The organism is Calidifontibacter terrae (assembly GCF_054778835.1).
The window spans coordinates 397985-454491 of the sequence record NZ_BAAGZF010000007.1 but is presented as its reverse complement, the minus strand read 5'-3'; the positions used below and the strand labels follow the sequence as shown (position 1 = coordinate 454491).

Sequence of the window (56507 nt, the reverse complement as noted above, 5' to 3'; positions counted from 1 at the left end):
TCACCACGGCGAATGCGGTGACCGTGGCGATGCCATAGGCGAGCAGGTAGAACTGCAGACCGGTGATCGACGCCTTGTCGACCGCATAGATCGCGATCAACAGGAAGCCGGCATGGGAGACCGAGGAGTAGGCCAGCAAGCGCTTCATGTCGGTCTGGGTCACCGAGAGCACCGAACCGACGACCATCGTCAACAGCGCCACGATGCCGATGACCGGCTGCCAACTCCACCGCATGGTGTCGAAGGCGACGTAGAACACTCGGGCCAGGGCGCCGAATGCGGCCAACTTGGTGCCCGAGGCCATGAAACCGCTGATCGGGGTCGGGGCGCCCTGATAGACGTCCGGAACCCAGGAGTGGAACGGAACGGCGCCGACCTTGAACAGCAGACCGACGGCGATCATCACGATGCCCATGATCAGCATTGGGTCCTTGCCGGCAACGACGTCGACCGAGCCCTGCACGACCTTGAGGTCGAGCGAGCTGGCAAAGCCATAGATCAGCGCTGTGCCGAACAGGAAGAACGCGGAGCTGAACGCACCGAGCAGGAAGTACTTCAGCGCGGCTTCCTGCGACAGCAGGCGGCGACGGCGAGCCATGCCAGTCAGAACGTAAAGCGGCAGCGACATGACTTCAAGGGCCACGAACATGCCCAGCAGGTTGTTGGTGGCCGGGAACAGCATCATGCCGCCGACCGCGAACATCACCAGCGGAAAGACCTCGGTGGTGGTCGCGCCGAGACGCTCGGCTTGGGCCTCCAACGGCGAACCCGGCGTGGAGGCACCCGACTGGGTGAACGCGTCCGGGGAGTTGCCGCTGAACCGCTCGGCGATGACCGGCAGTGAGAGCAACGCGAGCAGCAGGACGCTGCCCTGGAACATCAGCGCGGGAGAGTCGATCGCCAACTGGCGACCGGCGGTCACGCCCTGGTGGTCACGGGCATAGGCCACCAGCATCACGAACGATGCGACGACACCGACGACGGCCACCGCGAGCTGCGCCGCGTAGCGGCTGGCGCGCGGCACGAACGCCTCGACCAGAACACCGACCATCGCTGCACCGAACACGATGAGCATCGGTGCAATCGCGAGGTATTCGATGTCCGCCTGCACAAAGGTGCTGGGCTCCATTACTTGGCGCTCCCGTCAACAGCCACGCCGTGCAGCGGCGCGGGGTCCTTCACACCGACGTGTTGCAAGGTCTGCGACACGGCGGGCTTCAACATGTCCAATGCCGGCTTCGGGTAGATACCCAGGCCGATCAGGAAGGCGATCAAGACACCGGCGACAACCTTCTCGCGCAGGTCGAGATCGGGCATCGAGGCGAACTTCTCCCCCTCGGGCTTCGGTCCGGTCATCAGACGCTTGTACATCAGCAGGATGTAGATCGCGGCGAGGATCACCCCGGTCGCGGCGATCGCGGTCGCCACCTTGTATTTCCCGAAGCTGCCGACCATCACCAGGAACTCCGAGACGAACGAGTTCAGACCCGGCAGGGCAAGACCGGACAGACCGGCGATGAGGAACACGCCAGCCAGGCCGGGCGTCACCCGCTGCCAGCCGCCGTAGTCATCGATGTTCTTGCTGCGGCCACGCGCAATCAAGAAGCCGGCGAACAGGAACAACGCACCGGTGGTGAAACCGTGGTTGATCATGTAGAGGTCCGCACCGACGTGGGAGGTCGTGGTCATCGCGAAGATGCCCAGCACGATGAACCCGAAGTGGCTGACCGAGGTGTAGGCGATCAACCGCATCATGTCGGTCTGGCCGATGGCCACCAGTGCGCCGTAGATGATGGAAATCACGGCAAGCGTGATGACCACCGGGGTCGCCCATTTGGCGGCCTCGGGGAACATCTGCAGGCAGAACCGGATCATCCCGTAGGTGCCGACCTTGTCGAGCACACCCACCAACAGAACCGCGGTGGCGGGCTTGGCCTCGGTGGCCGCGTCAGGCAACCAGGTGTGCACCGGCACCATCGGTGCCTTCACCGCGAAGGCGATGAAGAATCCGAGGAACAGCCACTTCTGGGTGCCGAGCGACATGTCGAGCCCGGTGAGCTTGCTGATCAAGAAGCCGTATTCGCCGCCGGGGCCCTGCTGGTAGAGACCGATGACGGCCACCAGCATGATCAAACCGCCGAGCAGTGAGAAGATCAGGAACTTCACCGAGGCGTACTGGCGGCGCGGGCCACCGAACTGACCGATCAAGAAGTAGACCGGGATCAGCATCGCCTCGAAGAAGACGTAGAACAAGAAGACGTCGGTGGCGGAGAAGACACCCACGATGAACGTCTCAAGCACCAGCATCAGGGCGAAGTACGTCTTGATGCGGCCGGCGCTGTCACCGTCGACGTCTTTCCATGCCGCCAGGATCGACACGGGAACCAGAACCAGGCTCATCAGGATCAGCGCCAGCGCAATGCCGTCGACACCGAGCGCGTAGGACACGCCCAACTGCTTGATCCAGGTGTGGGTCTCGGTCAGCTGGAACTGCTGGGTGGTGCCACCGGTCTTGAACTGGGTGAAGGCCGCGATACCGACGACGAGGGTCACGATCGAGAACACCAGCGCGACCATCCGCGCCGAGGCCGCAGCGGCCTTCGGCAACAGCGCGATGACGAGGGCGCCCACCAACGGCAGAACGCCGATCGTGGTCAGCCAGGGGTAGTTGGACATCAGTTGATCACCCACAGGAGGCCGAGGATCGCCACGACACCGACCAACATCGTCGTCGCGTACGAGCGGACATAACCGTTCTGCAGCTTCGCCAGCCGGGAGGAGCTCCCGCCGACGATGGCTGCCAAGCCACCAGCCGCGCCGTCGACACCCTTGTTGTCGGCGTAGACCAACGAGCGCGTGACGTGCAGACCTGGACGGGCGAAGATCGCCTCGTTGACGTCGTCCTGGAACAGGTCCTGGCGAGCGGCGCGGGTGGCCAGCGAACCGACCGGCGGTGTCACCGGAACCTCGTCGCGCCAGTAGCGCATCCAGGCCAGGGCGATGCCACCAGCAACCAGCAGCAGCGTCACGATCATCAGAACCGGAACCGGCAAGACCGGGTCACCCTCCGTGTGGCCACCGACCACCGGCTCGAGCCAGGAGGTGATCAGACCCGTCGGGCCAAGGATCAGACCCAGGAAGGCGGAACCAACGGCCAGGATCATCATCGGGATGGTCATGACCAGCGGCGATTCGTGCGGGTGGACGTCGTCGGTCCAGCGCTCCTTGCCGTGGAAGGTCATGAAGAACAGGCGCGACATGTAGAACGCGGTGATACCGGCGCAGATCAGCGCGCTGAGTCCGAAGACCCACGGGCGCCAACCCTCACCGATGAACGCGGCCTCGATGATCTTGTCCTTTGACCAGAAGCCGGACAGACCCGGAACGCCGATGATCGCCAGCCACCCCAGACCGAAGGTCACCCACGTGATCTTCATGACCGTGGACAGACCACCGAATCGGCGCATGTTCACCTGGTCGTTCATCCCGTGCATGACCGAGCCAGCACCAAGGAACATGCCGGCCTTGAAGAAGCCGTGAGTCACCAGGTGGAAGATCGCGAACGCGTAGCCGACCGGTCCGAGCCCGGCAGCGAGGATCATGTAGCCGATCTGGCTCATCGTCGAAGCGGCCAACGCCTTCTTCAGGTCGTCCTTCGCACAACCGACGATGGCCCCGAAGATCAGCGTGATGGCTCCGACGATGCAGACCGCAAGTCGGGCATCGGGTGTCGCGTCGAAGATCACGTGGCTGCGCACGATCAGGTAGACACCCGCGGTCACCATGGTGGCCGCGTGGATCAGTGCCGAAACCGGTGTCGGACCTGCCATCGCATCACCCAGCCAGGCCTGCAGCGGGAACTGCGCGGACTTACCGCAGGCAGCGATGAGCAGGAGGATGCCGATCGCTGTCAGCCAGCCCTTGGAGGTTCCAGCCACCGCGGCGTCGACCGACGCGAAGTCGACCTTGCCCCAGACGGTGAACATGCTGAAAATGCCCAACAGCATGCCGAAGTCACCAACACGGTTCATGATGAACGCCTTGTTGGCGGCCGTGGCGTAGGCCGGGTTCCAGTTCCAGAAGCCAATCAGCAGGTAGGACGCCAGACCGACGCCCTCCCAGCCCAGGAACAGACCGACATAAGAGTCAGCCAGCACCAAGGTGAGCATCGAGGCGATGAACAGGTTCAGGTAAGCAAAGAACCGGCGCTTGTCCGGGTCGTGCTCCATGTAACCCAACGAGTAGACGTGGATCAGCGAGCCGACGAACGTAATCAGCATGACGAACGTCAGCGACAACGGGTCGAGCAGCAGCCCGAAGTCGACGTTCAGCGCGCCAGCGGGGATCCAGGAGAACAGGTGGAGGTGCTGCGCACGACCCCCCGCACTCATCCCGAACATCGCGGTGATGATCGCGACACCGAATCCGAAGGAGGCCCAGGACAGACCCGTGGCCAAAGCTGGCCCGATCTTGTCGAGCTTGCGGCCACCGAGCAGCAGCAGCGCGGCGCCGAGCAGCGGCAGCGCGATGAGCAGCCAGCCCACCCCCGCTACACCCTCTGCGGCACGCGCGGCATGCACCTCGCCGGCAGTTGACAGGAAGTTCACCTACGTCACCGATCCCTTAGAACTTCAACAGGTTCGCGTCATCCACGGACGCCGAACGGCGGGCGCGGAAGATAGCCATGATGATCGCCAGACCGATCACGACCTCGGCCGCGGCCACAACCATGACGAACAGCGCCATGACCTGACCGTCGAGACCGCCGTGCATCCGGGCGAATGTCACGAACGCCAGGTTCGCCGCGTTGAGCATCAGCTCGACGCCCATGAACACGATGATCGCGTTGCGTCGCAGCAGCACAGAGGCCGCGCCGATCGAAAACAGGATCACCGCAAGATAGATGTAGACCATGGGGCTCATCGGTCGCCGCCTCCGTTCTGATACCGGGTCATGTCGCCGGCCTCGCCCTCGAGCTCGTCGCTGGCGGCCAGCAGCCGCTCACTGTCGGCTACCTGACCACGCGCCTTGAGGACTCGAGAAATGGACTTCTCCGACGGGCTGCCGTCGGGCAGCAGAGCCGGAGTGTCGACCGCGTTGTGGCGGGCATAGACACCGGGCACCGGCAGACCGGCCAGGTCCTTGCCGCTGCGGATGCGCGCCTGCGACCACTCGGCCTGCGTCGGACGCGGGGTGAGTCGCTCGCGGTGAGCCAGCACCATCGCACCGATAGCGGCGGTGATCAGCAGCGCGGAGGTGACCTCGAAGATCCAGACGTACTGGCCGAAGATCAGGTTCGCGATGCCGCTGACGTTGCCGTCGGCGTTCACCTTGTCGAGCCCGGCGAAGGGGCCGAAGTCGCTCTTGGCCAGGGCCGCGACACCGAGAGCGGCGAGCGCGAGACCGAGCAGCAGACCGGCAACACGCTGGCCCTTGATCGTCTCCACGAGCGAATCGGAACTGTCGACGCCGACCAGCATGACGACGAACAGGAACAGCATCATCACCGCGCCGGAGTAGACGAAGATCTGAATGACACCGAGAAACTCAGCCTGCTGCGCGATATAGAAAATACCGAGCGAGACCATCGCCAACGCCATGCCCATCGCGGCGTGGACCGCCTTACGGGCGAACAGCAGCGCGAGCGCGCCGAACACCGACAGCGGAGCCAAGAAGAAGAAGAGCGTCGATTCTGCCCCACCGAGGTGGCTCATGCGCGGTCCTCCTTCTCGTCCTGCGGGTCGGCGCTGCCGCCGTAGTCGCGGACCCAGTCCTGCTGGGACTGCGTCGCGGCCTGCACCTTGCCCTGGTAGTAGTCGCGCTCCTCCATGCCGTCCACCATCGGGTGGGGCGCCGGAAGCATGCCCGACAACACCGGAGCCAGCAACTGGTCCTTGGTGAAGATCAGGTCAGCGCGGTTGTTGTCAGCCAGTTCGTATTCGTTGGTCATCGTCAGCGCACGGGTCGGGCACGCTTCGATGCACAAGCCGCAGAAAATGCAACGCAGGTAGTTGATCTGGTAGACGCGACCGTAGCGCTCGCCCGGCGAGAACCGCTCACCTGCGGCGTCGTCGTTGTTGGCACCCTCGACCAAGATCGCGTCGGCTGGACAAGCCCACGCGCACAACTCGCAGCCGACGCACTTTTCGAGTCCGTCGGGGTGCCGGTTGAGCTGGTGGCGACCGTGGAACCGCAGCTGCGTCGGGCGCTTCTGCTCCGGGTATTCCTCGGTCTCGATCTTGCGGAACATAGTGCCGAAGGTGACACCGAATCCCGCGATCGGGGCGAACAGGTCGGACAGGAATCCGCCCGACGAGTCCTTGTTCTTGCTGTCAGCCACGGGGTTCCTCCGGGTTGATCGCAGGGTTGACCTTGGAATCGGTCGTGGTGGTAGTGAGGCGGCTGCCGGTCAACGCCGGCACCGGTTCGACGAGTCGCTGACCCGGCAACGGCGGGACCGGGTGGCCTCCGGCGAACGGGTTGATCGTCTCGGGGACGCTGCGGTCGTCGTCGCTCTCGCGGCGCGACTGACGGGCATCCCATGCCCACGCGACGCCGAGCACGATCACCGCGATCAGACTGGTGACCAGCAACGTGGAGCGCGGCACGTCCAATGGGCCGAGCGATATCCGGCTGTTGCCGAGGAAGCCCAACTGCGCGGCGCGGATGAAGGCCACGGCGACAACCCAGACCAGGGTGGTCGGGATCAGGACCTTCCAGCCCAACTTCATGAACTGGTCGTAACGGACGCGCGGCAGCGAACCACGCAGCCAGACGAAGAAGAACATGAAAGCCCACAGCTTCACGACGAACCAGAGCAGACCCCACCAGCCACCGTTGAAGAATCCACCGGCGATGGCCGCGATTCCCGGAGGTGCCTGCCACCCGCCGAGGAACAGCGTGGTGGCCAGGGCCGAAACGGTGAACATGTTGACGTACTCGCCGAGGAAGAACATCGCGAACTTCAGCGAGGAGTATTCGGTGTGGAAACCGCCGGTCAGCTCCCCCTCACCTTCGGCGAGGTCGAACGGCAGACGGTTGGTTTCACCGACCATCGTGATGATGTAAACGAAGAACGAGAAGAACGCCGGAATGGCGTACCAAAGGCCCTTCTGCGCATAAACGATCTGGCTGGTCGACATCGACCCCGCGTAAAGGAACACCGCGACCAGGGCAAGGCCCATGGCGATCTCGTACGAGATGACCTGCGCCGATGAGCGCAAACCACCCAGCAGCGGGTAGGTCGAACCGGACGACCACCCGGCCAGCACGATGCCGTAGACACCAACGCCGGCAACGGCCAGCACCAGCAGCACCGCGATCGGAGTGTCGGTCAACTGCAAAGGGGTGCGGTGACCAAACATGTGGACGTCGTTGCTCAGCGGGATGATCGCGAACGACACGAACGCCATCGCGCCAGCGATCACCGGCGCCAGGATGAACATCAGCTTGTCGGCGGCCTTGGGAGTGACGTCCTCCTTGAGGGCGAGCTTCACCCCGTCGGCGAGCGTCTGCAAGAGACCGAACGGGCCCGTGCGGTTCGGGCCGGGACGCTGCTGCATCCGGCCGATCACGCGACGCTCGAACCAGATCACGATCAACGTGTTCAGCAGCAGGAAGACGAACAGCAGCAACGCCTTGACCAGCGACAGCCACCAGGGGGTGTCGCTGAAGTCGGCCACCGGGTTGTCCCCACGGGCATGAAGTTGGGCCGGCAGTTGAGCCGGAACTGCTGCGACAAAGTGCGCGAACGTGCTCACTTGGCACCTGCCTTGGTCAGCGCCACCGGCGAGCCGGAGTCGACGTCGAGCGTTCGACGCACCTGGCTGTCAATGGAGTTCGTCGGAACCCAGACCACATGGTCGGGCATGTCGGTCACCGCGACCGGAAGCGTGAGCGCCCCGACCTTGGTGGAAAGGGTCACCGGGTCACCCTCGGCCACGCCAGCACCCTGCGCGGTCGACGCGGACATCCGCGCCACCGATGGCCGGGCGGTGCCAGCCAAGAACGGCTCGCCATCCTGCAACGAACCCTTGTCCAGCAGCTGCGACCAGGTCGACAGGATCGCTTCACCGATCAGCGGTCGCGGCGCGCCCGTCGGGCGGACCCGGGGGCGTACGGCCCGGTCGCCGGTGTGGGCGCCGATCTCGGCCATCTCGGCTCGGACCTGCTCCAGGCTGCGCGCACCCAGGAACTCACCGAGCTCGGCGGCCAGCAGGTCAAGGACCCGGTGGTCGGCCATTGCCTGGGTGTCGAGCGCCCGCTCGAAGCGGCGGACCCGGCCTTCCCAGTTGACGTAGGAACCGGCCTTCTCCTGCTGGGGGGCAACCGGCAGGATCACGTCGGCATAAGGTGCCACCGACGAGTCGCGGATCTCCAGCGAGACGACGAACGCCTTGTCGAGAGCGGCTCGGGCCGTCTCCTGACCGACCAAGTCGCCCACATCGACGCCACCAACCAGCAGGCCGGCCAGTTCACCGTTCGCGGCCGCCGCCAGCATGCCGGCGGTGTCGCGGCCGGCGGTCGCCGGCAGTTCGTGGGCGCCCCAGACGGTCGCAATCTGGTCGCGGGCGGCCGCGTCGGTGACAGGACGGCCACCCGGCAGCAGGGTCGGCAGCGCGCCGACCTCGATCGCACCACGGTCGCCGGCCCGACGCGGGATCCACGCCAGACGAGCACCGCGGGTCGCGGCGTAGGCAGCAGCCGACGAGAGCGCGCCCGGAACAGCGGCCATGCGCTCCCCCACCAGCACGATGGTGTCGCCATCGCCCTCGGTGAGCAGGTTCGCGGTGTCAGCAAGCGGACCATTCGGGTCGCCGAGCGCTTCGAGAACTTCGGCCTCGGTGCCGGGGGCGGTCGGCACGAGGGTGCCGCCGACCTTCTCCAGCCCGCGGGTCGCGTACGGCGCGAGCGCGACGACCTTGACCTTGTTCTTGCGGAAACCCTTGCGCAGTCGAAGGAAGGTTATCGGCGACTCGTCCTCGGGTTCGAGGCCGACCAGCAACACTGCCTTCGCGTTCTCCAGGTCGGCGTGGGTGACCGCGCCGGACTCCGGCGAGGTGGCCACCACGGCGTGGGCCAGGAAGTCGGCCTCCTCCGCGGAGTGCGGGCGCACTCGGAAGTCAATGTCGTTGGTGCCCAACACCATTCGAGCGAACTTGCTGTAGGTGAAGGCGTCTTCGACGCTCAACCGGCCGCCGGTCAGAACCCCGACGCCCTGCGCATTGCGCGCGGCAGCAAGACCCTTGGCGGCGAACTCCAGCGCTTCGGGCCATCCGGCCACTCGCAGCTGGCCGTTCTCCCGGATGAGCGGAGTTTCGACCCGGGCTGAGGTGGCGTAGGTGAACGCCCAGCGGCCCTTGTCGCAGTTCCACTCTTCGTTGACGGCCACGTCTTCCAACGCCATCCGGCGCAGTACGACGCCGCGGCGGTGGTCCGTACGCAACGAACAACCGCTCGCGCAGTGTTCGCAGACGCTCGGCGTCGACACCAGGTCGAACGGCCGCGAGCGGAAGCGGTAGGCCGCACCAGTCAGGGCACCCACCGGACAAATCTGAACCGTGTTGCCGGAGAAGTAGCTCTCGAAGGGCTTCTCCTCGTAGATGCCGACCTGCTGCAGCGCACCGCGCTCAATCAGCGCGATGAACGGGTCACCGGCGATCTGATCGGAGAATCGGGTGCAGCGCGCACACAGCACGCAGCGCTCGCGGTCGAGCAACACCTGGCTGGAGATGTTGATCGGCTTGGGGTAGGTGCGTTTGATGTCATCGAAGCGCGACTTGGCCCGGCCATTGCTCATGGCCTGGTTCTGCAGGGGGCATTCGCCGCCCTTGTCGCAGACCGGGCAGTCGAGCGGGTGGTTGATCAGCAGCAGTTCCATGACGCCCTGCTGTGCCTTGTCGGCCACCGGGCTGGTCTGCTGCGTGTGGACCTCCATGCCGTCGCCGACCTCGAGGGTGCAGGAGGCCTGCGGCTTGGGCATCGGTCGCATGGAGCCGTCCGGCCCCTTGGTCGACACGTCGACCAAGCACTGCCGGCAGGCACCGACCGGGTCGAGCAACGGGTGGTCGCAGAACCGCGGGATCTGCACGCCGATCTTCTCGGCGGCACGGATCACCAGGGTGCCCTTGGGCACACTGACGGGAACGCCGTCGATGGTCAGCGAGATGTCGTCAGGCGCGACCGGAACGGCCGCGTTCTTGCCGGTGTCGACGGAGTTTCCGCCGGCAGACGGCGAGGTGAGCGTCGTCATGCGGAGACGGTCTCCTTCGTGTTGAACAGCACCGAGCGCTCCGGCGGAAAGGCTTCCCACCAGGGCGAGTGCATCCCGGCCTCGAACTCCTCGCGGAAATACTTCACCGCGGAGGTGACCGGGCTGGTGGCCCCGTCACCCAGCGCGCAGAACGCGCGGCCGAGGATGTTGTCGCAGATGTCGACGAGCTTGTCGATGTCGTCTTGGGTGCCCTTGCCGTGTTCCAGCCGATTCATGATCTGCTTCAGCCAGAACGTGCCCTCGCGACACGGCGTGCACTTGCCACAGGACTCGTGGGCGTAGAAGTCGGTCCACCGGCTGACCGCACGAACGACCGAGACGGTTTCGTCGAAGATTTGCAGCGCGCGGGTGCCGAGCATCGAACCCTCCGCAGCAACCGACTCGAAGTCCAGCGGAACATCCCAGTGGGCGTCGGTGAAGATCGGCGTCGAGGAACCACCGGGGGTCCAGAACTTCAACCGGTGACCATTGCGGATCCCACCGGCCATGTCGACCAGTTCGCGCAGCGTGATGCCCATCGGCGCTTCGTACTGGCCCGGGCGAGTGACGTGACCCGAGAGCGAGAAGATGCCGAAACCGGTCGACTTCTCGGTTCCCATGCCCTTGAACCAGTCGGCGCCGTGCAGCAGGATCGGCGGCACCGATGCGATGGACTCGACGTTGTTGACCACGGTCGGACGCGAGTAGAGACCCGCGACAGCCGGGAACGGTGGCTTCAACCGCGGCTGGCCGCGGCGGCCTTCGAGGGAGTCCAGCAGTGCCGTCTCCTCGCCACAGATGTAGGCACCGGCACCAGCGTGAACCGTGACATCGAGGTCGAAACCAGAGCCGTGGATGTTCTTGCCCAGGTGACCAGCGGCATAGGCCTCTTCGACCGCGCGCATCAAGCGCCGGTAGACGTGAACGACCTCACCGCGCAGGTAGATGAATGCGTGGTTGCAGCCGATCGCGAACGAGGTGATCACTACGCCTTCGATCAGGAAGTGGGGCGCCGCCATCATCAGCGGTATGTCCTTGCAGGTGCCCGGCTCCGACTCGTCGGCGTTCACCACGAGGTAACGCGGGCCGCCGTCCGGCTTGGGCAGGAAGCCCCACTTCATACCGGTCGGGAACCCGGCGCCGCCGCGGCCACGAAGACCGGAGTCCTTGGTCATCGCGACCAAGTCTTCCTGGCTCATGCCGAGCGCCTTCGTCAGCGCGCGGTAGCCCTCGTTCTCTTCGTACGTCGCCAGCGTCCAGGACTGGGGTGCGTCCCAGAACTTGGTGAGGATCGGGGTCAGTTGGGTGGTCATCACTCGCCGTCCTTCTCGCCAGGGGCGGTCCAGTTGTTCTGGTGGGCGATCTTGAGGCCCTCCAGCGAGGCAGGGCCAGCACCGACACCTTCGTCGGCCAGACCATCGGGGAAGCCGGCCAGGGTGCGGCTGACCTGCTTGAAGGTGCAGACCTTGTTCGGTCCACGCGAGGGCTTGACGGCCTTGCCACTGCGCAGGTCATCGACCATCGCCTTGGTCGAGTCGGGCGTCATGTTGTCGAAGAACTCCCAGTTCGCCATAACGACGGGCGCGAAGTCACAGGCCGCGTTGCACTCGATGCGCTCGAGAGTGACCTTCCCGTCGGCGGTGGTCTCGTCGTGGCCGATACCGAGGTGGTCGCTCAACTCGTCGAAGATCTGGTCGCCGCCCATTATCGCGCAGAGCGTGTTGGTGCAGACGCCGACGGTGTAGTCACCGTTGGGGTGGCGCTTGTACTGCGTGTAGAAGGTCGCCACACCCGACACCTCGGCGTCGCTGAGGTCGAGCTTCTCGGCGCAGAACGACACGCCACGGCCGGTGATGTAGCCGTCGATGCTCTGAATGAGGTGCAGCATCGGCAGCAGCGCCGATCGCGGTTGCGGGTAGCGCGCCACGATCGCGTCGGCATCGGCGTGCAGCGCAGTGAGCTGCTCGGCGGTGTAGGGCTCGTCGCTGGCGTGCAGCGGGGTCATCGGGTGAAGCGGGGAATCTGCACTCACCGGTCCACACCTCCCATCACGGGGTCGATCGAGGCAACGGCGACGATGACGTCGGCAACAGCGCCGCCCTCACTCATCGCGGCCACGGCCTGCAGGTTGTTGAACGACGGGTCACGGAAGTGCGCGCGGTAGGGGCGGGTGCCGCCGTCAGAGACGACGTGGCAACCGAGTTCACCCTTCGGGCTCTCCACCGCGGCATACGCCTGGCCAGCGGGAACCCGGAAGCCCTCGGTGACCAGCTTGAAGTGGTGGATCAGCGATTCCATGGACTCGCCCATGATCTCGCGGATGTGGTCGAGGCTGTTGCCCTGACCGTCGGCGCCCACCGCCAACTGGGCCGGCCAGGCAATCTTCTTGTCGGCCACCATGACCGGGCCGGGGTTGGCCTCGAGACGGTCAACGGCCTGCTCGACGATGCGGATCGACTGGTACATCTCGTCGATCCGAATCCGCAGCCGAGCGTAGGCGTCGCACTCGTCACGGGCCACGACGTCGAAGTCGTAGGTTTCGTAGCCGCAGTAGGGCTCGGCCTTGCGCAGGTCGTAGGGCAGACCTGCCGCGCGCAACACCGGGCCGGTGAGGCCAAGAGCAACACAACCGGTGAGGTCGAGGTAGCCGACGTCGCTGGTGCGGCCCTTGAGGATCGGATTCTCGTTGAGGAGCAGTTCGAGCTCGTGAACGCCGCGACGCAGGTCGGGCAGCATCTGACGAACCGCGTCGATGGTGCCGACCGGGATGTCCTGGGCCACGCCGCCAGGGCGGACGTAGGCGTGGTTCATCCGCAGGCCGGTGACCATCTCGAAGATCCGCAGGATGCGCTCGCGCTCGCGGAACCCGATGGTCATGACCGTCGTGGCGCCCATCTCCATGCCGCCGGTTGCCAGACACACCAGGTGGGAGGCGGTGCGCTGCAGTTCCATCATCATCACGCGGATGGTGGTGGCTCGCTCCGGGATCTGGTCGGTGATGCCGAGCGCCTTCTCGATGGCCAGGCAGTAGACCGTCTCGTTGAAGATCGGCATGACGTAGTCCATGCGAGTGCAGAAGGTCACGCCCTGGGTCCAGGTGCGGAACTCCATGTTCTTCTCGATACCGGTGTGCAGGTAGCCGATGCCAGCTCGCGCTTCGGTGACGGTTTCGCCGTCAAGCTCGAGGATCAGCCGGAGTACGCCGTGGGTCGAGGGGTGCTGCGGACCCATGTTGACGACGATCCGCTCCTCGTGGAGGGCTGCGGCTTCATCAACAACGGAGTCCCAGTCGCCACCCGCGGCGTTGATCACCGGGGTGTCGTCGTCGACGTCGTGGGTCGAGCTGCCGAACGGGTCGGCGGCAGAGGTGTGAGAGGTGGCCGACATCAGTTGTAGCTCCTGCGCTCGTCCGCGGGCTGCACGGTGGCGCCCTTGTATTCGACCGGGATGCCGCCGAGCGGGTAGTCCTTGCGCTGCGGGTGGCCCGGCCAGTCGTCGGGCATCAGGATCCGGGTCAGGGCCGGGTGGCCGTCGAACTCGATGCCGAACATGTCCCAGGTCTCGCGCTCGTGCCAGTCGGCGCCGGGCCAGACCGAGGTAATGCTCGGGATGTGGGCGTCACCGTCGGGAGCTGTGACCTCCAGGCGCAACCGGCGGCTGCCGTTGGTGATCGACACCAGGTGATAGACGGCGTGCAGTTCGGCGCCGGTCTCCTGCGGATAGTGGACCCCGGAGACGCTGACACACATTTCGAAACGCAGCGCCGGGTCATCCCGCAGCGCCTGCGCGACGACCGGGAGGTGGGCGCGGTCAACGAAGAACGTCAGTTCGCCGCGGTCTACGACCACGCGGGTCACTGCCGTTTCGAAGGAGGGGCCTCCGTTGCCAAGGGCCGCGGTCAGTGCGTCGGCCATCTCGTCGAAATGACCGCCGTACGGTCGCTGCGCGGCGCCGGGGAACAGCACCGGGCGCTGCAGGTTGCCGTAGCCGGAGGTGTCATTGCCCAACGAGGAGCCGAACATGCCCTGCTTATGGGCGACGAGCACAGGAGCGCCAGCAGCCGGGTGGTCCACGACCGTCCCGTCTTCCTGCGCGATCTCGACGTCGGACTTAGGCTCCGTCGGAGCGTCCTTGACCGGACCGGTCACCGGGTCCTTCGGCAAGTCGTTGAGCGCCTTGTCATCTGCCATCAGGCGAGCAACCCCTTCATCTGGTGGGTCGGTGTTGCTTCCATCGCGGCGCGCTCGGCGGCACGAGCCGCCTCGACCCGGTTTACGCCCAGCGGCGTGGACTGGATCTGCTTGTGCAACTCAAGAATCGCGTGGAGCAGCATCTCCGGGCGAGGCGGACAGCCGGGCAGGTAGATGTCGACCGGGATGACGTGGTCGACGCCCTGCACGATCGCGTAGTTGTTGAACATGCCGCCGGAGCTGGCGCAGACACCCATCGAGATGACCCACTTGGGCTCGGGCATCTGGTCGTAGACCTGGCGCACGACGGGGGCCATCTTCTGGCTGACCCGGCCGGCGACGATCATCAGGTCGGCCTGGCGAGGGGTGGCGGAGAACCGCTCCATCCCGAACCGGGCGATGTCGTAGTCGGGGGTGCCGACCGCCATCATCTCGATCGCGCAGCAGGCGAGCCCGAAGGTCGCCGGCCAGACCGAGCTCTTACGCATGTAGCCAGCCAGACCCTCCACCGTGGAGAGCATGAATCCGGCGGGAAGCTTTTCTTCAATACCCATGGTTGTCTCCTAGCGCCTCTGTCTGCCTGTCAGTCCCACTCGAGCCCGCCGCGGCGCCAGACATAGGCGTACGCGATGAAGACGGTCAGCATGAACAGCACCATCTCGACCAGGGCGAACAGGCCCATCCGGTCGAACGACACCGCGAACGGATAAAGGAACACCGATTCGATGTCGAAGATGATGAACAGCATGGCTGTCAGGTAGTACTTGATCGGCACCCTGCCACCGCCGTCGGCATGTGGGGAGGGCTGGATGCCGCACTCGTAAGCGTCGGCCTTCGCCCGGTTGTAGCGCTTCGGTCCCGCCAGGGCACCGGCTCCGACCGAGAAGACGGCGAAGCCGAGACCGATGGCGGCGAAGAACAACAGCGGTGCGTACGAATAGGTGGTCAAGCCGGTCATCGCAGCGACTCCTTTCGGGCGTACGGCGCGTCGGGCCGGTTCGCCGGATCCATCGTATTCATTGCTTGGCTCCCCATCATGCCGCTGGCGTAATCCGCGACAACGCGGCGATCAGGCGGTCGTCGGCGCGGCCACCGTGGGTGTCCCCCAGGTTGGCCATCACCTTGAGCAGGAAACGCATCATCGTCTGGCGCGGAAGACCGTATTTCACCGCGAGGCGCATGACCTCGGGGTTGCCGATCATCTTCGCGAACCAGCGGCCCATCGTGAAGTAGCCACCGAGGGCGTCCTTCATGACGGCGGGGTAGGTCTCCAGGACCCGCTCGCGACCGGCGTCATCGTCGCGGGCGAACGCCTGCGCGATGACTTCGGCGGCAAGTCGGCCGGACTCCATCGCGTAGGCGATGCCCTCACCGTTGAACGGGTTGACCATGCCGCCCGCGTCGCCGACCAGCAGCAGACCGTCGGCGTAGTGGGGCTGGCGGTTGAATCCCATCGGCAGCGCGGCGCCGCGGATCGGACCCTGGATGGTCTGTTCGTTGTAGGTCCACTCGGCCGGCATGGTCTCGACCCAACGCTTCATCACGTCGCGGTAGTCGGTCTTGCCGAACGCGGTGGAGGTGTTCAGGATGCCGAGGCCGACATTGCTGGTGCCGTCGCCCACCCCGAAGATCCAGCCATAACCGGGCAGCAGGATCTTGTTGCCGTCCTTGTCGCTGCTCCACAGCTCCAGCCACGACTCGAGGTAGTCGTCGTCGTGCCGCGGGCTCTCGTAGTAGGCGCGGACGGCGACGCCCATCGGGCGGTCCTCACGCTTCTCGCGACCCATTCCCAGCGACAGGCGCGAGGAGTTGCCGTCGGCGGCCACGACCAGCGGGGCCCGGAAGGTCAGCTTGCGGCCGGTCGGCCGGTCGTCGGCGCCCATCTCCTTGGCCTCGACACCGACGATGTGGCCGGCGGAGTTCTTGATCGGGGTTGTGACGTTGACGCCCTGCATCAGGCGGGCGCCGTTCTTCACGGCGTGCTTGGCGAGGATGTCGTCGAAGTCCTGGCGGGTGCGAACCAAGCCGTACGGCGGGAAGCTGGCAACCTCGGGCCAGTCCAGCTGCAGCCGCATACCGCCACCGACGATCCGCAGACCCTTGTTCTTGATCCAGCCGTCGTCTTCGGGCGTCGGGACGCCGAGGGTGACCAGTTCACGGACTGCTCGCGGGGTCAGGCCATCGCCACAGACCTTCTCGCGCGGAAAATGGGTCTTCTCCAGCAGGAGGACATCAAGTCCGGCCATCGCGAGGTATGCGGCGGTGGCGGATCCCCCGGGGCCTGCACCGACGACGATGACGTCGGCGGTTTCCTCCGCGGGGGTGCTGGGAGCGGGCTGGCTCACGGGCGGAATCCTGCCTTTGTGAAGGGTGTCACTAACCCGAGCACTCTACGGCCCACCCGGCCGGGAGACCCACTAAGGCGCACCTAACTGCACGCCGTCGGTCAGGCCTCAAGGGCACTACGCATCGGTAGAAGTTTCGCGTCGGATTCGGCCAGCTCGGCATCGGGCACACTGCCGGCCACGATCCCGCAGCCGGCGAACAACCGCATCACCCGGTCATCGCTCGGGTCGAGCATTCCGCTGCGCAGCGCGATCCCCCACTCCCCGTCGCCGTCAGCATCGAGCCAGCCCACCGGACCGGCATAACGACCGCGGTCCATCTCCTCGAGTTCGAGGATGACTTCGGCCGCCATGCGGGTGGGCGTTCCGCAGACCGCCGCCGACGGATGCAGGGCGGCCGCAAGCGCCAGGCTCGAGCTCCCGTCGCGCAAGACGGCGGTGACGTCGGTTGCCAGATGCATCACGTTGGGCAAGTGCAAGACGAAGGGCGACTCGGGCACGTTCATCGACGAACAATGCGGGCGCAGCGCTTCGGCGACGGAGCGGACGGCGTATTCGTGCTCTTCCAGGTCCTTGGACGATCGGGCCAGACCGGCGGCGAGGGCCAGGTCGCGACTGTCGTCGCCGGTGCGGCGGATGGTGCCGGCGAGAACCCGGGAGGTCACCAGTCCCTTCTCGCGGCGTAGCAGCATTTCGGGCGTCGCGCCCACCATCCCGTCGACCGCGAAGGTCCAGGTGGTCGGGTATTCAGAAGTCAGGCGGCGCAGCACCCAGCGCAGATCAATCGGGTCGTCACTGGCGGCAATGACGTCGCGAGCCATGACCACCTTGTCGAGATCGCCGTGGCGAATCCGCCGTACGGACTCAGCAACGGCCTCCGCCCAGCGGTCCCGGTCCAGCGCGCCGTCGCGGTAGACGAGTCCCTGCGGCGCCCCGGGCGCGGGCGCATCGCTCAGTGCTTCGGTGCCGGGCAGTCGGTCGGCGGTGGCGACGTGGGTGATCCAGGTGCGTCCGTCGCGTCGCCCGATGATCACTTCAGGGACGACCAGGGCGCTGCCCTGGGCCGACGTACGGGAGAAGGCGAAGGTGCCGAAGGCCACGGGGCCCGTTCCCGGCAGGTCGAGATCGCTGCGTACGACCGCAGCCGCCCGGACCTGTTCCCACCAGTGGGCGGCGGTATCGAACCGGTCGTCGCCGTCGGTGTCGATGCTTGCGGCCCGACCCCAGCCGACAAGACCTTCGCCGCCGCGCAGCCAGCAAACGATGTCGACCGATGGCACCTCAGCCGGGATGAGGGTGATCAAATCGCGTGAATCGTCGATCTGAGTCGTCCGTGCAACAAGAGTGGGTGCGGCGTCGACGAGCGGAAAGGTCACGACGACGCAGCGTACGCCGCCCGCTGGTGCGCCCCGCTGCGACCGTGCGCGAAGATGAGTCCATGAACCGCGCCAGCCTCGACAAGCGCCCCTCCGACGTCGCCCGGATGTTCGACGACGTCGCCGCGCGCTATGACCTCACCAACGACGTCATGTCGATGGGCCAGGACCGCCGCTGGCGCAAGGCGGTGCTTGAGGCCGTCGCGCCGCAGCCGGGTGAAGTGATCCTCGACATCGCGGCCGGCACCGGCACCTCCAGCGAACCCTTCGATGCCGCCGGCGCCCACGTGGTGCCCGGCGACTTCTCGATCGGGATGTTGCGGGTGGGCAAGAAGCGCCGTCGCGACCTCGGCTTCACTGCCGCCGATGCGATGCGCCTGCCGTTCGCCGACAACTCCTTCGACGCGGTGACCATGTCGTTCGGACTGCGCAATGTGGTCGACAGCGTTGCTGCGCTGGCCGAGTTCCGGCGCGTGACCAAGCCCGGCGGGCGGGTACTCATCTGTGAGTTCTCGAGGCCGACCAACCCCGTCTTCCGCAAGGTCTACTCCGAGTACCTGATGGCTGCGCTGCCGAAGATCGCCGCGCCAATCGGCTCGAACGCGGAGTCCTACGTCTACCTCGCCGAGTCGATCCAGGCGTGGCCGGACCAGCAGGGCATGGCCGATCGGCTGCAGGCGGCCGGCTGGAGCGGTGTGGAGTGGCGCAACCTGTCGGGCGGAATCGTCGCGCTGCACCGCGGAATGAACGCCACTGACGCCGCCTGACATCAATCTGCGTCAAAGCTCTTGCATATGACGTCACTGTGATGTCACAGTGGGGTCATGGATCTTTCTCCGTACATCGAAGGAATGCGGCGCGACCTGATCGCAGCCGCTGAAGCCGCGGGCCCGGACGCCTCTGCTGTAGCAGAGCGACTCGGGTTCGCCGTCGACGCTGCCGCCCGGCTGGCGCTCATGGAGGCCATCAGCAACGCGGCCGCCGAAATCTCCGCCCAACTGCCCAACGGGTCGGTCGACGTGCGCCTGGCCGGCCGCGACCTGGAGTTCGCCGTGCAAGGCGTGCCCAGCGTCGCCTCGGCGACCGCGGCTGCCGATCACATCGACCTCACCAAAGAAGAGGAAGAAGGCGGCGGCAGCGCTCGGGTCACCGTACGCATGCCGGAATCGGTCAAGACCAAGGCCGAAGCCCGCGCAGATGCCGCGAATCAGTCGCTGAACACGTGGATTGTCAACGCAATTCGCGTGTCCGCCATGCGCGACGGCATCGGCCTGGACCCCTCCGAACTGATCAACCACTTCCTCGGTCAGGACCCGTTCGGCGGTCGTCGAGGACCGCGACACATGAAGGGCTGGAACTGACATGCGTGTTGAGAAACTCGAACCGATCGAGCGCGCCGACCTCAGCGTGATGAAACGCTCCCCCGGGGCACTCACCGTCACTGCCGCCGACACCGACGCCCCCATCATCACGATCGAGGGCGACGGCGAGGAACTGGTGGAGGTCCGACAGGACGGACCGCGCATTTCGATTGAGGAGCCGGAGCGTCACCACTTCGGCCGCAGTTGGGACGATCGTGGGGTGCGCATCGAGGTCGTGGTGCCCACGGCAAGTGACGTCAGTGTGATGTCAGGTAGTTCCGAGGTCACCGTCGCCGGCGAGGTCGGCGACCTTGAGGTGAAGTCCGGTTCTGGTCGTCTGCGGATCGAGCACGTACGCGGTCGAGCCCTGCTCGACCGTGGGTCAGGCGACACGAGCGTCGACCGCATCGGCGCCGGCGCTCGCATGCGCTCCGGCTCCGGCTCAACCGAGGTCGGCGAACTGCACGGAGACGTGCAGTTCGCCACCGGTTCCGGCGGGATCTCGATCGAGTCCTTCGAGGGCAACCTGACCTCGAAGTCCGGCAGCGGCGACGTACGCATCGCTGCGGCGCGCGGTGACATCCGCGCGGCCAGTGGCAGCGGCAGCGTCGAGGTGGACGCCTTCAGCAACGGTTCGCTGGATGCGCGCACCGGCAGCGGCTCCGTCGCCGTACGGGTGCCGGCAGGCACCCCGGTCTGGACCGACATCGTGTCGGGCCGCCCGGTGGAGAACAGTTTGCCGTCAGTGGGCGCGCCGACCGAGGGGCAGGACCACGTGCGGTTGCGTGCGCGCACCGGCAGCGGGCGTATTTCGTTGTCGCCCAGCGCCTGAGCGCGCGTCGGCGCAGCTCAGTCGAGTTCGTCGAGAGCGCTGTTCGCGGCGGCCGACAGCCGAGCCAGCAGGTCCCGTTGACCGGACCGCTGGATCGGAACTTCAATAACCCGGATGCCCTGGTGGGGAGCCTTGATGCGCTCCGCCAGGGTTTCCGCGTCGGTGACCAGTTCGTGGTCGACCCCGCGGGCCCGACAGACCAAACTCAGATCGGTTCCGGTGGGGGTGCCGAAGATTCGCTCGAACGGCTCGGCGTGAGCGGCACCACCCGGCTCGAGAGTGCCGAAGATGCCGCCGCCGTCGTCGTTCACGACAACGATCGTGAGGTCCGGAACCGCGTTGCCCGGCCCGATCAGCAGACCGTTGCTGTCGTGCAGGAACGTGAGGTCGCCCATCAACGCAAAGGTGCGATGGTCGGGCCTCGACAGCGCCAGACCCACCGCGCTCGACACGACACCATCGATGCCAGCCAGCCCACGATTGGCCACCGACACGACATGGCGCGCGACGCGGTTGGCATTGCGGGCCAGATCCAGGTCGCGCACGATGTTCGACGGGCCGAGGAACAAGCCGGCACCCTCCGGCAGGTGGTGCACAACCGTCCGCGCGACCGCCATGCCTGAGGGCCAACTGCCCTCGATCAGCGGAGCGGCGACCTCGCTCAGGGCCGTTCCGGCTCGTCGCCAACGCGCGGCCCAAGCCCGGTCGACACATCCCGACACCGCGGCGTGGCTGCGTTCGATGTCGTCCCATTCGTGGACGCGCCGGGTGCGGTGGCTCGCCCCAGCCCAAGAGGTCCCCGAGGTGATCACTTCCACCGAAACGGCCGGGTTGCGCAGCAGGGCCGACACATCCCGGTCCAGCGTCACCCGACCGGCGACCAGCACCCGCTCTGGCAGGTTGCGCTCCAGCCAAGCGCGAGCGCGCAGGACCAGCGGGCCGTGGGGAGTGACCCGCCCGCGGTGATATTGGCCAAACGGCTCGGAAATCATCGGCCAGCCGGCAGTATCGGCCAATTCGGCAATCTGGGCCGCCTGCCGCGCATCGGGCAGGTCGCCGAGAACGACGAGGGTGCGCGGAACGGGCGCGATCCCTGGACCCGTCGGGGCACCGCGGTGGCTGGCCTCGTTGCGTACGTTCAGCCAGGACTCCCCACGCGGTCGCCCACAGAGGTCTTCGGGCCAGTCGCTCGGGTCGTCGTCGGGCACCAGCGGCGCCCGGAGCGGGATGTTCAGATGCACCGGACCCGCGTCTCCAGCTGGGGTTCCAGTCGCCTCGGCCACCGCCCGCCCAGCAATGGAACGCCACCAATCCTGTTGTCCCGCACGACGTTCGGGGACCCCGAACTCGTAGAACCAGCGGGTCGCCGACCCAAAGATCTTCACCTGGTCGGTGGTCTGGTTAGCCCCAACCCCACGCATCTCGGCGGGCCGGTCGGCCGAGAGCACCAACAACGGGACGGCAGCGTGTGAGGCCTCCAACACAGCCGGGTGCAGGTTCGCGACCGCGGTGCCGCTGGTGGTGATGATCGGCACCGGGACCCGGCTCACCTTCGCCAACCCGAGCGCGAGGAACGCCGCCGAGCGCTCGTCGATGCGCACATGTAGCCGCAGCTTCCCAGCTCGGTCGGCAGCCTCTGCCGCGAACGCCAACGGGGCCGAGCGCGACCCGGGAGACAGCACCACGTCTCGGACGCCCAATCGGTGTAGTTCATCGATCAGCACAGTCGCGAGAGCCATGGACGGGTTCATGTGGTCATTCTCCCGCAGTGACGCCCCAGCTGCCGCGCCATGTGTCGCCGGGTGTGAGGACGGTCAGTGATTCGCCGGTCACAAAGGCGTTCGCCGGGCAGCTCATCGGCTCAACCGCCACGCCGGTGGAGCGCGCCGCCCCACCGGGCAACGAGTCGCCGGTGAACACCTGCGCGTATCCGAAGGTGGCGGCCTCGGCCCATAGTGTGGTCGATCGGGAACCCGCGCGGACAGTGACGGCCCACCGGTCGCCCTCAGCGGCCAAGTCGGTGAAGGCGTGGTCGAACTCGACCTCGCCGATCACGCGCGGCTCCCGGAAGTCGTAGGGCGCCGGCACGGGCGTCCGGCCGATCGGAATCAGCTGCGCGTCGACCTCGAACATGGTGGCGGCCGGGAGGGTGAGGGTCAGTTCGTCGACGCGCGCTTCCCCGGCGGTCAGGTAGGGGTGAGCGCCGTAGCCGAACGGAGCGTCCTCGTCACCGACATTGGTGGCGGCCGTCTCGACCACCAGGCCGTCCGGGGTCAACCGGTAAGTGCAGGTGAGATCGAGCATCCAGTCCCAACCCGACTGCGGTAGCAGCGAATACGCCACAGTGAGCGAGTCGTCGGTCTGCTCGACGCGGTTCCACAAGGCCCAACGGACCAGCCCGTGGGAAGCGTTGCGGCGACCGGCCTCCGTCAGCGACAGCTGCTCCGAATGACCCCCGAAGGTGTATTTGCCCTCACGGATCCGGTTGGGCCACGGCATCAGCAACTGCCCGCGGCCGGCATCGGCCTTCTTGTTCTCCGGGTAGCCCCACAAGGCGTCGGCGCCGCCGACCCGATAACTGCGGATGCCACCACCCATCTGGGTGACGACCAGTTCCTGGTCGTGCGCTCGCAGGGTCCATTGGTCGCCGCTGGGCGTTCGCGTGGTCACCCGCCAACTTCAGCACACCGCAGGGCTAGCGTGAGGGGGTGTCCGAGCATCGCAGTTTCGCCGACGACGTACGCAGTCGTTCGCCGCAGCAGTTGGCGGCCCTTTTGCTCGCCCGACCCGACCTCATCACCCCGCCACCGACCGACCTGTCGGCGTTGGCCGCGCGGGCAGCGACCCGGTCCAGCGTGCAGCGCGCGCTGGAGACGCTCACCGCCGATCGACTGCAGGTCCTCGAGGCATTGTTGGCCGGCCAGGCGGTCGCGGACGACGCCGCGACGAACGCCGTTCTCGACGACCTTTGGACACGAGGCCTGCTGTGGCGCAACAGGGGTGGGCTGACACCCGTACGCGCGACCACCGAAGTGATCATGTTTCCCGCCCGGCTCGGGCCGCGCTGGTCGGACCTGACCGAGCGTCCGCAGCCGGCGGATCTTGGCGCCATCATCGATCGGCTGTCCGAGCCGGCCCGGCTCGCGCTGCTGCAACTCGCGACCCGCCACCCGGTGGCCTACGCCGGCAGCGACTCCGCATCAGATGCGTTGCGCGAGCTGATCGATGCCGGGCTGACTTTCCGTCGCGACCAGCAGCAGGTGGTGTTGCCGCTGGAGGTCGGTCTTGCCGTACGAGGTGACGCAGGTCCCATGATGCAGCCACCGACGGCGACCGGGACGGCCCGCCCGTCGGCGGATGTCGATGCCGCCGCAGGCCTTGCCGGGCTCACGCTTGCTCGCCACGTGGAGGCGCTGGGCGACCTGTGGGCGACGGATCCGCCGCCGGTGATGCGCAAAGGGGGCCTGAGTGTACGCGAGCAGCGGGCGCTGGAGGCCGAGCTCGGTCTGGACCCGGCGGAGACCGCTTTCGTCACCGAAATTGCCTGCGCCGCAGGACTGTTCGCTTCCGATGCGGAGATCGACCCGCACTGGCGACCGACCCCACGCCACGACGAATGGCTGGAGATGGCGCCGGCCGGCCGGTGGGCGACCCTGGTGAATGCGTGGTGGATGACCACGCGCGCGCCGTCGTTGGTGGGAACGCGCGGGTCGACGGGCACGATCAACCTGCTTGGCCCGGATGCGCAGTGGCCGATGCTGCATCGGCGCCGCCACGACGTGCTCGGAGTGCTGGTCGAGCTCGACGGGGTGCCGACGGCCGCCGAACTCGATGCGCTGCTGCACTGGCACCGGCCGCTGCGCCTGCCGCCCGGCGCGCCGACGCAATCCGGCGTGGTGATTCGAGAGGCGGAGTGGCTCGGGCTGGCTATCGGCAATCAGCTGTCGCAGGTCGGGCGCATCCTCGCCGGTGGCTTGGTCGACGCAGCCTCGGTTGAGCCCCTGCTGCCGACGTTGGTCGACCGGGTCTTCATCCAGGGCGATCTGACGGCGATCGCGCCGGGACCACTCACCGACGAACTGCACCGGTTGATGCATCGCGCCGCCGACGTCGAATCACGCGGCGGAGCAACCGTTTTCCGATTCTCGGCCGGCTCGCTGTCAACGGCCCTCGATGGTGGAGCATCACCGACCGAGCTGCGCGCCGCGCTGACGGCGGCCAGTCCCTCGCCCCTCCCCCAGCCGCTGACCTACCTGATCGACGAGGCAGCGGGTCGCCACGGCAAGACGTTGGTGGGCGGCTCGTCGTCCTATGTCCGCAGCGATGACACAGGCGCCCTCGCTGCGCTGGTCGCCGACTCGGAGCTCGCCCACCTCGGCCTGCGGTTGCTGGCTCCGACCGTCGCGGTGACGTCGGTGCCGCCGACCTACCTGCTGGACGCGCTGCGGAAGGCGGGGCACTCCGCTTTGGCGGAGTCGGCCGAGGGTGTCGCGATTGCTGTGGCTGCGCATCAGAAGCGAGCCCCGACTCCTCGCGTCGTCCCGCCGACGGAGACCACGGCGCTGGACCCCGAGCGGGTGCGCGAGATGGCGGAACGACTGGTCACCGCGGACGCGACTGCGCCGCGGGTCATGAGTGCGGACGATGACCCATCTGTATTGCTTGGAGCGTTGCAGGATGCGGCTGCCGATGGCCTGCCGGTGTGGATCGGCTACGTCGATGCTTCCGGCGATCTGCGACGGTCCTTGTTCCGCCCGGCGCGGGTCGACGGCGGTCGGGTCGTCGGCACCGTCGGTGAAGACCGCCGGACCTTCAGCGTCCATCGGATCACCACGGTCAGTCCGGCATAGGCCCTGTCGGACGCTGGTCGTCAGCGCCACCCAGATCTGCGGGTCAGCAGATCTTTTTCCGTGGACCCCGTCAACGAGCAAGGCGCCTCCCGGCCGGCCTTCCAGGCCTGGGCAGGACGACCACACGGCCCGCCGGTTACCCGACGGGCCGTGCGCGGAAGACCGTCAGGACCTCAGAAGATTCGCACCCGATCCTGCGGTTCGAGCCACATCCCGTCGCCCGCCTGCACCGCGAACGCCTCGTGGAACTCCTGCAGGTTGCGAGCCACGTTGGCCCGGCAGTTGGCCGGCGCGTGGGGGTCGATCGCGACCAGTCGCTTCGCCTCCTCGGGCCGGGACTTGCCGCACCACACCTGGCCATAGCCGAGGAAGAAGCGCTGGTTGCCGGTGTAGCCGTCGAGCTCCGGCGCGGGCGTGGCCTCCTGGGCAATGCCGTAGGCCTTGAAACCGATGGTGAGGCCGCCGAGGTCACCGATGTTCTCGCCGACGGTGAGACCGCCGTTGACGGTGGTGCCCGGCGCGTCGGCAGGTTCGAGCCGGTCGAACTGCGCAATCAGCTTCTGCGACAACGCATCGAAGCGCTCGCGGTCCTCCGGGGTCCACCAATCGGTGAGGCTGCCGTCGCCGGCGTAGCGCGACCCCTGGTCGTCGAAGCCGTGGCCGATCTCGTGGCCGATGACCGCGCCGATGCCGCCGTAGTTGACCGCGTCGTCGGCATCGACGTCGAAGAACGGCGGCTGCAGGATCGCGGCCGGGAAGACGATCTCGTTCATCACCGGGTGGTAGTAGGCATTGACCGTCTGCGGGGTCATCAACCACTCGGTGCGGTCGATCGGACCACCGATCCGGTTCAGCTGACGGGCCAGCTCGAACTGGGCTGACCGAGCCAGATTGCCGAGCAGGTCGTCGGCCCGGATCTCGAGGTCTGAGTAGTCGCGCCACTTGTCCGGGTAGCCGATCTTCGGCTCGAACTTGGCCAGCTTGTCGAGCGCCTTCTCGCGGGTGGCCGGGCTCATCCATTCCAGCGTCTCGAAGTCACGGCGGTAGGCCTCGATCAGGTTGGCCACCAGTTCCTGCATCCGCTCCTTGGCGCGCGGCGGGAAGTGTTCGGCGACATAGAGCTGACCGACGACCTCGCCGAGGGAACCCTCGACCACTGCAACGCCGCGCTTCCACCGATCCTTCAGCTTCGGGGTGCCGCTCAGCGTGCGGCCGAAGAAGTCGAAGTGTTCGTTGACGAAGTCCGCCGAAAGGCAGGAGGCCTCGGAGCTGATGAGCTGCCAGGAGAGCCAGGACTTCCATGACTCGAGATCGACCTCGGACAACGCCTGGGACAGGCCCTCGAGGAACGACGGCTCGCCGACGACCACTTGGTCGAGAGCGCCCTGCGGGCCACCGAGAGCAGCCGTCCAAGCGTCCCAATCTAGCTGCGGGGCAAGGGACTTCAGCTCGTCGAGGGACTTCTTGTTATAGGTCTTGAGTGCATCGCGGGTGGCCACGACGTCCCAGTGGCTCTTGGCGATCCGAGTCTCGAGGTCCATCACCTTGCTCGCGAATCCGGCCGGGTCAGACAGCTTCGCCAGCGCCGCCATCCGCTCGATGTGGCCGACGTATTTCTCGCGGACGTCGGCGTATTTCTCGTCGCGGTAGTAGGACTCATCGGGCAGACCGAGGCCACCCTGTTCGAGGTAGGCGATGTATTTCTCGGGGTCCTTCGCGTCGGCGGTGACGTAGAGCAGGATCGCGTTCCACACCCCGCGCCGCGAGAGTTCACCCATCAACCCGCTGAGCGCAGCGGTCGTGGTGACCGCCGCGATCTGCCCGAGTCGGTCGGCCAGCGGCTGCGCGCCGGCAGCCTCGATCGCGTCGGTGGCCATGAACGAGGCGTAGAGGTCGCCGACCTTGCGCTCGGCCGAACCCGGCGCCGCATCGGAGGCGGTCGCCAGCTCGATGATCGTGCGGACGTTCGCCTCGGACTCCTCGCGCAACTTGTCGAAGCTGCCGTAGCGAGCGCGGTCGTCGGGGATGTCGGTCGAGCGCACCCAGGTGTTGTTGACGAACCCGAACAGGTCGTCCTGCGGGCGGGTCGTGGAATCGAAGGTCGAGGTCAGTCCGGATCGCATGTGAGCCACGTTACTTGGCTGCGCCGACGACCAGACGCCCTCACCTCCCTCTGCGGATTGCTGTTGCCCTGGGCAGCAGCCATCCGCAACTCAACCGCCGAGGGCCCGGACGACGCGCGACGGCGACGGACGACCCAGTTGCTGTGCCATCCAGACACTGGTCGCCACCAGCGCTTCGAGGTCGACACCGGTCTCGATGCCTAGCCCACGACACATCCACACCAGGTCCTCGGTGGCCAGGTTTCCAGTGGCCGACTTCGCGTAGGGGCAGCCGCCAAGGCCACCGGTCGAGGCGTCGACGACGCGCACACCGTGTCGCATTGCGGTGAGGGTGTTCGCGAGCGCCTGGCCGTAGGTGTCGTGGAAGTGCACACCGATGCGCTCGGCCCCGATCCCCCTCTGCGCCAACGCTTCCAGCAGCCGTACGACATGCCCTGAGGTGCCCACCCCGATCGTGTCGCCGATGCTCAGTTGGTCGCAGCCGAACTCCATCAGCTGGCTGCAGACGTCGACGACCTGCTCGACCGGAACCGGACCTTCCCAGGGGTCGCCGAAGCACATCGACACGTAGCCGCGCACCCACACGTCGGCCTCCTTGGCGCGCCGCACCACCGGGGCGAACATCTCCAGCGACTGCGCCACCGAGCGGTTGAGGTTCTTGCGCGCGAAGGTCTCGGTGGCGGAGCCGAAGACCGCAACCGCTCGTACGCCGGCGGCCAGGGCGTTATCGAGTCCCCGCTCGTTCGGGACGAGAACGGGGCGAGTGGGCAGCCGCGCCGCCTGCCCCAGTTGCCCGACCAAATCGGTCGCGTCGGCCAACTGCGGGATCCAGTTGGGCGGAACGAACGAGGTCGTCTCGACGGTCTCCAGCCCGGCCGCCAGCATCCGGCGGATGAACTCCACCTTCACCTGCGTCGGAACGGCGGTCTTCTCGTTCTGCAACCCGTCGCGCGCGCCGACCTCGTAGATCGTGATGCGCTCGGGCAGCCCCTGCTCCGGTTCAACCATCGGCAAGCTCATGTGATGATCGTCTCACCGTCGTTCAGGCGACGATCGCCACGGCCGCTTGTCCCTGAAATTCCCGACACCGTGGTGCGTCCCGAGAACTCCTGACTCGCCCTGATACCAACGGTATTCGTACAGCAAGTACGTCGGGTGGGACAACCTCTGGTACAAAACCACCGATGGCGGCTACGTCGCCGACATCGACATCAACACCGGCAGCAACAATCCGGTGACGCCTGCGTGCGCGACGCCGATCCCAGGCCGTGCAGTCGGGCAGAAGAGCGCGACCAACACCGGCTACGGCGGCCAGTGCACGTGGGGGGCCATGGAACAGTGGCGCGCTGCCACCGGGTACTACCCGTACATCACCGGCAACGCCAAGGACTGGGCTGCGTCCGCGAGAGCGCATGGATGGACGGTCGTGCTGGATGCCCAGCCGCGGTGCATCGTCGTGTTCCAACCTGGCGTGCAAGGAGCAGACCGCACCTACGGTCACGTTGCATGGGTCACGAGCATCCAGCGGCGCGCCGATGGACTCTATGTGACCTTCACCGAGATGAACGGACCGGCGGGCCCGTGGCGGTACGACGTACGTACGGTCAAGAACGTCGTGGGAATGTCGTACATCCTGGCCCCCTGACGGTCGTCACAGGGGTGCGAGACACGGCCCATCTCGCAGCGCGGGCCTTCTCGCACCTCTGTGCACGTCTGACTGCAGATTTGCACACGCGCCTCCAGCTGGTATGGCCCAATGAGTCGCCGGATATCGCGACCCTCGCGCAGGTTCCGACCCCGTGCGTGTTCGGTCCGACGGGAAGGGATCACCCACCCCGCCGGTTAGCCTGAAGCGTGACTGACGGACCCCTTATCGTGCAGAGCGACAAGACGGTGCTGCTCGAGGTGGACCACCCCCTCGCTCGCGACGCCCGCGCTGCAATCGCACCCTTCGCCGAACTCGAGCGCGCCCCCGAACACATCCACACCTACCGGGTGACCCCGCTGGGCCTGTGGAACGCACGGGCAGCGGGTTACGACGCCGAACAGGTGGTCGATGCGCTCATCCGCTACAGCCGTTATCCGGTTCCGAACGCATTGCTGATCGACCTGACCGACACGATGGATCGCTACGGCCGCCTGACCCTGCGCAAGCAGGAGATCGACGGTGAGCTGCGGCTGGTTTTGGCCACGACGGACCGCTCAGTCCTGACCGAAGTGTTGCGACACAAGAAGATTGCGCCACTGATTGGCGACCGGGTCGACGACGACACGGTGTTGGTCCACGCCAGCGAGCGCGGTGCGATCAAGCAACAGTTGATCAAGGTCGGTTGGCCTGCGGAGGACGAAGCCGGCTATGTCGACGGCGAGGCTCACCCCATCGAGCTGCGTCAGGACGGCTGGCACCTTCGTGACTATCAGGAGCAGGCCGTCGACGGCTTCTGGCACGGCGGATCCGGCGTTGTGGTTCTGCCCTGCGGCGCCGGCAAGACGATCGTCGGCGCGGGCGCAATGGCCCGTTCGCGCACCACGACGCTGATCCTGGTCACCAACACGGTCAGCGCCCGGCAGTGGAAGGACGAACTGCTGCGGCGCACCACGCTGACCGAGGAGGAGATCGGCGAATACAGCGGTGCGCGCAAGGAGATCCGCCCGGTCACCATCGCGACCTACCAGGTGCTGACCCACAAACGGAAAGGCGTGCACCCCCACCTCGAACTGCTGGACGCCCGCGACTGGGGCCTGGTCATCTACGACGAGGTGCATCTGCTGCCTGCGCCGATCTTCCGGATGACCGCCGATCTGCAGGCGCGACGCCGGCTCGGCCTGACCGCCACCCTCCTACGAGAGGACGGCCGCGAAGAGGACGTCTTCAGCCTGATCGGACCGAAGCGGTTCGACGCACCCTGGAAGCAAATCGAAGCGGCCGGCTACATCGCACCCGCCGACTGCGTCGAGGTGCGCGTGACCCTCACCGAGGGCGAGCGGATGGCCTACGCCACGACGGAACCCGACGAGCGCTACCGGTTCGCCTCTTGCGCGCCCGCCAAGGACCCCGTGGTCGAGCGCATCGCCGCACAGCACGCCGGCGAACCGCTGCTGGTGATCGGCCAGTACCTCGACCAGTTGGAGTCCCTCGCCGGCCGACTCGAGGCCGAACTGATCACCGGCCAGACGCCCGTACGCCGCCGGCAGGAGTTGTTCGACGCCTTCCGCGCCGGACAGATCGACCGGCTGGTCGTCAGCAAGGTCGCCAACTTCTCGATCGACCTGCCCGAGGCGAGCGTGGCGATCCAGGTCAGCGGAACGTTCGGTTCCCGGCAGGAGGAAGCCCAGCGGTTGGGGCGGGTTCTGCGCCCGAAGAGCGACGGCCGTACGGCGCACTTCTACACCGTCGTCACCCGCGACACCGTCGATGCAGACTTCGCCGCGCACCGTCAGCGGTTCCTGGCCGAACAGGGCTACGCCTACCGGATCGTCGATGCTGAACAGTTCTCCGGCTAAGCCCAGGTATTCTGCCCGCCATGAAGGTCGTCGTCGTCAGTGGTTACTTCAACCCGCTCCACGGGGGGCATCTGGACATGATCGAGTCCGCGGCGCGATTGGGCGAACGCCTCATCGTGGTCGTGAACAACGACCGCCAGCAGCTGCTCAAGAAGGGGAAAATCATCCTCGATGAGAGCAACCGGCTGCGGCTGATGCGCGCTCTGAAGGGCGTCGACACGGTGATGCTGAGCGTCGACGAGGATCCCACGATCATCCGCACCCTGGAGATGATCGCGGGGCAATACCCCGGCGACGACCTGATCTTCGCCAACGGTGGCGACCGCGATTCCTCGACGGCTGTGCCCGAGGCGGCAGTTTGCGAGAAGTACGGAATCACCATGGTTTTCGACGCCGGCGGAACGGCCAAGGCCGACTCCTCCACCCGGATCAACCAGGCGAACGGCACCGAACACACGGCCTGAAAAACTTCGTACGTCCTGCTACAACGAAGCAGCCGCACCCCGGTTGGGGTGCGGCTGCTTTGGTTCGTACGGGTCAGTTGACGCCGAAGATCTGGCGGATCGGGTCGATCAGGAAGTAGAGCGCAAACAGCGCCGAGATGATCCACAGCACCGCCGGGATCTCCTTGAACTTCCCCTTGATCAGCTTGATGATCAAGAAGGCAAGGGTGCCGACACCGATACCGACGGTGATCGAATAGGTGAACGGCATCAGCGCGATGGTCAGGAACGCCGGCAACGCGATCTCCAGATCGCGCCAGTTGATCGCGCCGATCTCCTGCATCATCAGGAAACCCACGAAGACCAGGGCGGGCGCGGCAGCCTCGCTCGGGATGATCTCGACCAGCGGGGCCAGGAAGGTAGCCAACAGGAACAGCACCCCGGTCACGATGGATGCCAGACCCGTACGTGCGCCGTCACCGACGCCGGAGGCGGACTCGATGTAGCCGGTGTTGGAGCTCACGCCACCCAGACCACCGGCGGCCGCGGCCACCGAGTCGACGATCAGGATCTTCTGGGTGTCGACGGGGGCGCCGTCCTCGTCGAGCAGGTCACCCTTGGCCCCGATCGCGACCATGGTGCCCATCGTGTCGAAGAAGTCGGCGAGCACCAGCGAGAAGATGATCAGCACGGCCGCGATGACGCCGGCCTTGGAGAAGGCGCCGAACAGGTCGACGTGGCCCACCAGGGAGAAGTCGGGCGTCTTCACCACGCTGTCGGGCACCTTGGGGACGTTCAGGCTCCAGGTGCGGGGGTTGATCACGTTGCCCTTGGCATCCATCGTGCGCGGCCCGATGTGGGCGATGGCCTCGATGATGATGCCCAACACGGTCGCGGCCACGATCGCGATCAGCATCGCGCCCTTGACCTTGCGGACGTACAACGCGATCAGCAGCAGGAAGCCGACGACGAACACCACGATCGGCCAGCCCTGCAGCCGGTTGTCGATGCCGAGCTGAACCGGGGTGCCCGAGCCCGAGCGGGAGAAGCCGGCGTCGTAGACCCCGATGAAACAGATGAACATGCCGATGCCGACCGAGATGGCCGTCTTCATCGCCGGCGGCAGCGCGCGGAAGGCTGCAACGCGGAAGCCGGACAACACCAGCACCAGGATGACGATGCCTTCCCACACCACCAGGCCCATCGCGGCCTGCCAGGTCATGTTCGGCAGCGCGGCGACGCCGTAGGCGACGAACGCGTTCAGCCCGAGGCCGGCGGCAATTGACATCGGGAAGTTCGCGATGGCGCCCATCAGGATCGACATCACCCCCGCGACCAGGGCGGTGCAGGCCGCGATGACGGACAGGTTCGACCCGTCGCCGGACCCACCGCCCAGGAAATGACCGGTGCCGTCCTTGACGAAACCGAGGATCAGCGGGTTCAACGCGATGATGTAGGCCATCGTGAAGAAGGTCACGACCCCACCGCGGATCTCCCGGGTGAGGGTCGACCCCCGATCAGAGATCTTGAAGTACCGATCGAGCGCGCCGACCGCAGGTGTGGTGGATGTCATGCGCGGCACGATAGGGCCAGACGGTGTCAGCCGTCACCGGTAACCTTCAACTTGTGACCGATCACCCATCAGACGGAAAAGTAGAACCGATGAAGATCGACATGCCGTTGGTGTGTCGGATCGGCGTCGCTGCCTGGCTTGTGGCGCTGGTGATCACCCTCGTCGTGCCCGCCCTGCACTCCGGTGAACGCTCCTGGTGGCCGTGGTCGTGTGTCTGCGGCGTGGTCTTGGGCTTGCTCGGCTGGGCCTACGTACGCCGTGGGCGCGGAAACGCCGCGGCCGCGTGAACCACCCGCGCGGCGGGTGGAAGGATGAATGAGAGGGGCCGGGTTCGCCCGGCCAACGCTTCCCGAGAAGGTAAGGCAATGGCGGAACGTCCCACCACGATCGTCCTGTTCGGCGCGACCGGTGACTTGGCCCGGCGCAAACTGATCCCCGGCCTGTTGCACCTGTTCAACAGCGGCCTGCTCAACGACATCCGGCTCGTCGGCACCTCCCTGGACGACCACACCCGGGAGAGCTTCATCGAGTTCGCCCGCAACGCGGTCCACGAGTTCAGTTCCCATCGGGCCGAAGCAGAGCAGAGCTGGGACGCCTTCGCCGAGCGCCTCTACTTCGTCGGCAGTGCCGCCGGCCCGGATGCGCTCAAGGCGGTGGTGGCTGAGGCGGAACAAGGCTACGACGGCAACGAGCGACCGCGCCGGCTGCATTACCTCAGCGTTCCCCCGAAGGCCGCTCTTGCGGTCATCCAGACCCTGCGCGACGCCGACCTGGTGCCCTACAGCCGGGTGGTGATGGAGAAGCCGTTCGGCACCGACCTGGCCAGCGCGGTCGCTTTGAACAACAAGCTCCACGAGATCTTCGCCGAGGAGCAGATCTTCCGAATCGACCACTTCTTGGGCAAGGAAGCCGCGCTCAACATCCTCGCCTTCCGGTTCGCGAACGGTTTGTTCGAGCCGATCTGGCACCGCAACCACATCGACCACGTGCAGATCGACGTGCCGGAAACCCTCGGCCTCGAGACCCGCGCGGACTTCTACGAAGCCACCGGCGCCTACCGCGACATGGTCGTCACCCACCTGTTCCAGGTGTTGGCCTTCACCGCGATGGAGCCGCCGACCTCGCTGGAACCGCAGGCCATCACCGAGGAGAAGAACAAAGTCTTCCGCTCGATGATGCCGATCCAGCCGGAGAACGTCGTCCGCGGTCAGTTCCAGGGCTACCGCGACCTCGACGGCGTGGCCGCTGAGTCTGAGACCGAGACGTTCATCGCGATGAAGTGCTTCATCGACAACTGGCGCTGGGCTGGAGTCCCGTTCTATCTGCGAACCGGCAAGCGTCTCGGCGCGGGCCAGCGGATCATCTCCATCGCCTTCAAGGAACCGCCCAAGTCGATGTTCCCCAGCGGGTCCGGGGTGAGCCAGCACGGCCCCGACCACCTCACCTTCGACCTGGCCGACCAGTCCCGGATGTCCTTGTCTTTCTACGGCAAGCGCCCCGGAACGGGTTTCCGTCTCGACAAGCTGTCGATGCAGTTCGAGATGAAGGGCAGCAAGTCGGCGGCTTCTGCGCTGGAGGCCTACGAGCGCCTCATCTACGACGCAATCCGTGGCGACCACACGCTGTTCACCACCAGCGACGGCATCGAGCGCCTATGGGAGATCAGCCAGCCGCTGCTGGACAACCCGCAGCCGGTGCGCCCCTACGCCCAAGGCTCCTGGGGCCCGAACCAGGTTCATCAGCTGGTCGCGCCGCGCGCCTGGCGACTGCCGTTTGAGCGGGAGTGGCGCGAGCCGACCCCCTGAGCGACTTCGTGATCAGCCGTCGCTGATCAGAGACGAAGAGGGGCCGGTCGCATCGACCGGCCCCTCTTCGTGTTCAGTCGTTCAGTCGTTCTGGACGTCGATCTGGAAGTCGTCCAAGACCGGCGCGTCGACCTGATCCAGGCTCGGCAGTTCGAGGTCGATCTCGCTGTGGGCCCCGCAACCGTGGTCGAGCGACACGACGTTGCCGTCGCTGGGCGACCACTCGTTCGCGCAGACACCGAACGTCTGGCGCAGCGCGCCGGCCATCGGCAGGAAGAAGCCGCAGCTGGTGCACTTGCCGCTCGCCTGAGCGGCGACGGCCGCGCGCGGACCGTGGTCACCGTCGTACCAACGCGTTGCGGCGCTCTCGCGACCCTCCCGCGACAACACTCGCGGGCGGCCGAGACCGAGTTCGAAGAAGGCCATCTGATCGACGTCCTCCTCCCCGGTGGCCTCGAAGCCCGGCTCAAGGCACGGGTCGTCCTCGATGTACGGCGTCACATCGCCCGCGCCGACATCGCCCGGCTGCAGCCGCTGGTCGTAGGGCAGCCAGTCCGGCGCGAGCAGCGCGCCGTCACCGGGCAGCAGGTTGGTCTCGCAGACGGTCGCGACCTTGCCGCGCGGCACCCGTGCGACGGCGATCGCCCAGTGCCAGCCGCCGTAGCCCTTGTTGGTGCAGGCGAAGTAGTGCATCGCCAGGCGCTCGCCCAACATCACCGCGCCTTCGTGGTCACCGACGGCGTCCCGGGTCGCGATCGACTCGGCGGATTCGCGGGCGAGGTCGACCGCGTCGAGCAACACCTTGTCGGCCTTGATGACCTTCTTGCGGGCCGCGGCAGCCTTGGGCGCAGTGGCCTTCGTGGTGGTGGCCTTCGTGGTGGCCATCAGAGGTCCATGTCGTCCGCGACGGCCCGCAGCACGGCAGCCACCTGGGTGGCGTTGCGCTTTTCGGGGTAGCGACCATGACGCAGACCGTTGCCGACACCGTCGAGCAGCTTGATCAGGTCCTCGACGATGATCGCCATGTCGTCAGCCGGCTTGCGATGGCGGGCCGCCAACGACGGACCCGGGTCGAGCAGGGTCGCCGACAGAGCCTGCGCCCCACGTCGCCCCTGCGCCACGGAGTACTCCAGCCGGGTGCCGGCCTTGAGGTTGGTGGTGCCGGCGGGCAGCGCACTGGACGGCAGGAACACGTCCGTGCCGTCCTCACCCGATACGAATCCGAAACCCTTGTCGGAGTCGTAGAACTTCACCTTGCCGCTGGGCACTCTTCACCTGCTCACTCGTCGAAATGCTGCGGGCAAAGGTTAACGCCTGAAGGCAGCGAACATCGAATGCGCCGAGGCGTGGTCGGGCCTGTTCAGCCGCGGTACGGCATGCCGGGCCCCTGCTGCCACGCCTGGTTCTGCATCGCCAGCCGGTATTGGCTGCGCTCCTTGCCGGAATTGACCAGTTTGACGATGCCGATGGTCAGCAGGATGAGGCCGATGATGCCCGCGACGGCTGCCGCCGCTAGGCCGATGCCGATCGACCAGGCCGCCTTGTTGCCGGCGCTGCTCGCCTCGTCGCCGGCCGGAACCAACGCATCGTGATCACCGCAGGCGACCTTGTAGGCGCCCGTCGTGGGCGGGGTGAAACTGCCCGCCGACTGGTAGATGCTGCTGCCTCGAGTCCAGACGGTGTTGCCGGTCGCTTTAGTGACGTTCACGGGCTGCCCGTCCGGCCCGGTCACCGTGCAGCTCGGAACTGGGGCCGTGTTCGACGTGTCGCTGCTGACCCCGTCACTCGACGTGGAGTAGCCGACATATGCGTAGAGATCGTGAACATCGTTTTGTTGCAACGTGATCGATCCGCCCGAGGGAACCTGCGGCGCTTTGGTGATGATGTCGATCGCACCCTTGACCCCGATCACGGTGCCGGTCACGAAGATCACCGGCGCGATCACCAGCATCAGAACGGCTCCGATGATCGTCATCGCGAGACCGCGACGCTTGGGCTCCCCTGGCTGCTTCAATGTTCTTCCGTTCTGATCAGACGCTTGATTTATCGGTGGATCCCGGCCACGAAACGACCTGCCAGTTGTCGCGGACCACATCGACCTCGGCGGGAACGCAATTCGGCAGGAACCGCTCCTTGGCCAAATCATCGCGTACGTTGCGCGACAGGCGCGGGATCGCCAGCGACATCACCCCACCGTGGCTGAAGACCAAAGCCCGGTGAGCGCCCACCCGGTCGGCGACGTCGTCGAGCGCCTCGCGGTAGCGGGTGACGACCTGTTCACCGGTCTCGCCGCCCGGGAAGCCGCGCTTCAGGTCTCCGTCCAACCAGGCGCCGAAGACCGCCTGGGCCTTCGGGTCGCCGTACGGCAGTCCTTGGAAGTCACCGGCCGCGTATTCCTGCAGTCCCTCGACGTGATGAACCGGAACCTGCAGGATCTGCGCCGCGATCTCACCGCTCTGCTGCGCCCGGTTCATCGTCGAGGTGAAGATCACCCGGATCTCGGACGCGGCGAGAGACGTGGCCAGGTTCGCAACCTGGCCACGTCCCTTGTCGGTCAACCATCCGCCGTCATCGGTAATTACCCCGTGGACCGGATATTCGGCGTCACCGTGGCGGGCGATCAGCAAGCGCGTCGGGTCGATCACCCGCTCAGCCTACGGGGCTGATCAGTCCTCCCACTTGAACAAGCGGGCCGCGATTGCCACGAACACGACGGTGAATCCGAGCAGCACCGCCATCGGCAGAACCACCGCTCCGGGCCCTTGTCCGCGCACCATCACGTCCTTCATCCCCTCGGTCAGGTAACCCATCGGCAGGAACTTCGACACCAACCGAATCCAGTCCGGGGCAAAGTCCAGCGGGATGAACGCCCCACCAAGGAACGACATTGGCAGCACGATCAGGTTGGCCAACCCCGAGGCGGCCTCCTCCGACTTCGAGACCGCACCCGCCATCAAGCCGATCGACATGAACACCAGCGTTCCGCAGAGTGCGAGCGGCAACGCCATGAACCACGAGCCGGTCAGTTGCAAACCGAACAAGGCCTTGGCAACTGCGACGAAGAGCGCGAACTGCAGGACGGCGATCACCAGGGACACCACGACCCTGGAGGCCACCAGAGCCCACGGCTTCGTGGGGGTCAGACGCATTCGACGGAGCAGTTTCGACTTGCGCCAGCTGACCAAGGTCATCGCGCCACCGAAGGTGCCGCCCATCGCCAAGGCGTAGCCGAGCAGACCCGGCGTCAGGTATTGGATTGGCTTCAGCGAGCTGTCCTCGACCTGTTGCGACTTCAGCGAGTAGGTCGGCGGCACGTTCGCCGCGGCCAAGTTGGCGCTGTTGACGAAGGAGCCGATGGTGCCCTGCACCGTGGCCGACTTCACCTGATCGGCGCTGGAGTAGTGCAACACCAGCGAGGTGCCGTTCTCCTCAATCACCGCGTCGACCTCGCCCTTCTTCAGCCTCTCCAGCGCGGCCGTCTTGTCGGTCGACTTCGTGACCGTGAACAGGTCGTTCCACTGCTTCTTGGCCTGAGCCGGCATCTGGTCGACGAACTGGACCGACCCCACCTCGATCACCTTCGAGCGGCTCGCGCTGCCGCCGGAGCCGTTGATCGCTCCGAAGAGGAGCAGGAAGGCCAGCGGGAAGGCCAGCATCCAGAACAGGATCTGCTTGTCCCGGATGAACGCCTTCCACTGAGCTGTGGCGAGCGCTTTGAACGCGCGTCCGCTGTTCTCGGCGGCCGGCTGCTGATCGGGCCGGCGGCTGGTTTCCTTGTCGGTGGTCGTCGTGCTCATGTCTTGTGTCGCCCCTCTTCCCTCGGCTACCGGCCTCACTTTCGTGTCCTCAACTCGGTCGGGGCTCATGCCCTGTACTCCCGTCCGGTCAGCTCCAGGAAGACGTCTTCGAGGGTCGCTCCGGTGACGTTGATCCCGGCAAGAGCATTGCGATCGGCGAGAGCCGCGAGCACAGCTGCCGGAGCGTGGGTGGTCATCGTGAGGGCTTCTGAGGTCGCCGAGACCGCTTCGACGCCGTTCAACCGGCCGGCATCACCTGGGTCGATGGAACCCCGGTCGATGGTGATTCGGTCCGGCGCGTCGATCGCTGCAACGAGTGCGCGCGGGGTGTCCACGGTGAGGATGCTGCCGTGGTCCATGATCGCGACGGTGTCGCAGAGGATCTCGGCCTCATCCATGTAATGCGTGGTCAGTACGACGGTCCGCCCCTGCCTGTTGATCTCTCGCAGGGTGTCCCACAGGTTGCGGCGGGCCTGCGGGTCCAGCGCCGCGGTCGGTTCGTCGAGGAAGACGATCCGCGGGTCGTGCACCAGCGAGCAGGCAATCGACAGGCGCTGCGCCTGGCCACCGGAAAGATCCTCGCTGCGGGTGTCGGCCTTTTCGGTCAGGCCGAACTGGTCGAGCAGCTCATCGCATCTGTCATGCGCCGCGCCGTACAGATCGGCGAAGGTTCGGATCTGCTCCGCCGCGGTCAGCTTCGGAAAGAACGCCGTCGCTTGAAACTGCACGCCAATCCTCGGCAGCAACGCCGTGTTGCGCGGCCAGACCGGCAGCCCCGCGATGGTGGCCGAGCCGGCGTCGGGCTTGCGGATCCCCTCGATCAGTTCCAGGAGGGTCGTCTTGCCGGCCCCGTTCGGCCCCAAGATGCCAAAGAAGGCACCCTCGGGAACCTCCAGATCGACGCCGTCGACCGCCGTGTGTTCGCCATACCGTTTGACCAGCCCGCTGGCCTCAATGATGTTCCCCATGCCGGCAACGTTAGGGGCGGGGCGTCGCCCGCCCCGCCTGACGAATGTCACGCCTGCGCCCCGGCAGTCGTCACGGGTGTGGCTTCCTGAGCGCGTACGAGGTCGGTGTAGCGGCCGTCGGCCGCGAGCAACTCGTCGTGGGTTCCGGACTCGACCACCCGGCCGTGGTCGAGGACCACGATCAGGTCGGCGCTGCGTACGGTCGAGAGCCGGTGGGCGATCGTCAGGGTCGTACGACCGCGGCTGAGTTGCTCGAGCGCATCCTGCACCGCGCGCTCCGTGGCATTGTCGAGCGCGCTGGTCGCCTCGTCGAGAACCAGGATGCGCGGATTGCGAAGGATGGTGCGGGCCAATGCAATTCGTTGCTTTTCTCCGCCGGAGAAGCGGTAGCCGCGGGCGCCGACGACCGTGTCGTAGCCCTCAGGCAGCGACTCGATGAGGTCGTGCACCTGCGCCGCTTTCGCTGCGGCGATGATCTCAACATCACTCGCATCGGCCTTCGCGTAGCGCAGGTTGTCGGCGATGGTGGCGTGGAGCAGGTAGGTCTCTTGGTTGACCACCCCGACCAACGAACTGACGTTGTCGAGGGTCAAATCGCGCAGGTCGATCCCGTCGATGGTGACGCGGCCGACGTCGGGGTCGTGCAGCCGGCTGGCTAGCGCCGCCAGCGTCGACTTGCCCGAACCGGTCGAGCCGACAACCGCGACCGTGGCACCAGCCGGCAGCCGCAGGTCGACGTCGGTGAGCGCGTTACGGTCGGCTCCGGGATAGCGCAAGGTGACGCCGTCGAATCGCACCTCACCGATCGCAGTGGCCGGGATGATCTGTGACGGGTGAGTCGGGTCCGAGATGGCAACCGGCAGGTCGAGGTATTCGAAGATCCGACTGAAGAGCGCCTTGCTGGTGGTCAGCTGGATGCCGACGTTGAGGACTCCCATCAGCGGGCGGAAGAGCGCCGACTGCAGGCCAGTGAAGGCCACCAGGGTTCCGATCGTCATGCCGTTGCCCGTAGCGGGCAGGCCTGCAGCGAGGTAGATCAGCGCCGGGATCGCGGCGAAAATGACCGCCATGGTGCCCATCCGCCAGCGACCGGCGAGCTGCGACTGCAGCTCCAGCTCAGTCAAAACTCCGGACGAGTCGGCGAAGCGGCGCGACAGGGTCGGGCCGGCGCCCATGGTCTTGGCGAGCATGACACCGCTGATTGAGAGTGATTCCTCAATCTGGGTCTGCATCTCGGCCAAGGTGCGCTGTGCCTTGGTCTGAAGCGTGCGGCGCAGCCGAGCGACCCGCCGGCTGAGATAGATAGCCGGCGGCAGGATGACCAGGCTGATCAGCGACAGGCGCCAGGAGAGCACGGCCATGGCTGCCGCTGTGCCGATCGCGGTGGTGACATTGCTGGCGATCGACGTGGCCGAGTCGGTCACCACACCTTGCATGCCGTTGATGTCGTTGGTCAGGCGGCTTTGCAGTTCGCCACCGCGGGTGCGGGTGAAGAAGCTGAGCGGCTGCCGCTGCAGGTGAGTGAACAGGTCGGTACGCAGGGCGTGCATCACGCGCTGCCCGATCCGGGTCGACATCCAGGTCTGCAGGACGGCGAAGAGTTGCGTGACCACGACGATCGCGAGGGTGCCGCCGACCAGCAGCAGCAACTGCCGTACGTCGTGGTGAGGGATCGCGTCGTCGATCAGCGCCTTGGTGATGAACGGCGGAACGAGACTGATCAGGGATGTCGCGATGATCAGGAGCACCACGAGCGAAAGCTGCGAGCGGTGCGGGGCGAAGAGCCGGGTGATCCGGCGGAGTGCGACGGGGTGTTCCTCGAGTTGGGCGATGTCGGCCTTGCTCACCTTCATGCTGGAGCGAGTGCCGCCGGCGGGACGGGTCTGGTTCGTGTTGGCTGTCGTGATGACCGCCTCCTTCGTTAATGTGGTTACCTCACAATGAGGCTAACACAGCACCACCGCGTAGTATTCCTGCATGCGTGACCACCACTCCCCCGTCGACCTCGACGAGGCCGGCCTGTCCGACCTGCTGTTCGCCGCCGCAGGGCGTCTGCGCCGCGCTTCGTTCGCCACACTCGAGCCGTACGGTCTCTCGCCGCATCACGCTCGGGCGCTGCGGGTGATCGACCGCGAGGGAACGTTGCGCCCCTCCGACCTGGCGGCCGAACTGCGCATCGCGCCACGCTCCGCCACCGACGTCGTCGACGTGTTGGTCGACAAGGGTCTGGTCGGTCGCGCGCCCAGCGCGACCGACCGGCGGGCTGTCGAGCTGACCACCACCGATGCCGGGCGTTCGCTGGCGGCCGAGATCCGGCGTACGCGGGCCGAAGCCGGCGATGTGTTGAGCGCGTCCCTCAGCGCGGCCGACCGTCGTTCGTTGACCGAGTTGCTCCGCAAGGCCCTACGCGAGTGAATACTGAAGCGATGAAGCAGAAGTGGATTGCCCTTGACCCAAACGTGCGCAAGGCGCTGATCGTTGGCGCGGCTCTCGACGGAATCGGGCGCATTGCTGCCCTGGTCGACCTGGCTCGCCGCTCGCCTGCTCAGGTCAACGGCAGCAAGAAGGTGTGGGCAGTCTCGCTCGGCCTGCTCAACTCAGCCGGGATCGTGCCGGCAGCGTATTTCTTGCGCGGGCGTCGCTGACCTCTGCGTCACCTCGCGCGCCACGATCCCCGGCGCGACCGCATGCGCTCAGAAGTACCACGGGAACGGTGACCAGTCCGGCTCCCGCTTCTCCAGGAACTGATCGCGGCCTTCGACGGCCTCGTCGGTCATATATGCCAACCGGGTCGCCTCGCCGGCGAACACCTGCTGACCCATCAGCCCATCGTCGGTCAGGTTGAACGCGAACTTCAGCATCCGCTGCGCCTGGGGGCTCTTGCCCATGATCTCGCGGGCGGCCTGCAGGGCTTCGTTCTCCAACTCGGCATGGTCGGCGACGATGTTGACCGCGCCCATCCGCTGCATGTCCTCCGCCGAGTAGGTGCGGCCGAGGAAGAAAATCTCGCGGGCATTCTTCTGTCCGACCATCTTGGCCAGGTAGGCCGAGCCGTAGCCCGCATCGAACGAGCCCACGTCGGCATCAGTCTGCTTGAACTTGGCGTATTCACGGCTGGCGATCGTCAGGTCGCATACGACATGCAGCGAGTGGCCGCCGCCGGCCGCCCAGCCATTCACCACCGCGATGACGACCTTCGGCATCGTACGGATCAGCCGCTGCACCTCCAGGATGTGCAGCCGACCACCTTCGGCCTTCACCCGACGTTCGTCCACCGTCTCAGCGGTATCGCCATCGGCGTACTGATAGCCGGAGCGACCGCGGATCCGCTGGTCCCCACCGGAGCAGAACGACCACTTGCCGTCCTTGGGCGAGGGGCCGTTGCCGGTGAGCAACACGACACCGACATCTGCCGTACGCCGGGCGTGGTCGAGCGCGCGGTAGAGCTCGTCGACGGTGTGTGGCCGGAAGGCGTTGAGCACCTCCGGGCGGTCGAACGCAATCCGTACGCAGCCGAGCCCCTTGGCCCGGTGGTAGGTGATGTCGGTGAAGTCGAAGCCCTCCAGCTCGTCCCACTGGCTCGGGTCGAAGGGATTGGCCGCGCTGGTCTGCTCGCTCACCCGGATGAGGTTAGTCGGGTCGCACTTCGGGCTGTAGTCCAGGAGCCCCGACTGGAGAGCCCCGCGAAATTGCCGGCAACTCGGCGCCGCGGCGCGCGAACTGCAGTCCGAAATGCACAATGGCGGCGTGGACCTCCCGCTGCATGTCGTCTCCCTCCCCCTCAACACCCGCTTCCGCGGCGTCGAGCACCGGGAGGTCGCCCTCATCCAGGGGCCCGCAGGCTGGGGCGAGTTCAGCCCCTTCTTGGAGTACGAACCCGCCGAGGCCGCTCGCTGGCTCGCCGCGGCGATCGAGGCCGCCACCGATGGCTTCCCCGCCCCGCTGCGCGACGCCGTTCCGGTGAACGCGACCGTTCCCGCTGTCGGCCCTTCAGTGGTGCCGACTGTTCTGGCTCGGTACGACGGCTGCACCACCGCCAAGGTGAAGGTCGCCGAGCGCGGCCAGAGCCTGGCCGATGATCTCAACCGAGTCGCGGCCGTACGCGCTTGGATGGGCAAGTCCGCGCGGGTGCGGGTCGACGCGAACGGCGGTTGGTCGGTTGACGAGGCACTAGCGGCTATCCAGTCACTACGCGGCTACGATTTGGAATACGTCGAGCAGCCCTGCGCCACCGTCGAGGAGCTCGCCGAGTTGCGAACTGCGCTGGCGCGCAACGGGATCGACGTCCTGATCGCGGCCGACGAGTCGATCCGCAAGGCGGAGGATCCGCTGCGGGTGAAAGCGCTCGGTGCGGCCGATGTGGCCGTGATGAAGGTGGCGCCCCTGCGCGGCGTACGGAACGCGCTCGCGATCGCCGCGCAGATCGAGTTGCCGGTCGTCGTGTCGTCTGCCCTCGACTCCAGCGTCGGGATGTCGGCCGGGGTCGCGTTCGCGGCGGCGCTGCCTGACCTGCCGTACGCCTGCGGGCTCGGCACCATCGAGCTCTTCGCGGGCGACGTGGTCACCGACTCCCTGGTCCCACGCGCGGGTCTGCTGCGGCCGGGCACGGTGACTCCCGATCCCGAGCTGCTGGAGCGATGGGCAGCTCCCCCGCAGCGGGTGGCGTGGTGGCGCGCGCGGGTCGCGGCGGCGTACGCACTGCTGTAATCCGGTTGCCTGACAACCGTGGTCGGCGCAGGGTTGAGCCATGGACTTTCTCACCGAGGCCGACGCCCGCGCTGCCCTCGACGCCACCGGGCTGACCTGGCGATCGCTCGGCCGCGACGACTTGCCGGCCACTGCCGAGTTCTACGCGCAGTGCGAGACCCACGACGAGAATCCGGAACGGACCGCCGTGTCGAGGCTGGAGGAGTTTTGGGACTCGCCGCGATCGCGCCCCGAGGAGGACACCCTGATCGGCGTTGCTGCCGACGGCAGCATCGTTGCGGCCGCCTGGTCGGGCTGCAACCGCTCGATCACCGAACGTCGGGGCGTGTTCCTCAACGGAGCGGTGCGCCCAGACCGACGCGGCGCTGGCAACGGCCGAGCGGTGCTGGCCTGGGAGATGGCCCACGCGAATGCGTGGGACGCCGCCACCCGGGAGGCAGGGTTCGGGCCGTTGGTCGTCAAGCTCTTCGCTCCGGTCGCCCAGTCGGACGTGCGCCACCTCGCCGAGCGCGCCGGGTTGGAGATCGAGCGCTACTTCTACGAGATGAGCCGCCCGTTAGACGGATCCGAGATGTCCCCCGCCCTCGAGGGCATCTCGGTGATCGGCTGGGACCCCGCCCGCAGCCGCGAGGCACACGTGGTCCACGACGTCGCATTCCGCGACCACTGGGGCCATGCCGACATGACCGAGGAGATGTGGGACGAAGGCATCACCGGCGTGAATTTCCGGCCGGACTGGTCCCTGATGGCGATCGATGACTCGACCGGAGAGATGGTCGGCGTGGCGATCAACTGCGCCTACGAACAGGACTGGAAAGCGCAAGGTTTCAAAGAGGGCTACACCAACAGCCTGGGCGTCCTGCGATCGCATCGCGGTCGCGGCATTGCCAGCGCGCTGCTGAAGGAATCGATGGTGCGTTTCAACGCCACCGGAATGACCGCGGCTGGGTTGGGGGTCGACGCCGCCAACCCCTCCGGCGCGCTGGGACTGTATGAAGGACTGGGATACAGGCGTACGGCGAGCACCTGCGCCCACCAGTACTCATCGGATTCGTTCAAGCCGGATGTCGGTGGGCGCCAGTAGCGTTGTTTGCTATGACAGACATCACAGCGAACCTGGCCATGGTCACCATCGACTGCTCCGACGCCCGCGCGATGGCGCAGTTCTGGTCGCAACTGCTCGGCGGTGAGATCACCCACGACGAGGGCGACTACGCGATGGTCAAGGCGGGCGACACCACGCTCGGCTTCGGCCGCAGCGATGACTACACCCCGCCCACCTGGCCAGACAACGGCCACAAGCAGTTCCACCTCGACCTCTCGGTGCAGGATCTCGACGCGGCGCGCGACCGGGCGCAGGAACTCGGCGCGACGATCGCTGAGCCGCAGCCCACCGAGGCAGCCGGCAAATGGGTGGTCATGCTCGACCCTTCGGGCCACCCGTTCTGCTTCGCGGTCTGGGGCTGACCGGTCCGGTCTGGGGGCTTACCGGTCAGGCCGTGGCGGCGGAGTCCTGCGCGAGCGCCCGGCGGACTCGTTCGTAAGTTGCCTGGTCGCCAGCTGCCAGCAGCGGCGTTTGCAGCGAGGTGGGGTCGTACGCCGATCCGTCGGCATAGCCGACGACCCCGCCGCTCTCGCTGAGCAGCAACGAGCCTGGCGCGTGGTCCCAGGGCATCGAGCCGCCATAGAGCAGGAAGTCGGCGTCGCCGAGGGCGAGATGTGGATAGTCCACTCCGCAGCAGACCCACGACAGGGCCAGCGCCGGCAGGTCGCCGATGCGCTCACCGAGCAGGTTGCGGCGTGAGGTGTGGCCGGACAACGCGTTCTGGTCGCGGGCGATCGCCGGGAGCCGCTCGCCGTCGCGGAACGCTCCGGCGCCCTTCTCCGCGGTGAAGGCAACGCCGTGTTCGGGCTGCCAGATGATTCCGCGTACGACCTCGCGGCCGTGCATCTCGGCGACCATCAGCGCGTGGTCAGGTGAGCCGTTCACGAAGTTCTTGGTGCCGTCGATCGGATCGACGGTGAACCAGTGGTCGGCGCCGTGGGTGCGCTTGAGGATCGACGGGTCGGCCGCGACTGCTTCCTCACCGACGATCAGCGCGTCGGGGTATGCCTCCTGCAGCCGGGCGGTGATCTCCAACTCCGACTCGCGGTCGGCGACGGTCACCAGGTCGCCCGGGCTCTTCTCCATCACTTCGTGGGCCGCCAGCGATCGGAATCGCGGGCTCACGATCCGCTCGGCGACGTCCTGGAGCATCTCGAGCAGCGCGTCGGTGTTCACGGGGACCATTCTGCCCGCACCCCGGTGGCCGGGAGGTGAACGGGTCAGCTCGTGCGGTCGACCTTGTGGGCGGCGGCCTGCGCTCGCGGGCGAACGACCAACTGGTCGATATTGACGTGTTCGGGCTGGGTTGCCACAAAACAGACGGATTCGGCGATGTCCTCCTGGGTCAGCGGTGCCTCGACCCCCGCATAGACCGCGGCCGCCTTCTTCTCATCGCCGTGGAAACGCACCAGCGCGAACTCGTCGGAGGCGACCATGCCCGGGTCGACCTCACAGATCCGCACCGGCTGGTCGAACAGCTCCAACCGCAACGACATCATCAGCGAGTGCACGGCGGCCTTCACGCCGCAGTAGCCGGCACCACCCTCGTACGCCACCATGCCGGCGACAGAGCCGATCGTGACAATCACGCCGTGGCCGGCGATCAAAGCGGGCAGCAACGCCTGGATGGAGGCGGCGACGCCAATCACGTTGGTGTCGTACATCGTTCGCCACTGCGCCAGCTTCGCCTCGGCCACCGTCTCCGAGCCGATCGCGCCACCGGCGTTTGCGACCAACACATCGAGCCGGTCGCCCACCTCCGCCGCGAGCGCCGCAATGTCCTCGGGCTTGGTGACGTCACAGGTGACCGCTCGGCCGCCGATCTCGGCAGCGAGCTCTTCGATCCGGTCCGTACGACGGGCCGCGCAGATCACCTCGAAGCCCTCCGCCGCCAGCCGGCGCGCAGTCGCCCGACCGATTCCGCTGCTTGCACCCGTCACTACCGCCAGTCGCTTGGTCATGGCAGCGAGCCTAGAACGTAGGACTTACAGTTCCAACGTGCCCCAGCTGCGCCCCTTCACCGTCGACCCGGCCGACCCCACGAGCTATTTGGACGCCTTGCGGGGTGCGCTCGAGGGCCGGCCGGTCGCCCCGAACGGCGCTGGTGGCGAGGTTCCCGACGGGGTCGCGCTGGTCATCGGCACCTCCGGCTCCACCGGAACTCCCAAGCGGGCGATGCTCACCGCCGCCAACCTGATCTCCAGCGCCCAGGCCACTCACCGCCGCCTCGGTGGCCCGGGCCGGTGGCTGCTGCCCATGCCGGCCCAACACATCGCCGGCACCCAGGTCTTGATCCGCTCGCTGGTCGCGGGGACCGAACCGGTCTCCATCCACTACAGCGACGAGGCCTTCGTTGCGGCTGCGGAGCAGTTCGAGGGCGAGCGCCGCTACACCTCGTTAGTGCCGACCCAACTGGTTCGGCTGCTCGGCGCCGGCCACACCTGGGCCTTGCGCCGCTTCGACGCGATCTTGCTCGGCGGGGCGGCCTGCCCACCGGCGCTGCGGCGGCGCGCCGAAGAAGCGGGCGTCCCAATCACGACGACGTACGGCATGAGCGAGACCGCGGGCGGCTGCGTCTACGACGGACAACCGTTGGACAACACCACGGTCGAACTGGACGACGATGGCCGGATCACGCTGCGCGGGCCGATGGTCGCGCTGGGTTATCTGGATGATCCGGACCGGTCGAGGGCGGTGTTCGACGGCCGCGCCGGGTTCCGCACTGACGACATCGGTGAATGGACCGGTGACCGTCTGAGCTTCCTCGGCCGCATCGACGACCTGATCAACACCGGTGGGATGAAGGTCTCGCCACGGCTGGTCGAGGAGGCCGCGACCGAGCTGCCCGGCATTCGCGAGGCGGTCGCGGTCGGTCTCCCCCACCCCGAATGGGGCGAGACCGTCGGCCTCGCCGTCGTCGGCGCCACCCCGAGCGTCGAGCAGTTGCGAACAGCGTTGCGCGACAGCCTTCCTGGCTATGCCCTGCCTCGCCGGGTGCTCCACCTGACGCAGATCCCGGTGCGCGGGCCCGGCAAGCCGGACTGTCGCGCGCTGATCAGCCACGACCAGTGGCAAGATTGACCGACTTGTCAGCCCGTAAAGACCTGGAGCTAGAACCCATATGGCCACGCTGAACCAGTGGATCGCTGGCGCACGACCGCGCACCCTCCCCGCCGCAATCGCCCCGGTGGCCGTCGGCACCGGCGCGTCCTATGCGCTGGAGAAGGCGAATCCGGGTTATGCCCTGCTGGCCTTGCTGGTGTCCCTGTTGCTGCAGGTCGGCGTGAACTATGCCAACGACTACTCCGACGGGATCCGCGGAACCGACAGCGAGCGAGTCGGCCCGGTTCGCCTCGTCGGGCAGCGGCTGGCCACCGCCTCGAACGTGAAGCTGGCCGCGTTCATCGCCTTCTTCTGGGCTGGCTTCTGCGGCCTCGCGCTGGTCACCCTGAGCGGTGTGTGGTGGATGCTGATCGTCGGCGCGCTGGCGATCTGGGCCGCCTGGAAATACACCGGCGGCAAGAACCCGTACGGCTACCTCGGCCTCGGCGAGATCTTCGTCTTCATCTTCTTCGGCCTGGTTGCCACCCTCGGCACCACCTACACCCAGTCGAAAACACTCAGCATGCCGGCGATCCTCGGCGCGGTCGGCGTCGGAGCGTTGGCCTGCGCGATCCTGGTCGTGAACAACCTGCGTGACATCCCGGGTGACACCGTTTCCGGCAAGCGAACCCTCGCCGTACGAATCGGTGACAGCGCCACCCGCGGCCTGTTCGTCACGCTTTACGGCAGCACCGCAGTGCTGACGATCGTCATCGCCTTCCGCCACCCCTGGGCCGCGCTCGGCCTGGTCGGTCTGATCCCGGCGGTGCTGCCGGTCACGAAGGTGATCAAGGGCGCGAAGGGCCGCGAACTGATCCCGGCGCTGGCGGGCGCCGGGCTGACCAGCCTCGCGTACGGCGTCACCCTCGGCCTCGGCCTCTTCCTCGCCCACGCGACCCGATAACCCAAACACCGCGCTTAACGCGGCGTTTGCGGATGGAGTAGCGGGTCAGACGTAGTTCTCGTTCTGGTCGTCGGCATCCTCGACGGCACTGTTGTGGTCGACTCGCGCGCGCCGCTCGTCGACCTTCGCCTCGAGCTTCTGGGCGACCTGTTCGCGCGGTCCCTGGAGCAGGAACACCGAGATGATCGCCGATATCACCGCCGAGAGCAGCAGCAACGGCCAGCCACGCAGTTGGGCCAACCACAGCGCGCAGAGCACGCCGAAGAAGACCATCAGCCGCATCACCGAATAGCGCGCCATGTCAGACCCCCGAATAGGAGTGCTGGCCAACGAAGAACACGTTCACGATGCCGTAGTTGATCAGCACGCAGACGAAGCCGGCGACCGCGACGTACGCAGCCTTCCGACCTGTCCAGCCGACCGTCATCCGGGCGTGCAGGTAGGCGGCGTAGAGCACCCAGATGACCAGGGTCCACACCTCCTTGGGGTCCCAGTTCCAGTAGTGGCCCCATGCCTCCTGCGCCCAGACGGCGCCCGCGATGAGGGTGAAGGTCCACAGCGGGAAGGCGATGATCAAGACGCCGTACGCGAGTCGGTCGAGGGTGCCGGAGTCCGGCGCCGCGGACAGGAAGCGCAGCTTGTCGGCCTTGCCGTTTTCACGCCATGACTGGGCGAAGTAGAAGCAGTGCACCGCGAACGCAACCGTGAACAGACCCACCGACAAGGTGGCGACAGTGACGTGGATCGAAAGCCAGTAGCTGCGCAGGGAGGGCATCAGCTGGCTGGCATTCGTGTAGAACACCAGCGCCGCGGTCATCTCGAAGAGCACCACGATGCCGGTGATGAACGCGCCGAGCCAGCGCACATCGCGGCGGGTCGACCAGATCAGGTAGGCGCTCATCGCGAACATGCTGCCGGCGGCAAGGAACTCGTACATGTTGCCCAGCGGCGGGCGGTGCACGGAAATGCCGCGGGCGATCACCGAGGCGATCAGCAGGAGGGTGCCGAGCCACGACAGCGAGAGGCCGGTGCCGGCCCACTGGCGGCGTTCGGGAACATCGGCGGCGGTCTCGGTCTGGGTCAAGACGGCGGTGTCGCCCGAACCGGCGGCCGCGGATTCAACCGCTGCCGACGCCTCTTCACGGCGCACCCGCGCCCGTTCCTCGCGCGCCGGGTGACCGGCGAGGTCGAGGGTGAACGACAACATCGCCAGAGTCAGCACCAACGCCGACGAATACATCAGCTTGGTGCTGATATCGGCGATCGACTCGTTGACCGGACTGGCCAGAACGGACGAGATCATCAGGCACCTGCTTTCTTCACGGGTTCAGGGTACGCGCGCGGGTCCGTACGGTTCTTGACTGCTTCGAGCAGGTCATCCAGCGCGACCTGCAGACGGGGGTCGTCGCCCTTGGCCAGGGCACCGATCTGCACCCGGCTGCCGCCGTCGTCGAGATCACTCACGCGCAGGAAGATTCGGCGCCGGCGAAGGACCATCGACATCACCAGACCCAGCAGACCAAGCAGGGCGCCAACCAGCGCCGGGACCTTGCCCGGGTCTTCGCGGACCGACAGCCCGGCCCAGCGAGGCACCGATTCGAGGGTGATGCTGCCGCGGTTGCCGGGCAGCTTGACCGTCTTGCCCGGCTCCAGCAGCAACCGGTAGGGCTGCCCGTCGGACGCCATGACCTGAGTCATCTGGGTCGTGTCCAAGGAGAACACCGACTGCGGCCGATCGCCGGGGAACAAGTTTCCCTCGTAGAGGCCGAGCACCAGCGCCGGCTTGTTCAGGTCGGGGAAGGTTGAGTAGGGACCCTGGGTGGTGTCGAACGCGTAACTCGGCAGGAAGAGACCGAAGAAACCGAGCTGCTTGGGCGACGCGGAGGTCACTTTGATCGCACCGATCGAGCGGTACATCCCGTCCTGGGCCAGGAACGGCGTCTCGTCGTCGTAGAGCACGTTCCCCTTGTTGTCGCGTACGACGACCTTGGGCGCGTAGCCGTTACCGAGCAGGTAGACGTCGGAGCCGCCGATCTTGAGCGCGTGGTTGACCGCGATCGTCGACTTCTTGATCTCACCATTGCCCGAATCGGTGGTGACGTGGGCGGTGAAGTTGCGGGGCTGACCGTATTGCGGAGAGTCGGTGGGCACGTTCGACTCGAAGCTCACATCGAGCTTGTTCACCGTCAGGGACCAGGGCGACAGCTTGCTGAGGTCGACCAACGGACCCGGGTCGAGCGTGTCGTAGCGCGACACGGTCGAGGCGAACGAACTGCCGACCGGCACCACGACGTCTCCGCGCCAACCGAGCAGCGAGCCGACCGCGACCGAGATGATGACCACGACGAGGCTGGTGTGGAACAGCAGGTTGCCGGTCTCGCGCATCCGCCCGCCCTCGGCAGCGAGTTCGAGCGGCCCACCGTCGGTGGCGGTGTCTTCGCGCATCCGATAGCGACGCCGACTCAGCACCGCCCGCGCAGCGGCAACAACCTCTGCCGGGCTTGCCGACAGTTCCTCATCGATCGAGGCGGACAGTCGGCCGAGGCGGGCCGGAACCTTCGGGATCGGCGAGCGCAGGGTGCGCCAGTGGATCCGGATCCGCGGGATGATGCAGCCCAACAACGACACGATGAGCATCAGATAGATCGCGGCAAACCACGGACTGGCGAAGACGTCGAAGAAGCCGAACTTGTCGAGCCACGGTCCGGCGGTCTTGTGGTCGGTCAGGTAAGTCGCGACGCGGGCAGCATTGATCGATCGCTGCGGGAAGATCGACCCAGGGATGGCGGCCACCGACAGGATCAGCAGCAGGAACAGCGCCGTACGCATCGACGTCAGTTGGCGCCAGAGCCAGCGCAGGGTGCCCAGCACCCCCAGCCGTGGCTGCACCGGTGGTGTTGAAGTGGTCTGCTCAGTCATCAGATGATCGTCCGGAACCCTTCTGCGCCTACGAGATTCGCCTGCATCCAGACGATGAACTGCTCCCACACTCCGGCCACCATGAGCACTCCCACGATGAGCATGAGCGCGCCGCCGATCCACTGAATCGGGCGGTGGTGGTCACGCAGCCAGCGCGACCACCGCTCTGCGCGCGACCAACCGGCCGCGATCAGGACAAACGGAATGCCGAGGCCGATCGAATAACAGGCCGCGAGCGCCACCCCGCGCCCGACAGTGCCGGTCGGGCCCAGCGGTGCGGCCAATCCGATGATCGTTCCCCACACCGGTCCGATGCAGGGACTCATGCCGATGCCGAAGACAGCGCCAAGAACAGGGGCACCCACCAGGCCGGCCGTCGGCCGCCAGCGAACTGGCAGTCCCCGTTGCCCGATGAAACCGAGGTAGACCAGCGACAACAGGATCACCACGACTCCCCCGGCCCGGGTGAGCATGCCTCGCTCGGCCTGCGTGGCATCGACCGCCACCCCGAGCGCGGCGGCGACCGCGACGATCACGGCGCCGAACCCGAGCACGAACAGCAGGGCGCCGAGCACCAACCGGGTCTTGCGCGATTCGTCGGTCAACCCCGTCACGTAGGCGAGGAAGCCGGGAACCAGCGGCAACACACACGGCGAAGCGAAGGAGACGACACCCGCCAACAGGGCGAGCGCCATCGCCACCGGCATGCTGCCGGAGGCGACCGTCTGTTCGATGCCGAGATGCACTTACTTGCCGGCCAGGACGTCCTGCACCAGACCCCGCAGGGTCGAGGCGTCGACCGGGCCACTGACCCGGGCCGCGATGCGGTGTTGTTTGTCCAGAACCAAAGTGGTCGGGGTGTATTGGGCCTTGCCCTGCAATGCCAGCAGGCTGCGCCCGCCGTCATCCCGCAGCGAGGGGTAAGTCGCCTTCTTGGTGCGCAGGATTGCGGTCGCCCGGGCGACAGAGTCGCGCTGGTCAAGGCCCATCAACTGCACGGGCGCGCCCGACTTCTGCCAGCCGGTCCACACCTCCTGCAGCTGCGGGATCTCCTTCTGGCACGGCGGGCACCATTCGCCCCAGACGTTGAGCACGACCACCTTGTCGGCGGCGTCCTTGGTCGACCAAGCCTTGCCATCGAGCGTCGTTCCGCTCACCGTCACCGGTTTGCCACGCTGCGAAACGGCTAGCTGCTGGACCGTTCCGTCGCCGGCGACGTAGCCCTTGCTGTCGCCGTCTTTTGCCTGGGCGGCAATGGAATTGGGGTCACTCGAACAACCGGTGAGGCCGGCGATAGCGAGCAACGCGGCAGCGCCGGCGAGCCGCCGGCTGGGTCGAGACGTCATGCTGCGCTCCTCGCGAAGGCTCGGAGCGACGAAGGAGTGGGGTGGCTCATGCGCCGGGCACCGCCGATGCCTGATCGAGCAGGTGGCCGGCCGGCTCGGCGTAGGACAGGCTGACCAGTTCGTCGCCGACGAAGTTGAGGCTGGTCACCGAGGCCAGCGAACATTCGCGCTTGCGCGGGTCATGCCAAAGTCGCTTGCCCTCGTAGGACTGCCGGGCGGTCCACACCGGCAGCTGGTGACTGACAATGACCGCTTCGTGACCGGTCGCGGCGATCCGCGCGTCGGTGACGGCGGCGCGCATCCGCTGCGCGATCTCGGCGTAAGGCTCACCCCAGGACGGCTGCAGCGGGTTGACCAGCTTGGGCCACATCCGCGGACGGAGCAGTTGCTTGGGGTCCTTGCCGACGGTGAGGCCCTCGAAGTCGTTGGCCGCCTCGATCACCCGCTCGTCGAGGGTGACAGCTTGGTGCAGCGCTTCGGCGAGCGGTTCGATGGTTTCCTGGGCGCGTTCCAGCGGCGAAGACACCAGATGGGTGACGTCGTTGCTGCCGAGGAATTCAGCGACGCAGACGGCCATCCGACGGCCGAGATCCGACAGATGAAAGTCGGGCATCCGGCCGTAGAGGACGCCGCGGGGGTTCTCCACCTCACCGTGGCGCACGAGGTGAACGATCGTGCGCTGCTGCTTCATGGCGCGAGTGTCCCATCCGTTGCTGTGATTGCTCGGACAGCCACCGGCAGCGCATGGAGCACCCTGTCGATGGCGGATTCGTCGTGGGATGCGCTGACGAACCAGGCCTCGAAGGCGCTCGGCGGCAGGTGTACGCCCTGCTGCAGCATCGCGTGGAAGAACCGGCCGAACGCGGCGGTGTCTTGGTCTTTGGCATCGTCGTAGTTCCGAACCGGCTGCTCGCGGAAGAAGATGGAGAACATCGACCCGGCCCACTGCACGGTGTGCGGAACGCCGGCCTTGAACAACTCGGCTGATGCGGCGTCGGCGATGGTGCGAGCCACGACCGGCAGCCGGTCGTAGACCGCGGGGGTGCAGGCGCGCAGCGTTGCCAGGCCAGCCGCCGTGGCGACCGGGTTCCCGGAGAGGGTGCCGGCTTGATAGACGGGTCCGTCGGGAGCGAGGGCCGCCATCACGTCGGCGCGACCACCGAAGGCGGCAGCCGGGAAGCCACCGCCCATCACCTTGCCGAAGGTGAACAGGTCGGGGGCTCCCCCGCCTTGCTCTCCCTCCAGACCGAACCAGCCGGCGGCCGAGCAGCGGAACCCGGTCATGACCTCGTCGCTGATCAGCAGCGCGCCGTGGTCACGGGTGATCTTGCGTAGCGCCGCGGTGAATCCCTCGGCCGGAGGAACCACGCCCATGTTGCCCGGCGCGGCTTCGGTGATGACACAGGCGATCTCGGCGCCGTGGTCGGCAAACGCCTTCTCCAGAGCCGGAATGTCGTTGTAGGGCAACACGATCGTGTCGTGAGCATTCGACTCAGGCACTCCGGCGGAGTCGGGCAGCCCGAAGGTGGCGATGCCCGAACCGGCCTGGGCCAGCAGCGCGTCGACATGGCCGTGGTAGCAGCCGGCGAACTTGACGACCTTCGAGCGACCGGTGAAACCGCGGGCGAGCCGCAACGCGCTCATCGTCGCTTCGGTGCCGCTGTTGACCAGCCGCACCTGCTCGACCGGGTCGATCCGCGCCACGATCTCCTCGGCGAGCAGCACCTCGTTCTCACTGGGTGTGCCGAACGAGAATCCGCGGGCGGCTGCTTCGGTGACAGCTCGCTCCACGTCCGGGTGGGCATGGCCGAGGATCATCGGGCCCCAGGAGCAGATCAGGTCGACATAGCGGTTGCCGTCGACATCGGTCAGCCAGGGCCCCTTCGCGGAGGCGATGAAACGGGGTGTGCCGCCCACCGCGCGGAACGCGCGGACCGGAGAATTGACCCCTCCCGGGGTCACTCGGCGGGCGCGGTCGAGCAGTGCAGTTGAGGCGGTCGTACGCGGGTCGGACATGCGTTCCATTCTCTCAGTGGTGGCGCTGCACACCGAATCGGTGTCACAGACCGGCGCGAACCTTCGCCATCGTGGCGCCGAGCGCAACGAGTTCGGCGCCGGCCATTCGGTCGACGAGGTGGGCGCGGACGCTCATCACGTGGGCCTTGGCGGCCACGACGACCGCCTCGAAGCCGGCGTCGGTCAGGGTCAGGTCGACGCCACGGCCGTCATGGTCGGAGGCGGCGCGGACCACCCAGCCCCGGCGTTCCAGCCGGTTCGCGGCGTGGGTGACCCGGGATCGGGACTGGACAACCAGATCGGCGAGGGTGCTCATCCGCAGGGTGCGGCCGTCGGTCTCGGACAGCATCGACAACAGCTCGAACTCCGACAGGGACATCCCGGACGCCGCCCTGATCTCGTTGTCGAGCACCGTTTCTAACGCCCGGGAACCCCGGATGTAGTCACGCCAGGCGGCCTGCTGCTGGTCATCCAGCCAACGGACCTGGTCGGTCTTCCTTTCCGCATCCATCCCCGAGCTCCTTCCCCCACCGGCTGTTCAGCCGGCGCGCAAATTCCGCGCCACCTCTGTGGCGTAGTAGGTGAGGATCAGTTGAGCACCCGCCCGACGGATCGCAGTCAGTTGCTCCAGCACCATCCGGTCACGATCGATCCACCCGTTGGCTGCGGCAGCTTCGATCATCGCCATCTCGCCACTGACGTGGTAGGCCGCAACGGGCACGTCGACCAGCGGCGCGACATGGGCGATGACGTCGAGGTAGAGAGTGGCCGGCTTCACCATCACGATGTCGGCGCCCTCTTGCAGGTCGAGGCGCACCTCGCGCAACGACTCGGTCAGGTTCGCCGGATCCTGCTGGTAGGCGGCGCGGTCGCCCTGCAACGCGGAGTCGACCGCTTCCCGGAACGGACCGAAGGCAGCGGAGGCGTATTTGGCCGCGTAGGCGAGCACGATCACGTCGTGGTGGCCGGCGGCATCCAGCGCAGCTCGG

The 56507-nt window shown here is 66.8% G+C and carries 56 protein-coding genes (2 of these 56 running past the window's edge); 16 read left to right on the top strand and 40 right to left on the bottom strand.

Annotated features, from left to right (window positions below; translation table 11 throughout):
- The 16 genes from nuoN to ACYU98_RS13680 all read right to left on the bottom strand — a co-directional run.
- Positions 1–1129, bottom strand: the 5' portion of a protein-coding gene (gene nuoN, locus ACYU98_RS13755) for an NADH-quinone oxidoreductase subunit NuoN (protein WP_460468780.1). 413 nt of this gene lie to the left of the window's left edge; only the first 1129 of its 1542 coding nucleotides appear in the window; it begins with the start codon at positions 1127–1129; the stop codon falls past the left edge of the window.
- Positions 1129–2676 (bottom strand): NADH-quinone oxidoreductase subunit M, encoded by a 1548-nt coding sequence (locus ACYU98_RS13750; protein ID WP_460468779.1) that lies wholly within the window; start codon positions 2674–2676, stop codon positions 1129–1131. Before ACYU98_RS13750 ends, nuoN begins: the two co-directional genes overlap by 1 nt.
- A complete protein-coding gene (gene nuoL, locus ACYU98_RS13745; RefSeq protein WP_460468778.1) occupies positions 2676–4607 on the bottom strand; it encodes an NADH-quinone oxidoreductase subunit L in 1932 nt (643 codons plus the stop codon). The genes ACYU98_RS13750 and nuoL overlap by 1 nt, the downstream gene beginning before the upstream one ends.
- 16 nt (positions 4608–4623) lie before the next feature.
- Positions 4624–4923, bottom strand: coding sequence for an NADH-quinone oxidoreductase subunit NuoK (gene nuoK / locus ACYU98_RS13740; RefSeq protein WP_460468777.1), 300 nt, complete (start codon positions 4921–4923; stop codon positions 4624–4626).
- Positions 4920–5714: an NADH-quinone oxidoreductase subunit J gene (locus tag ACYU98_RS13735; RefSeq protein ID WP_460468776.1), complete on the bottom strand. Its 795-nt coding sequence runs from the start codon at positions 5712–5714 to the stop codon at positions 4920–4922. The genes nuoK and ACYU98_RS13735 overlap by 4 nt, the downstream gene beginning before the upstream one ends.
- The gene (gene nuoI / locus ACYU98_RS13730) at positions 5711–6340 is read right to left on the bottom strand and encodes an NADH-quinone oxidoreductase subunit NuoI (protein WP_460468775.1); all 630 of its coding nucleotides are present in this window, start codon (positions 6338–6340) and stop codon (positions 5711–5713) included. Before nuoI ends, ACYU98_RS13735 begins: the two co-directional genes overlap by 4 nt.
- Positions 6333–7760, bottom strand: coding sequence for an NADH-quinone oxidoreductase subunit NuoH (gene nuoH / locus ACYU98_RS13725; protein ID WP_460468774.1), 1428 nt, complete (start codon positions 7758–7760; stop codon positions 6333–6335). The genes nuoI and nuoH overlap by 8 nt, the downstream gene beginning before the upstream one ends.
- Complete coding sequence (locus tag ACYU98_RS13720) at positions 7757–10252, bottom strand: NADH-quinone oxidoreductase subunit G (RefSeq protein ID WP_460468773.1); 2496 nt, start codon at positions 10250–10252, stop codon at positions 7757–7759. Before ACYU98_RS13720 ends, nuoH begins: the two co-directional genes overlap by 4 nt.
- Positions 10249–11565, bottom strand: a complete 1317-nt coding sequence (gene nuoF / locus ACYU98_RS13715) for an NADH-quinone oxidoreductase subunit NuoF (RefSeq protein WP_460468772.1) — start codon at positions 11563–11565, stop codon at positions 10249–10251. Before nuoF ends, ACYU98_RS13720 begins: the two co-directional genes overlap by 4 nt.
- Entirely contained in the window at positions 11565–12257 is a 693-nt protein-coding gene (gene nuoE, locus ACYU98_RS13710) for an NADH-quinone oxidoreductase subunit NuoE (RefSeq protein WP_460468899.1), read from the bottom strand. Before nuoE ends, nuoF begins: the two co-directional genes overlap by 1 nt.
- Before the next feature lie 23 nt (positions 12258–12280).
- A complete protein-coding gene (locus ACYU98_RS13705; protein ID WP_460468771.1) occupies positions 12281–13639 on the bottom strand; it encodes an NADH-quinone oxidoreductase subunit D in 1359 nt (452 codons plus the stop codon).
- Positions 13639–14442, bottom strand: a complete 804-nt coding sequence (locus ACYU98_RS13700; RefSeq protein WP_460468770.1) for an NADH-quinone oxidoreductase subunit C — start codon at positions 14440–14442, stop codon at positions 13639–13641. The genes ACYU98_RS13705 and ACYU98_RS13700 overlap by 1 nt, the downstream gene beginning before the upstream one ends.
- Positions 14442–14996, bottom strand: a complete 555-nt coding sequence (locus ACYU98_RS13695) for a NuoB/complex I 20 kDa subunit family protein (RefSeq protein WP_460468769.1) — start codon at positions 14994–14996, stop codon at positions 14442–14444. The genes ACYU98_RS13700 and ACYU98_RS13695 overlap by 1 nt, the downstream gene beginning before the upstream one ends.
- 29 nt (positions 14997–15025) lie before the next feature.
- Positions 15026–15400, bottom strand: coding sequence for an NADH-quinone oxidoreductase subunit A (locus tag ACYU98_RS13690; protein WP_460468768.1), 375 nt, complete (start codon positions 15398–15400; stop codon positions 15026–15028).
- Between the two features lie 76 nt (positions 15401–15476).
- The gene (locus tag ACYU98_RS13685; protein ID WP_460468767.1) at positions 15477–16787 is read right to left on the bottom strand and encodes a geranylgeranyl reductase family protein; all 1311 of its coding nucleotides are present in this window, start codon (positions 16785–16787) and stop codon (positions 15477–15479) included.
- A 101-nt stretch (positions 16788–16888) separates the two neighbouring features.
- Entirely contained in the window at positions 16889–18163 is a 1275-nt protein-coding gene (locus tag ACYU98_RS13680; protein WP_460468766.1) for an isochorismate synthase, read from the bottom strand.
- 62 nt (positions 18164–18225) lie between these two features.
- On the opposite strand from ACYU98_RS13680, the gene ACYU98_RS13675 reads away from it, so the two are divergent.
- From ACYU98_RS13675 to ACYU98_RS13665, 3 genes are read left to right on the top strand one after another with little or no spacing between them, the layout of a single operon-like run.
- The gene (locus ACYU98_RS13675; protein WP_460468765.1) at positions 18226–18930 is read left to right on the top strand and encodes a demethylmenaquinone methyltransferase; all 705 of its coding nucleotides are present in this window, start codon (positions 18226–18228) and stop codon (positions 18928–18930) included.
- Positions 18931–18987: 57 nt separating this feature from the next.
- The gene (locus tag ACYU98_RS13670) at positions 18988–19524 is read left to right on the top strand and encodes a toxin-antitoxin system HicB family antitoxin (protein ID WP_460468764.1); all 537 of its coding nucleotides are present in this window, start codon (positions 18988–18990) and stop codon (positions 19522–19524) included.
- Position 19525: 1 nt separating this feature from the next.
- A complete protein-coding gene (locus ACYU98_RS13665) occupies positions 19526–20356 on the top strand; it encodes a DUF4097 family beta strand repeat-containing protein (RefSeq protein ID WP_460468763.1) in 831 nt (276 codons plus the stop codon).
- Positions 20357–20373: 17 nt separating this feature from the next.
- On the opposite strand, the gene menD is transcribed toward ACYU98_RS13665, so the two are convergent.
- Both menD and ACYU98_RS13655 read right to left on the bottom strand, forming a co-directional pair.
- Entirely contained in the window at positions 20374–22107 is a 1734-nt protein-coding gene (menD, locus tag ACYU98_RS13660; RefSeq protein ID WP_460468762.1) for a 2-succinyl-5-enolpyruvyl-6-hydroxy-3-cyclohexene-1-carboxylic-acid synthase, read from the bottom strand.
- Positions 22108–22111: 4 nt separating this feature from the next.
- Positions 22112–23026 carry an aldose 1-epimerase family protein gene (locus ACYU98_RS13655; RefSeq protein WP_460468761.1) on the bottom strand — a complete coding sequence of 305 codons (915 nt, stop codon included), beginning with the start codon at positions 23024–23026 and terminating at the stop codon, positions 22112–22114.
- Between the two features lie 38 nt (positions 23027–23064).
- Here ACYU98_RS13655 and ACYU98_RS13650 point away from each other — a divergent pair, with 38 nt between their 5' ends.
- Positions 23065–25206: a helicase-associated domain-containing protein gene (locus ACYU98_RS13650; RefSeq protein ID WP_460468760.1), complete on the top strand. Its 2142-nt coding sequence runs from the start codon at positions 23065–23067 to the stop codon at positions 25204–25206.
- A 173-nt stretch (positions 25207–25379) separates the two neighbouring features.
- Here the strand turns inward: ACYU98_RS13650 and ACYU98_RS13645 are convergent, their stop codons facing one another.
- Both ACYU98_RS13645 and ACYU98_RS13640 read right to left on the bottom strand, forming a co-directional pair.
- Positions 25380–27329 (bottom strand): M13 family metallopeptidase, encoded by a 1950-nt coding sequence (locus ACYU98_RS13645; protein ID WP_460468759.1) that lies wholly within the window; start codon positions 27327–27329, stop codon positions 25380–25382.
- Between the two features lie 90 nt (positions 27330–27419).
- Complete coding sequence (locus tag ACYU98_RS13640; RefSeq protein ID WP_460468758.1) at positions 27420–28349, bottom strand: hydroxymethylglutaryl-CoA lyase; 930 nt, start codon at positions 28347–28349, stop codon at positions 27420–27422.
- A gap of 214 nt (positions 28350–28563) precedes the next feature.
- Between ACYU98_RS13640 and ACYU98_RS13635 the strand changes: the two genes are divergently transcribed.
- The 3 genes from ACYU98_RS13635 to ACYU98_RS13625 all read left to right on the top strand — a co-directional run bounded on the left by ACYU98_RS13635 (position 28564) and on the right by ACYU98_RS13625 (position 31297).
- Positions 28564–28974, top strand: a complete 411-nt coding sequence (locus ACYU98_RS13635) for a CHAP domain-containing protein (RefSeq protein WP_460468757.1) — start codon at positions 28564–28566, stop codon at positions 28972–28974.
- A gap of 209 nt (positions 28975–29183) precedes the next feature.
- Positions 29184–30833, top strand: coding sequence for a DNA repair helicase XPB (locus tag ACYU98_RS13630; protein ID WP_460468756.1), 1650 nt, complete (start codon positions 29184–29186; stop codon positions 30831–30833).
- Positions 30834–30853: 20 nt separating this feature from the next.
- Positions 30854–31297, top strand: coding sequence for an adenylyltransferase/cytidyltransferase family protein (locus tag ACYU98_RS13625; protein ID WP_460468755.1), 444 nt, complete (start codon positions 30854–30856; stop codon positions 31295–31297).
- Between the two features lie 73 nt (positions 31298–31370).
- Here ACYU98_RS13625 and ACYU98_RS13620 read toward each other — a convergent pair whose 3' ends face one another.
- Entirely contained in the window at positions 31371–32849 is a 1479-nt protein-coding gene (locus tag ACYU98_RS13620) for an NCS2 family permease (RefSeq protein ID WP_460468754.1), read from the bottom strand.
- Positions 32850–32938: 89 nt separating this feature from the next.
- Between ACYU98_RS13620 and ACYU98_RS13615 the strand changes: the two genes are divergently transcribed.
- Both ACYU98_RS13615 and zwf read left to right on the top strand, forming a co-directional pair.
- Complete coding sequence (locus tag ACYU98_RS13615; RefSeq protein WP_460468753.1) at positions 32939–33136, top strand: DUF2530 domain-containing protein; 198 nt, start codon at positions 32939–32941, stop codon at positions 33134–33136.
- 78 nt (positions 33137–33214) lie between these two features.
- On the top strand, positions 33215–34654 hold the full coding sequence (gene zwf, locus ACYU98_RS13610) for a glucose-6-phosphate dehydrogenase (RefSeq protein ID WP_460468752.1): 1440 nt from the start codon (positions 33215–33217) through the stop codon (positions 34652–34654).
- Between the two features lie 81 nt (positions 34655–34735).
- Here zwf and ACYU98_RS13605 read toward each other — a convergent pair whose 3' ends face one another.
- The 7 genes from ACYU98_RS13605 to ACYU98_RS13575 form a co-directional block, all read right to left on the bottom strand.
- Entirely contained in the window at positions 34736–35539 is an 804-nt protein-coding gene (locus ACYU98_RS13605) for a DUF3027 domain-containing protein (protein ID WP_460468751.1), read from the bottom strand.
- A complete protein-coding gene (locus ACYU98_RS13600) occupies positions 35539–35922 on the bottom strand; it encodes a cold-shock protein (RefSeq protein WP_460468750.1) in 384 nt (127 codons plus the stop codon). The genes ACYU98_RS13605 and ACYU98_RS13600 overlap by 1 nt, the downstream gene beginning before the upstream one ends.
- Positions 35923–36014: 92 nt before the next feature.
- Positions 36015–36629 (bottom strand): hypothetical protein, encoded by a 615-nt coding sequence (locus tag ACYU98_RS13595; RefSeq protein ID WP_460468749.1) that lies wholly within the window; start codon positions 36627–36629, stop codon positions 36015–36017.
- Between the two features lie 55 nt (positions 36630–36684).
- Positions 36685–37299, bottom strand: a complete 615-nt coding sequence (locus ACYU98_RS13590) for a histidine phosphatase family protein (RefSeq protein ID WP_460468748.1) — start codon at positions 37297–37299, stop codon at positions 36685–36687.
- Positions 37300–37320: 21 nt separating this feature from the next.
- Complete coding sequence (locus ACYU98_RS13585; protein WP_460468747.1) at positions 37321–38451, bottom strand: ABC transporter permease; 1131 nt, start codon at positions 38449–38451, stop codon at positions 37321–37323.
- A 65-nt stretch (positions 38452–38516) separates the two neighbouring features.
- Complete coding sequence (locus ACYU98_RS13580; RefSeq protein WP_460468746.1) at positions 38517–39419, bottom strand: ABC transporter ATP-binding protein; 903 nt, start codon at positions 39417–39419, stop codon at positions 38517–38519.
- Between the two features lie 47 nt (positions 39420–39466).
- The gene (locus ACYU98_RS13575; RefSeq protein ID WP_460468745.1) at positions 39467–41272 is read right to left on the bottom strand and encodes an ABC transporter ATP-binding protein; all 1806 of its coding nucleotides are present in this window, start codon (positions 41270–41272) and stop codon (positions 39467–39469) included.
- A 124-nt stretch (positions 41273–41396) separates the two neighbouring features.
- Between ACYU98_RS13575 and ACYU98_RS13570 the strand changes: the two genes are divergently transcribed.
- Complete coding sequence (locus ACYU98_RS13570; RefSeq protein ID WP_460468744.1) at positions 41397–41834, top strand: MarR family winged helix-turn-helix transcriptional regulator; 438 nt, start codon at positions 41397–41399, stop codon at positions 41832–41834.
- Between the two features lie 11 nt (positions 41835–41845).
- Complete coding sequence (locus ACYU98_RS13565; protein WP_460468743.1) at positions 41846–42064, top strand: hypothetical protein; 219 nt, start codon at positions 41846–41848, stop codon at positions 42062–42064.
- Between the two features lie 48 nt (positions 42065–42112).
- On the opposite strand, the gene ACYU98_RS13560 is transcribed toward ACYU98_RS13565, so the two are convergent.
- A complete protein-coding gene (locus tag ACYU98_RS13560) occupies positions 42113–43039 on the bottom strand; it encodes a 1,4-dihydroxy-2-naphthoyl-CoA synthase (RefSeq protein ID WP_460468742.1) in 927 nt (308 codons plus the stop codon).
- Positions 43040–43151: 112 nt separating this feature from the next.
- On the opposite strand from ACYU98_RS13560, the gene ACYU98_RS13555 reads away from it, so the two are divergent.
- From ACYU98_RS13555 to ACYU98_RS13545, 3 genes are read left to right on the top strand one after another with little or no spacing between them, the layout of a single operon-like run.
- Positions 43152–44126: an o-succinylbenzoate synthase gene (locus ACYU98_RS13555; RefSeq protein ID WP_460468741.1), complete on the top strand. Its 975-nt coding sequence runs from the start codon at positions 43152–43154 to the stop codon at positions 44124–44126.
- Positions 44127–44166: 40 nt separating this feature from the next.
- On the top strand, positions 44167–45210 hold the full coding sequence (locus ACYU98_RS13550) for a GNAT family N-acetyltransferase (RefSeq protein ID WP_460468740.1): 1044 nt from the start codon (positions 44167–44169) through the stop codon (positions 45208–45210).
- A gap of 11 nt (positions 45211–45221) precedes the next feature.
- Positions 45222–45593 carry a VOC family protein gene (locus tag ACYU98_RS13545; protein ID WP_460468739.1) on the top strand — a complete coding sequence of 124 codons (372 nt, stop codon included), beginning with the start codon at positions 45222–45224 and terminating at the stop codon, positions 45591–45593.
- Between the two features lie 25 nt (positions 45594–45618).
- On the opposite strand, the gene ACYU98_RS13540 is transcribed toward ACYU98_RS13545, so the two are convergent.
- Both ACYU98_RS13540 and ACYU98_RS13535 read right to left on the bottom strand, forming a co-directional pair.
- On the bottom strand, positions 45619–46416 hold the full coding sequence (locus tag ACYU98_RS13540; protein ID WP_460468738.1) for an inositol monophosphatase family protein: 798 nt from the start codon (positions 46414–46416) through the stop codon (positions 45619–45621).
- A gap of 35 nt (positions 46417–46451) precedes the next feature.
- On the bottom strand, positions 46452–47192 hold the full coding sequence (locus ACYU98_RS13535; protein ID WP_460468737.1) for an SDR family oxidoreductase: 741 nt from the start codon (positions 47190–47192) through the stop codon (positions 46452–46454).
- Between the two features lie 37 nt (positions 47193–47229).
- Between ACYU98_RS13535 and menE the strand changes: the two genes are divergently transcribed.
- A complete protein-coding gene (gene menE, locus ACYU98_RS13530; protein ID WP_460468736.1) occupies positions 47230–48312 on the top strand; it encodes an o-succinylbenzoate--CoA ligase in 1083 nt (360 codons plus the stop codon).
- A 40-nt stretch (positions 48313–48352) separates the two neighbouring features.
- The gene (locus tag ACYU98_RS13525) at positions 48353–49237 is read left to right on the top strand and encodes a 1,4-dihydroxy-2-naphthoate polyprenyltransferase (protein WP_460468735.1); all 885 of its coding nucleotides are present in this window, start codon (positions 48353–48355) and stop codon (positions 49235–49237) included.
- A gap of 45 nt (positions 49238–49282) precedes the next feature.
- On the opposite strand, the gene ACYU98_RS13520 is transcribed toward ACYU98_RS13525, so the two are convergent.
- The 9 genes in view from ACYU98_RS13520 to hemB are tightly spaced (at most 46 nt apart) and all read right to left on the bottom strand, a layout consistent with a single transcriptional unit that may run on beyond the window.
- Positions 49283–49537 carry a DUF4229 domain-containing protein gene (locus ACYU98_RS13520; RefSeq protein ID WP_460468734.1) on the bottom strand — a complete coding sequence of 85 codons (255 nt, stop codon included), beginning with the start codon at positions 49535–49537 and terminating at the stop codon, positions 49283–49285.
- Between the two features lies 1 nt (position 49538).
- On the bottom strand, positions 49539–50540 hold the full coding sequence (gene ccsB / locus ACYU98_RS13515; RefSeq protein WP_460468733.1) for a c-type cytochrome biogenesis protein CcsB: 1002 nt from the start codon (positions 50538–50540) through the stop codon (positions 49539–49541).
- Positions 50540–52156, bottom strand: a complete 1617-nt coding sequence (gene resB, locus ACYU98_RS13510; protein ID WP_460468732.1) for a cytochrome c biogenesis protein ResB — start codon at positions 52154–52156, stop codon at positions 50540–50542. The genes ccsB and resB overlap by 1 nt, the downstream gene beginning before the upstream one ends.
- The gene (locus ACYU98_RS13505; protein WP_460468731.1) at positions 52156–52902 is read right to left on the bottom strand and encodes a cytochrome c biogenesis CcdA family protein; all 747 of its coding nucleotides are present in this window, start codon (positions 52900–52902) and stop codon (positions 52156–52158) included. The genes resB and ACYU98_RS13505 overlap by 1 nt, the downstream gene beginning before the upstream one ends.
- A complete protein-coding gene (locus tag ACYU98_RS13500) occupies positions 52903–53502 on the bottom strand; it encodes a TlpA family protein disulfide reductase (RefSeq protein WP_460468730.1) in 600 nt (199 codons plus the stop codon).
- A gap of 46 nt (positions 53503–53548) precedes the next feature.
- Positions 53549–54193 (bottom strand): histidine phosphatase family protein, encoded by a 645-nt coding sequence (locus ACYU98_RS13495; protein WP_460468729.1) that lies wholly within the window; start codon positions 54191–54193, stop codon positions 53549–53551.
- On the bottom strand, positions 54190–55518 hold the full coding sequence (gene hemL, locus ACYU98_RS13490) for a glutamate-1-semialdehyde 2,1-aminomutase (protein WP_460468728.1): 1329 nt from the start codon (positions 55516–55518) through the stop codon (positions 54190–54192). Before hemL ends, ACYU98_RS13495 begins: the two co-directional genes overlap by 4 nt.
- A 43-nt stretch (positions 55519–55561) precedes the next feature.
- Entirely contained in the window at positions 55562–56029 is a 468-nt protein-coding gene (locus tag ACYU98_RS13485; RefSeq protein WP_460468727.1) for a MarR family winged helix-turn-helix transcriptional regulator, read from the bottom strand.
- Positions 56030–56056: 27 nt separating this feature from the next.
- Positions 56057–56507 carry the end of a porphobilinogen synthase gene (gene hemB / locus ACYU98_RS13480; RefSeq protein ID WP_460468898.1) on the bottom strand. The gene runs 521 nt beyond the window's last position, so only the last 451 of its 972 coding nucleotides appear in the window; its start codon lies beyond the right edge, outside the window — the gene reads right to left on this strand; its stop codon occupies positions 56057–56059.

Excerpts from the sequence above, each read along its gene's own strand:
- nuoK (WP_460468777.1), bottom strand. The coding sequence starts at position 4,923 with ATGAGCCCCATGGTCTACATCTATCTTGCGGTGATCCTGTTTTCGATC.
- ACYU98_RS13665 (WP_460468763.1), top strand. The coding sequence starts at position 19,526 with ATGCGTGTTGAGAAACTCGAACCGATCGAGCGCGCCGACCTCAGCGTG.
- ACYU98_RS13500 (WP_460468730.1), bottom strand. The coding sequence starts at position 53,502 with ATGACGTCTCGACCCAGCCGGCGGCTCGCCGGCGCTGCCGCGTTGCTC.
- ACYU98_RS13695 (WP_460468769.1), bottom strand. The coding sequence starts at position 14,996 with ATGGGTATTGAAGAAAAGCTTCCCGCCGGATTCATGCTCTCCACGGTG.
- ACYU98_RS13525 (WP_460468735.1), top strand. The coding sequence starts at position 48,353 with ATGGCCACGCTGAACCAGTGGATCGCTGGCGCACGACCGCGCACCCTC.
- ACYU98_RS13495 (WP_460468729.1), bottom strand. The coding sequence starts at position 54,193 with ATGAAGCAGCAGCGCACGATCGTTCACCTCGTGCGCCACGGTGAGGTG.
- ACYU98_RS13585 (WP_460468747.1), bottom strand. The coding sequence starts at position 38,451 with ATGAGCACGACGACCACCGACAAGGAAACCAGCCGCCGGCCCGATCAG.
- ACYU98_RS13750 (WP_460468779.1), bottom strand. The coding sequence starts at position 2,676 with ATGTCCAACTACCCCTGGCTGACCACGATCGGCGTTCTGCCGTTGGTG.
- ACYU98_RS13605 (WP_460468751.1), bottom strand. The coding sequence starts at position 35,539 with ATGGCCACCACGAAGGCCACCACCACGAAGGCCACTGCGCCCAAGGCT.
- ACYU98_RS13555 (WP_460468741.1), top strand. The coding sequence starts at position 43,152 with ATGCACAATGGCGGCGTGGACCTCCCGCTGCATGTCGTCTCCCTCCCC.
- ACYU98_RS13690 (WP_460468768.1), bottom strand. The coding sequence starts at position 15,400 with ATGACCGGCTTGACCACCTATTCGTACGCACCGCTGTTGTTCTTCGCC.
- ACYU98_RS13575 (WP_460468745.1), bottom strand. The coding sequence starts at position 41,272 with ATGAAGGTGAGCAAGGCCGACATCGCCCAACTCGAGGAACACCCCGTC.
- ACYU98_RS13615 (WP_460468753.1), top strand. The coding sequence starts at position 32,939 with ATGAAGATCGACATGCCGTTGGTGTGTCGGATCGGCGTCGCTGCCTGG.
- menD (WP_460468762.1), bottom strand. The coding sequence starts at position 22,107 with ATGAACCCGTCCATGGCTCTCGCGACTGTGCTGATCGATGAACTACAC.
- ACYU98_RS13620 (WP_460468754.1), bottom strand. The coding sequence starts at position 32,849 with ATGACATCCACCACACCTGCGGTCGGCGCGCTCGATCGGTACTTCAAG.
- ACYU98_RS13545 (WP_460468739.1), top strand. The coding sequence starts at position 45,222 with ATGACAGACATCACAGCGAACCTGGCCATGGTCACCATCGACTGCTCC.
- hemL (WP_460468728.1), bottom strand. The coding sequence starts at position 55,518 with ATGTCCGACCCGCGTACGACCGCCTCAACTGCACTGCTCGACCGCGCC.
- ACYU98_RS13670 (WP_460468764.1), top strand. The coding sequence starts at position 18,988 with ATGGATCTTTCTCCGTACATCGAAGGAATGCGGCGCGACCTGATCGCA.
- ACYU98_RS13485 (WP_460468727.1), bottom strand. The coding sequence starts at position 56,029 with ATGGATGCGGAAAGGAAGACCGACCAGGTCCGTTGGCTGGATGACCAG.
- resB (WP_460468732.1), bottom strand. The coding sequence starts at position 52,156 with ATGACTGAGCAGACCACTTCAACACCACCGGTGCAGCCACGGCTGGGG.
- ACYU98_RS13535 (WP_460468737.1), bottom strand. The coding sequence starts at position 47,192 with ATGACCAAGCGACTGGCGGTAGTGACGGGTGCAAGCAGCGGAATCGGT.
- ACYU98_RS13705 (WP_460468771.1), bottom strand. The coding sequence starts at position 13,639 with ATGTCGGCCACCTCTCACACCTCTGCCGCCGACCCGTTCGGCAGCTCG.
- nuoE (WP_460468899.1), bottom strand. The coding sequence starts at position 12,257 with ATGACCCCGCTGCACGCCAGCGACGAGCCCTACACCGCCGAGCAGCTC.
- ACYU98_RS13735 (WP_460468776.1), bottom strand. The coding sequence starts at position 5,714 with ATGAGCCACCTCGGTGGGGCAGAATCGACGCTCTTCTTCTTCTTGGCT.
- ccsB (WP_460468733.1), bottom strand. The coding sequence starts at position 50,540 with ATGATCTCGTCCGTTCTGGCCAGTCCGGTCAACGAGTCGATCGCCGAT.
- ACYU98_RS13625 (WP_460468755.1), top strand. The coding sequence starts at position 30,854 with ATGAAGGTCGTCGTCGTCAGTGGTTACTTCAACCCGCTCCACGGGGGG.
- ACYU98_RS13520 (WP_460468734.1), bottom strand. The coding sequence starts at position 49,537 with ATGGCGCGCTATTCGGTGATGCGGCTGATGGTCTTCTTCGGCGTGCTC.
- ACYU98_RS13565 (WP_460468743.1), top strand. The coding sequence starts at position 41,846 with ATGAAGCAGAAGTGGATTGCCCTTGACCCAAACGTGCGCAAGGCGCTG.
- ACYU98_RS13700 (WP_460468770.1), bottom strand. The coding sequence starts at position 14,442 with ATGGCAGATGACAAGGCGCTCAACGACTTGCCGAAGGACCCGGTGACC.
- ACYU98_RS13675 (WP_460468765.1), top strand. The coding sequence starts at position 18,226 with ATGAACCGCGCCAGCCTCGACAAGCGCCCCTCCGACGTCGCCCGGATG.
- nuoF (WP_460468772.1), bottom strand. The coding sequence starts at position 11,565 with ATGACCACCCAACTGACCCCGATCCTCACCAAGTTCTGGGACGCACCC.
- ACYU98_RS13645 (WP_460468759.1), bottom strand. The coding sequence starts at position 27,329 with ATGCGATCCGGACTGACCTCGACCTTCGATTCCACGACCCGCCCGCAG.
- ACYU98_RS13570 (WP_460468744.1), top strand. The coding sequence starts at position 41,397 with ATGCGTGACCACCACTCCCCCGTCGACCTCGACGAGGCCGGCCTGTCC.
- ACYU98_RS13550 (WP_460468740.1), top strand. The coding sequence starts at position 44,167 with ATGGACTTTCTCACCGAGGCCGACGCCCGCGCTGCCCTCGACGCCACC.
- ACYU98_RS13720 (WP_460468773.1), bottom strand. The coding sequence starts at position 10,252 with ATGACGACGCTCACCTCGCCGTCTGCCGGCGGAAACTCCGTCGACACC.
- ACYU98_RS13640 (WP_460468758.1), bottom strand. The coding sequence starts at position 28,349 with ATGAGCTTGCCGATGGTTGAACCGGAGCAGGGGCTGCCCGAGCGCATC.
- ACYU98_RS13595 (WP_460468749.1), bottom strand. The coding sequence starts at position 36,629 with ATGACGATCATCGGAGCCGTTCTGATGCTGGTGATCGCGCCGGTGATC.
- zwf (WP_460468752.1), top strand. The coding sequence starts at position 33,215 with ATGGCGGAACGTCCCACCACGATCGTCCTGTTCGGCGCGACCGGTGAC.
- ACYU98_RS13580 (WP_460468746.1), bottom strand. The coding sequence starts at position 39,419 with ATGGGGAACATCATTGAGGCCAGCGGGCTGGTCAAACGGTATGGCGAA.
- ACYU98_RS13540 (WP_460468738.1), bottom strand. The coding sequence starts at position 46,416 with ATGGTCCCCGTGAACACCGACGCGCTGCTCGAGATGCTCCAGGACGTC.